Source organism: Sphingobacterium sp. Ag1, assembly GCF_000988325.1.
Taxonomy (GTDB): Bacteria; Bacteroidota; Bacteroidia; order Sphingobacteriales; family Sphingobacteriaceae; genus Sphingobacterium.
In genome coordinates, this window is the sequence record NZ_LBGU01000019.1 from 1 (window position 1) to 57,671 (window position 57,671).

Below are 57,671 nucleotides of genomic sequence, written 5' to 3' on the forward strand. Positions count from 1 at the left end.
TGAAAAAATAGAATATAAAGTATCTAAAAAAATAACAACCTACCAAATGGAAGGCTGTGATTTTTTTAAATACTTTTGATTATATCCCACTCAAATTTAACCTTATAGGCAATGTATAGCCAACCCGTACACGCTCACCACGTAGCATACCAGGTTTACATTCGCTAAGCTTTTTATTGTTCAAAGAGCCATATACACACACATAGATCGGCTTCTTCAGCAGCTCCTTTTCCTTCTTAAGTTAGCTTGGATAAAATACGATCATTTTTCAATCTATTGTTGGGGTATAGATAAAATGCCGAATCGATCAATTTACTTTCATCACTAAAGTTCCCAAGACCCTTGAGTGTGCCATTTTCATATAATTCATATTTTTTACCTAGAAAATTGAATGGTGCGCCCACTCTTACTTATCGCATCTAGTTTTAGTAAGTCATTGCGTAGATAGTACTCCGCTATTCACTAAACTTTATCCTTTCCCAATGCATCGATATGAATTGCTCTTAAAAAATAAGCCGAGTCTTGTTGCTTTGTTTCTTTTCCATCTTTCCTATGGTAGGTCGTAAACATAACCTGTGCAGAAAGGCTACATAAGCAAAGATTGAACAGCAGCAAACAGAAGAGTGTCAGTCCAAAATGCAAATAATACCCCATCATAATTGTTAATACAGGGGTAATATTAACAATTATCCAGGATCGTTAAAAAACTAACCGGTTAAATAAAGTTTAATTTTATCGCTAGGGATTGCAAAACACTTCTTTTATGTTATCCACATTATGTTAATAAAATTGTGGATAACATAAAATCCGAAAGTTATTATCGTTAACGCGCAAGATTTAGCCGTATGGGCAAGGTATACCCCACCCTTACAGCCTCCCCTCTCCGAATGCCTGGTTTCCATTTTTTAAGCATCTTTACAACACGGATACCCGCCTCGCCCGTATTAAATCCCAAATCTTTCTTTAGTTTAATATCTTCAATTTGACCATCTCTGTCGACCACAAAATATATTTCCACCACTCCACTTACCCCATTTTTAACGGCTTCTTTGGGATAGTCATAATTTTTAGCAATAAAATTCAATAACTTATATATACCCCCAGGATATTCGGGTTGCACAAAATAGGTCTTTGCATCATAGTTAACGAGCTCCCCATTTTCTTTTATTTTACTGCCCTTTAATAACTTTCCTTTATGATACGTTTCGACAAAAGTTCCGTTATCTGCCGCACCTTTCCATTCACCCTCACGCAAATTATTGACCATCCTCCCCTCTTCAAAATTATCGTCACTGCCTTCACGTAAACGAATTAAACCATTTCCATCCGTCAAGGTTTTATTCGTTAACGAGTCAAAATAAGCCACATAAATAGGATTTTCTGCAATCCGGTCGCCTCTTTTATCTATTGAGCTAGGGTAAAACACCGTCAACTCAGGCTTACGGTTTGGGTACCAATAGTATGCAGAATCGATCAGTTCACTCTGTTCACTGAAATTTTCAAGGCTCTTTAACACCCCATTTTCGTAAAACTGAGATTTCTGCCCCTGAAACCTAAATGGGAAACTGGCGTCTTTGCTGGTGCCTTTTAACTTAATCGTATTGTTATTGATATAATACTCTTCAACAACATAATATTTTTTATTTTGCTCACTTACAGAACGAATGATACGTTTAAAATAGGCAGGGTCTTTCGCAGTTATCTCGTCCCCATCTTTCTTATGAAATGTTGTATCGATATCTTGGGCTACCGCAGCCTGCAGACAAAAAACCAATAGTACAATGAGGCAAGCGAATTTCAACAACTGATTTAAATAATATTTCATAAAATGTGTAGGATAATAATTATACAAGCTAATTTACATAATTAAGATGATGCTTCAATTAAGTGGAGAGTAAAAACAGTTTTCCACAGCATGTTAATAACATTGTTGATAAGTTCAAAAGCACATAAAGATTAATAAAGACAAAAGGCATTAAACATAAAAAAGCCACATCATCCCGACGTGGCTAAAATAAACATATGAATTTAATTAAACAGTTTCTATTTATACGAGTTTACGGAGCTTGCAACCTTCCAGGTTCCCGATTCATTGATTAATGTCACTAGATCTGTTTTCGTGAAATCGTCAAACTTCATGGTGATACGCGCTACCATATAGTTTTCAGATTCCTCGAGTACCTCGGTACTTGTGCTGCAGTTCAATTTTTCACCTTTTTGCTTTTTCAGGAAGGAAATGACTTCCGAACGGCTATTGGTACGTGCAGCTTTCCCCTGGACTTTTTGATTGAATTCGGATGCGAACAATTTTTCTACGCCCTGAGATGCACCTTCTGTCATTACGGATACATAACTATCAATGGCTAAATCGGCTGTAGAAAGGTTCAATGCTTTACCAGGGTCTGCTGCTGCCATTGCGAAAGTTGATAGTGTAATCAATGCTACTGCTGCGAATGTCTTTACTAAAGTTTTCATAATTGCTATACTTTATATTGTTAGTTTTTATCTCTTTTCTTATTGTCGCAAGGATCTTGATTTTGTTGCATCATTTCCTTTAAGATTCTGATTCAAAAGTAAGACAACTCAGCATTCCATTTTATTACATTTAGATCAACGGAATAAAAAAGTCGGTAAATGGAGGTAAAGGAGCGGTAAATGGATATCCGCTCCGGAAGGAAAAACACAGGTATGGGCTAGCGTTACTTTTATAACTGGAAAGCAGCTAGAATAGTTGCAGGCGTGCAATCAACTTCATTGAGCACATTGCACCGTCGTCCATTTTTATGGAGATATATGATCGTAAATCCAACCAGGATGGGTGTACCAACAAATTCCTTGCATGGAATGCTGATCGTCTTGGCCGGAATTGGATCCTGTCCATAGACGATATCGATTTCCCATTCTTCATCCTTTACTTCTATAAACTCCCTTTTTTTGAAATTAAAAGAAAAGGTATGAAATTTAAAGGCGATAGCATTGCAATCTTTGGGCAGCAGTAATGCTCGGTTAACGTCAAATATTGGAAATGATATTTCGATCTGGTTCTCCTCCGTTAGGTTAACCGTTGGATCAATACTTAGCGCATCCTGCATATGGCAATTTTCGTTAAATTGGAAATTTACCAATCTGTCGAGCCTACAGTTGTTTAGGCACAGTGTCCCCCTATCGTCATTGATATTTGTCTTCATTGCCCTATAAATCTGTCGATTCAAGCGATTGCCCATTTGTCCATCGTGCAGCTCTTGATGCACTAACCCAAAAGCCTGCCTAATTGCAGCACCTGCGCGACTCGCCTGCCCAAAATCTTTACCAGCTTTCTTCGTTTCGTCGTTTTGTTTCACACGATGTGGTCTACCTTGAATGTAGTTCTTTGTTCCTACCTTTCTGCTTACCAGTGGGCCGACCAGTCCACGGATGTAGCCATTATCATTTATTCCCATACAATAAATATACCACCAAAAAGACCCTATGTCAAGTATCTTGTCCATTTTTAAGGATTTCAGAAGCTGCAGCACATAGCAATTATAGATTTGAAAATTTAGTAATACCTTTTTGGGATTGGTTATGAATAATTCCTAACCTTCTTCTGACTGCAAGCAAGGTACAGACAGGATGTCTGTACAGTGAAAGCAGCCTTAAAAGGTGGACTCAACGTGGACTCACTGTGCACACAAGGTGGTTACAATACGGAGTTGATCGTAAGTTGGTATGGAGTTGGTGTCAGGAATAAAAAATTATTTACGTCGAGGGACTAGATTGAACTTTGAGAATAATGTAAACGATTGGATATAGACGCTACGACCAAGGAATGTATTTTGCAGCCCTGGAGCGACAACGTTTTCCACAACGTTATTAACACTCTGTGGAAAACCCCGAACACATCAAATTTTATACGGGAAATAAGACGATACACTAAGTTCGTCCCTCAAGATAGAGATATACGTGACTGGCGGTCTATGTCACTTTCTTAGTCTTACTTTCCACAAATGTAAGCGTCAATACTCCTAAAATGAGGTAACCTCCACTGCTTCACCTCGAAAGTACATATCTATAAGATGCTGACTTACTATTATTACCAACATAATAAAGCAGTAGGTGAGAAATAACATACGGCAATTTTTCATTATTAGCTTTAAGGACTTGTTAACCTCCAAGTTAAATAAATTATTTTTAAAAAGAGCATGAGCAGAAGGATAACATGAACTATCATTCCCGAACTACTCAACCACTTTGATATTAGGCTCAATCTGCCGCAATTTGTCAATAAACTCGGTTGGATTTTCTGGATCAATGAATATATCATCAATCACATTATAATGCAAGATCATTCCTTTTCTATAGGGCCGCAAAACGGTGAATCTCATCGATCCAAACCAAAATACCTTGTCAGTCTCTACTTTACGAATGGAGTTGACATCAACAGAATCTGTTCCCCAGATACTTTTAATAAACAGTTTATTGTCTTCAATCCAATAACGTTTATAGAAGAAAGTGAAATACCAGGTTAAAGCAAATACGGCAAACAACAATAATGCCCCCGTATATAAACCTCGATGCAAATCTTCGTAGGATATCATGGCAATAAAAATAATCGCTCCCGTCCCCCAAATATAGCTACCGAAGGGTATGTGTGTTTTAAATACTTCTCTCATAAAATTATGAAAATACCTGTAACTTTAATTATTTTTCAATTAAAAGAACAAAATCAATGTTCTATCTTCTTATCATTTTACTTCAATATTTGGGTTAAGATCCAATAGTTGTCTTAGAAAACCGCTATCCTCTCCAACATTTATAAATAGCTCTTCAGATCCATTAAGATACAATTTCATACCCCTGCGATAGGGGATCCAAAAATAAAGACGTCCATTTTTTATTAGCCAATCGACTTTATTCCTTTCAACTCTACTGACGGCCTCCAAATTAATCTGCTTGGATTTTATTACCCCTCGAATGAACAAAGTTTGGTTCTCGATCCGATTTGCCTGTAAAAGAAGAAAAAACACCACATCGTTGCAATGATAAAACCTATTAACAGTGTTCCTATATACCAGTATCGGTTTGTTGAATCATAGGACAAAAAGACAGCAAAAAGAATCATTCCAAGGGCCCAGACATAACTACCAAAGGAAATATAGGGTTTGAAAATTGAATTTATTCACCTCCTGTTGGAGTTCCTTGATTCGGCTCACTTCCAATTTCTTCGTCTATTTTATCAGGTTTTGGCAGTACCCTAACCAAAACTTTTTTAAGATTAAACGGAATATTATTTTTATCAACTTCACTCTTATCCAAAACCAGACTATTCTTAATCCCCAAATAGGACATTTTATATACTTCACTAGTTGATGAACCTGATAAAACCAAATTATTTCCATCGATCGCATAAGTATAATCTGTCTTATTGATTGCCAAATTATTCCGTCGCTCTTCTACAGTAACCTGATTGCCATGAAAATTAAATGTTGCATAATTTCCGTTATCATTCGGTTTATATTCAAGATAGGATTTAAAGGCCAACACTCCTTTCTCATTTACCTGCTGTTCGGCAATAATCCGAACATACCATACCCCTGAGATTTTATCCAATTCGGACTCCTCTTTTTTACAGGAGAAACTTAAAAAAACAAAACTTAAAAACGCCAGAAAAACAAATTTACCTTTCATAATAATCTACTTTAAACAACAATCGGTTAATCATCAACTAGAAATTACACAAAAATTGAGCAGCCAGCAAGGCTAAATCACTGACTGCTCAATATCATTATCTCAACTGAAATGTCATTACAATATCGGGATTCTCGACTGAAGCAACGCTTCCGTACAATATTCCTCCGTCTAGATAATAGTCTAGTTTAAAACTATTCTTCAATAAGAACGAGTGCATTTGATCCAAAATCGCTGAAGTATAGCCTCCCGAAGCCGCAGTTTTCAACGTGCATTTATAGGTACCTGTAGCTTCATCCAACGTATAGTTATACACTATTGTTGTCAACCAACCCGAACTTCCGCCATTCTGGCTTGAGAAACCTCTAAGTTCTATTCTTGAATTGGCAACATCCCAACCTAATTCCATATATCCTGAATTGAACACGTAGCCCGTACCAGAAGCCAATCCATTGTGGAAACGCTGCAAAATGGTAAGACCACTGGCTGATGTTCCTGGATAATATGTTTTATAAGGACTTCTCATGCCAACATATTTACTGCCCATCAACTTAAATAATGGTAATATTGGCTGAACTGAATTCTTAATCTCATATTTAGTACCTTTACTATCAACCAGATACATCTTCCCATTCTCTGCCAATATGGAAACATAAGTAACCCCTCTATAGGTCAGTCCCCCATCTATAATCGTAACGCCATCTAATGCAAATGCATACTTACCTTTCACTGCAGATGTAGTACCATCAGCCAATAATGATGCAAACTCGATACGTTTTCCATTGGTATTATTGCTCAATGTATTTACAGTGACAGCCATTTTGTATGTACTGTTTCCATCAGCAACATCGATATATGGATTAGCATTGGTTTTAAAATAATCCACGGTATTATCCAGGGATTTCTTGAGGTTACCAGCTTCATAAGCAGATTTTTCGGCTGCTGTTGCTTTTATCAATACAAAGGATTGTCTAAATCTTTTTCCAATGAAACCTAGCGTATCTCCTTTTGAATAGGCAAAAGCAAACTCGAGATCACTTTTGTAACCGTCACGTGTTACACCATTAAATGTTGACGAACTTGGATCATTCAATAACGAGATATAATTAAACGTATCGAATATCAGTGTTGCTCCATTATCTTGTTTTATACGATAATTCGATTTGGCAGCCGTCGTTGCACTTGCAGCTGTCAAATCAGCCATCATATTGACCTCTTGTTGGCCATTAAAATTAAGGTAAAATGAATATCCTCCACCTAGACCTGTTCCTAAAACTGCTTTCCAACCGTTTGTGGCAGTCTGTAAAACAAAGGAGATCGAATCAATCTTTTCTTTCATTCTAATTTCAGGACGTTCGCCGAAAGTCAGATCGTCATTTTCATTTTTACAAGCTACCATAGCAACTAGCAATAGTAGCGGATATAAGAGTTTATTTAACTTCATTATAATGTCTGTCCTAAAGTACCATACCAATAGTTCGTTGCGTTGTCTTTCTCATAAAAGGCGCCCAGGTTATTATAATCAACTGGATCTACATTTGCATTTAACCAGCTTGCAGTAAACACTTTATTCGAAAAATATGACAATAAACTCGAATTAAAAGCTCCCGCAATATTATTTGCATTTTGATAATTTCCTGTGGTTCCGGCTTGATCAGCTTTTGTTAGTTTTAAATCACCTGTAGATTTATCATAAGTGTAGGAAAATGTAAAATCGGCATCAAAGGTACCGGACGCAGACGTGTAGTTGACACGGATAGTTGCCTGAGTAGATGCATCAAAGCGAACAGATATACTATTCAGCGTTCTGTTCGATGCAGCTAAGCCCGTTCTCAAAGCACTATAAGCACTCGAAAAAGCACTCGAAGTACCATATTTCGTATAATAGGCATTGGAGAGATTCATCGTCACCGTTTTGTATAAGCTTGATACATATGGGCGGATACTTAACGAATTATCCGTTGGAGCTGTTCTTTTCATATACTCTTGAACTTCCTTCTGTAATGCTCTGAAATCCACTTTCAGTCCTGTGGTGAAGTAATTGACAACATTCGCTTCTTTCTGCTTCAGCTTCGTTTTTCCTAATGTAGAAGAACCACTTGCATAATTATCGTACCATGCCTGTCCTTTAACCAATAGATGGGCAGCAACCTCGGCATAGTCTTCCGTATATTTACCCATCGCATAAGATGTTACAAAACCATACTTCTTTGCTGTATCTGCAGGTATCTTCGCCCAATCAGCATTGTAATCGGCTTTGGAAATCGACTCGAAATCTGTAGGAATAGCAACCAATTGGTTCAAAATATGGGTAAACTCATGATGAATTACCAAAACCCCAAAATTAGGGGACTGTGTATTTAAAGAATATAGTGTAACCCGTCTGCCGGCTGCTGCTGTTCCCGCAACACCTGTTCCATCTGTAGCCAATGAAGGCGATCCAAACAACACCCATTCTTTCGGCACATAGCGTTTTATAAAGGTTTCGCCTGCAACTTTACGGTAAGGTAAGATATAGCTTTCCAGTACCGCAGTCATAGCTGGTTTCACCTTATCCACATAAATTGGCGTCACATTCCGTTCTGCATCGTGATAATATCTGTTGTAACGGTACACAACATCAATATTATACTCATCAAGAAAAGTAGTTTTCAACCACGCATCCAATTCCGTATTGGTTTGAGGATCGTCGTCATTATAGTTTGAAAAGTCTACCTTTTTAACTACCTCCTTCTGACAAGAACTGTAAAGGAAGATAGCCAAAAACAAAATCAATATTTTACTTAATATTTTCATAATCTAGTTATCTAGGGTTTAATTCTACTCCGGCTAATTTAACTTCTTCCGGAAGTTGGAAAATTCGTCTTGGATCGCCGGGTTTCAGTTCAATGGATGTTTCTATTCCCTTCGCGTCAATGACATTATGTACTACGGTTAGATTTCTTCGAGCGATATCAATCCAACGTAGACCTTCCTGTAAAAATTCAGCTTTTTTTGCTGTCAGTACGGTTTGTATTAATCCCTTTTTCGGATCTGCCTCACTAAAAAATGCCATGATCTTAGGAAGAGTTACCTGATGCGTACTGGGTACATAATTTCTGATTTTTGTGCTATAAAATGTATTCAGGTCGTCTAATGATGCCTGATAATTTCCTAGCTCAGCATACGCTTCTGCTCTATTTAATATTGTTTCGTCCAATGTCAGCAGCGGTTGCATGATATAAGGGAATCCGATACCAGGTCCGGTATAGAAGAAGTAATATAACCATTTATACGTTGTATAATTTGCGGTGCTGTATGACAATACTTTGTTCGCCAATGTTCCCCCAGTTACATTAGGTGTATTAAACATTGCTGTTAATGCTGGGCCATATCCGTAACGAGGGCTTTCATTATAAGTCCAGGTTGAATAACAGTTTGCCAACAACAAGGTAGATTTCACATCTGATTTTGTAAATCCTTCTCTAAATACAGCACTTTCCTGATTTTGCATTGTTGTATTTATGGGTCTCAATTTCGTTAAAAAATCTCCGCCCGAAGCTAAGGTCGCATGGTCAACCGCTTTTTGCCACTCTCCCAAGAACAAATACAAACGAGAAGCAAAAGCATGAGCAGCTTCAGCCGTGAAATGATATTTTGGTACCTTATAAGCTGTTGACGACAATAAAGGCAGTCCTTCTTCCAAGTCCTTTACAATATTCTCATAGGTTGACTTCACTGTTCCACGCTCATATTGCTGCAACACCTTTTCACCTGGTTTTGTTACATAGGGAATACCAGGGGAATCGTTTGCTCCACCGATCTCATAGTTTTTTGCAAAGAAAATGGCCAACATATGATGAGCGTAAGCGCGCGCAACTAAAGCCTCTCCTTTATATGGATTGGCTGCAGCGCCCAATTTGTATGTTTCAATGGATTCTAATGCTTGGTTAGCCGCAGAAATTGCTTCATAACAGCCGTTCCAATAATTACTGGACGTATTGGTTCCTGCACCAATAATATCTTCCCAGGCATACGGCCTATCACGTGTATCGACAGAGTTTCCTACTCCAGGTCCTTTATCAACAGCATTGTCCGATGCGGATTCTGCAAAAGAAAGATAATCAGCTGAAGGATATGCAGTCCCAACCAATTGGGCAACTTTTTGTACCGTATTTATCTCGGTTCGGTTATCCGGTTCTTTATCTAAATATTTATTACAAGAAGCCAATAAAACTAGGGCTCCGATAACTCCAATGTGAATTCTATTAAAATTTTTCATTTTTTACTTATCTTAAAATCCTACTTTTAATGAGATTGTAACCTGTTTTGGAACCGGTAAAGCAACACCTCCTGTGGCAAAAAACTCAGGGTCCTGTCCGTGCAATCTCTTATCCGCCATAATTGTCCAAATGTTATTTGCAACGACGTTAATACTTGCATTGGTAATACTCATCCGCGAAATAAATTCCTTTGGCAGCGCATACCCCAACGATATATTTTTCAACTTAATATAATCGCCATCTACGACTCGTTCAGTTGAATAATTGTATGCATTGTAAGGATATGCAGCACTTACTTGTGTACCAGATGCACTAACCACATTGGTTGCCGAAATTGGATCCAATAGGGCCGGTATCGTTGTTTTCAGCTCATCTCCCGGCATGATCCAACGGTTTAACATGTCTTTTGTCATAACAGACATGTCATCATATGACGATCTGATCGAGGGTTTTAGACGTAATTTGTTTCCCGCAGAAAAGGTCAATAGACCGGAAAGTGTAAAACTTTTATAAGAAAATGCGTTGAAGAAACCTCCCGTAAATGTTGGCTCAACGGGTCCTTCATACTTTAAATAATCTAGGATTTGACTCTGTAAGTATACATTCGTCGTCTTGATACCATCCGTTCCAATGAAAGTTGGATATCCATATTCTGGATTTAAACCATCAAATTGAAGAGAAAATAAGCTACGTTGTGAATAGCCCTGCACAGCTCCACCTGTATTTGAAACTGCCCGCCAGATATTGGGATTAATATCCAAACGCGTGATTTTATTCTTATTAAAAGCAAAGTTAAAGTTGGTCTTCCACCTAAAATCTTTGGACTTGACAGGAGTACCTGTTATAGCGACTTCAATACCCTTTGCATCCATATCGGCATAATTGGCTGTCTTTGTATACTCTCCGTCAATACCTGAGGTTTGAATTGAACCTAAAAGGTCATAACTCTTTCTCTTATATAAATCGACTGTTAACCCGACCTTGCTTTCGAACAAGCCCATATCAAAGCCTAAATTGAACTCGTTCATTTTTTCCCAAGTCAATTCTTTATTGGCAATATTGGATATATAAGTTAGCGTTTCTTGATCCACAATCTCGCGACGTCTCGCTATTTGATTATAGAACACCGCAGAAGAATTTGTTGCATTACCCATATTGGCGACCATACCATAAGTCGCACGGACAGATAGATTGCTTAAGAATAAATCTTTCGGCCAGAACTTTTCTTCATCAACATTCCATTTTCCCGAAACGTTCCAGGTAGGCAACCAACGTGCTGTGCGCGATTTACCCATTTTATTAGAACCATCGTAACGGACAGTTCCATTGACGGAATATTTTTGTTTATATGCATAGGCCGCTCGCAAACTATATCCATTAAACCGGGTAAAGTTGTATCCCATGCCATAATAAGGTTTGCCCTCTTCTCTTGCTTCTTTAAAATATTCATATGCTGGAACCGCCAATCCTCCGTTCTCATAGGAGTATCCAACGCCATCAAAAAATTCAGCTTGACGGTCCGTTGTGATCATTTCCATATTAGCGAAAACATTGACATTATGTCCTCCATTAAATTCTTTATTGAATTCTAAATCCTGGCGGAAATAATAATATTTTAAATTGTCGTTATTAATTTTATAAAATCCACCCTCTGGTAAAACACTGATAGGTAAATCGTTTGGAAAGGCGGGGTTGTTATATAACTTATCATTTGAGCCTACTATGGTTGCATCCGACATGGCTCTAAAGGACTGTACGTAGTTTGAGTTCTCTTTTAAAAAGGTTTGATTTTCACTTTTTGAGAAACGATATGCTCCCGTAACAGCGTATGAAAGGCTAGGAATAATCTTATATTTCAGAGCACCCTGCACTTTGAAATCGATCATACCAAGTTCCATATAATTGTTGTTCACCTCATTTAGGATGTTAAATGGTGCATAGTCACGTGTAAAATATTCAAGATCACCATTCTCGTCATAAGGTGTAATCAAACGGCTCGTACCAAGAGCGTAATTATATGGATTGATATCATAACCGCGATAATAAGACCCATATACAGGATCTGATTGTTGGTTTACAGTACCAGGTGTCTTTTGTTGTCGAATAGATCCATTTCCTAATACTTCGGCGCTGAATTTGTCATTGAATTTATAGTTAGACCTAAAATTACCCGTAAATCTTTGGACGTTATTACCAATCGTCATCCCGGGGTCTTTCAAATAAGAAACAGATGAATAATTTTGAGTCTTCTCAGTACCGGAAGAAACGCTTAAGGAATGTTCCTGAACAAATGAATTTTTGAACAACAGATCAAACCAATCGGTATTTGCATTTGCGTAACGTGTCAAGAAATCGACCTGACTCGGAGCGTCATTTCTAAGTCCGTATGTTTTCGTTGTCTCGTCATATTCATACAGCTTATTGTACATTTTATAAAAGACTCCACCATTAGCCCCTCTTGAAGCACTTGGAATTTGGTAATATCCCTTATTCTTCAACTCTATCATGACCGCCATTTGGTCATATGAAGTCATTACATCAAAATTATTATAACTCGGTTTAATATAGGATGTAAAATTACCCGTGTAGCTTACATGCGGTTTGCCTTCAGAAACCTTTCCTTTTTTGGTGGTTACAACGATTACTCCATTCATTGCCCGCGCACCATACATCGCCGTTGCTGCAGCATCCTTTAAAATATTGAAACTTTCGATATCGTCAGGGTTGAGCCCTGCAACAGAGGACCCTAACAGGGTATTCATATCTCCGGTTGATAACTGCTCATTGGAGATATTAACCACATCTTCTAAAATAATACCGTCGATCACCCAAAGCGGCTTATTATCCCCTGATAATGAAGTTGCTCCACGTACACGAATCTTCGGTGCCGCCCCAAAGGTTCCCGAAACATTTTGAAGGGAAACACCCGCAACTTGTCCTTCGAGCATTCTAGAAACATCAGGTACCCCAGCGCGCTCAGCATCTTTGGCATCTACTCTGGTCGCAGATCCTGTAAAAAATTTTCTGTCAATATTTTGATAACCAGTCGCAACAACATCGACCACATCTAATTGATTATCGAGCGATTTCAAAATAATGGGAACAGTCGTACGACCGCCAACAGAAATTTCAGCACCTGCATACCCAATATACCGAACAACTAACGTCGAATTTAGAGGGGCATTGATTTTAAAACGTCCCTGCTCATCCGTCTGCGTAGAAACTGAAGTTCCTTTAACAGTAATTGTAGCACCACTCAATTCTTTCCCGTCTTTATCTTTTACCGTTCCAGAAATAGACTGCTGCTGCACTTCTACAGGAACAGTTAGACTAAAGTTCTTTAAATTACTATTGACTGAAATGGTATTGGCAATAATTTTGTATTCAATATTATTAGCCTTCAAAACGGCATTCAGAGCTTCTTCGACTGATGCATTTTTAACATTAACAGAAATTCGTGCTTTAGAATTTAGATTTTCACTATACAGCACACGTAAATGGGACTGCTTGGAGATGGCAGAGAGTGCTTCTTCAATGCGGGCATTGCGCATATTTAGCGTAACTTTTTGCGCCGTGCTCTTTGCATGTACGCCAGTTACAAATGCGAATAGAAGACATGTACTAATTTTCATAATACGTAATGGTTTGCAAAATCGTGGGTCTTGAGGGATCAAGGACCACCTTTTGCTAAGTGGTAAGTTATTCATACATTTACACTTTGTGGTTAATTGGGGTTTAATTGTTCAATCTTTAGATTTAGGGCCTGATGATCACATCTTTTTCTGAACAGGGATGCGCCAACATTCCTGTTCTATTTTTTTGGCCAATGTAGTTTTTGTATTATTTTATCATAGGCATATCGTTTTTTTTCAATTGGACTGATTAGGTTCTTGTCGCGATAATGAGTTTATTCCCTTCTAGCTCAAATTTAAGATTGCTGACATAAGATAGCATCTCCAATACCTGAGACAATTTTACGTCACGTTCGATACTTCCCGTATATTCCTTGTCGAGCTGTACATCTCCTCGGAATGTAACATCAAGATCATACCAGCGCGATAACTGATGCGCGATATTCGTTATCGTTTCCTTTTTAAAATAAAACTCATTGTTGTGCCATGCAAGATCATGGGCTAAATCGGCCTTCCCTTTGACTAAATTGTCCTTAAAAGAAGATGCATATTCACCGGGGAATAACTCGACATGTTGATTGTTTTGCCATACCTCAACTCTACCCTCGGCCAAGGTCGTACGAACCAGATCTGAATAGGAATTAATATTAAAATGTGTACCCAACACCTTAATTTCGTTTCCTCTTGACTCAACTATAAACGGCTGCTCTGCATTAGGTGTAACTTCAAAATAGGCTTCGCCAGCCAAAAAAACCCGACGTTCTTTTGTGGAAAACTGGGCCGGAAATTTCAATTGAGATAATGCATTGACCCATACCTTGGTTCCATCTGCTAAGGTCATTTTATAAAAACTTGCTTTGGGAACAATCAAAGAGTTATACTGCAATGGAATTGGTTGATCGGTTTGCTTAACGACCAATTCATTGCTGTTACCGATTAAATTGTTATTTTCTGTCAAGGTTTTAGTGGAATCACCGTTTAAAGAAACCTTTGTACCGTCAGCGAGAACTAATACTGCACCGCTTGTAGCAGGTGCTATATCTTGTTTTTTTGAAACTATTACACGCTTATCCCCCGAAAGGAATGAATCAAAATCACCTTGCCATAATAGAAAACCTCCAAACAAAAATACAATAGATGCTGCAATGCCCAATGACCATTTGCCAAAAGCTCGTCCATTTCGTTTTTTATTATTCAACTTATCCCATGCTTGATTTGCATTCAGTTGCCTAACGATGGATAAATCTTCTTCAATATTTTCTGCTTGACGAAATGATTCCAAAAATCGTCTATTTTGGAGACTGGAGTTCAACCATTTATCCAGTTGACTTTGTTCTTCTTCCGTAAGCTGACCGCTCAAGAACTTTTGGATAATTTTTGAAATATGCCCTGTGTTTTCTTTCATATATTACACTAAAGAAACGCCGGACAACAAAAGGGGTGACAAGAATTTAAATATTTTTTAATAAAAATATAACAAGAGGGATAAATTCAGGATTTAATCGTTTTAACAGCATTTTCATACCACGCTGCTTTTGTGTTTTCACGGTATTGATACTAATTTGTAGTTCTTTGGTAATCTCCAAATTAGACAACCCTTCCAGATAGCCTAATCGAAAAACTTGCTGACAGGCAAAAGGCATCTCTTCAATGATTCTATAGATCTCCTGAATAACCTCACTATGGATCATATTTAATTCAAGAGCCGTATTGTCTTCCTCTGTAAAACCTACTACATTCCAGTATTTTTGACGAACTTTTTCATGGCGAATGTGGTTATAACAGGCAAATCTTACAGAGCTATATAAGTAATTTTTTATTGCAATCTCATTATCACTGACTTGATCAGTATTTTTGAAATAAGCAATAAAAGAATCCTGTACAAGATCTTCAGCTATAGTAAGATCACCCAATATCTTCCATGCAAAATGACATAATCCATTATAGTGTGTTTTGAATAATACTTCTTCTTTCTGCATCGTTAGCTCTCTCATTGCCACTTATTGTATTCTATAGGTGGATATTTAGGACATATAAGCACATCTCCTGCGTTGAGATGTTTAATAATTGTGCTATAAAAATGGCTAATATTTTTTATTATTTGCAAAAAAAATAAAAAATAGAATCCTAGGTTCTATTTTTTACTCCTATAATGATCATTTTTTTTAAAATATGCAACAAACGAAAGTTGCACTAGGACGATTAAAACGAAATATATTAAGATAGCGACAAAAGATTGACAAAAAAAAGAATCTTTCGCTTAACCTTAAAAGAAAGTAACAACAATTAACAGCATTTTCAGAATTGACAAGAATATGCGCTAAAATTTTATAAAACAATGGCCCCTCCAAATTATACTTGGAAGAGCCATTCAACATAAACATACTATAATTCTATCCTATCGGAACATACTTTACAGTTTTCTCCGGATTTTCAAAATAACCATACGGATAAGCGGAGGTCGGACTCACATAAGTCATCTTTTTGACCTTTACGCCTTTTATACTAAACTCCTTATAGAATTCTAATCCTGTCTCTGTATACACGTAAGAATAGATATTCTCGTCAGTTGCATCATCAAACACAAAAGCTCGATTCATATCACTGTAAATATAAGCCTCATAACTCTTTCCCCCGACTTCTACAGCATATTCAAAGAAAGAATCAAATAGTTGAGCTGTTTTCTGCAGTTTTTTTATCAATGCTGTCGGATCCGATTTTATCGGAAGCATCACAACACGGTTATAAGTCTTCCGTCCTTGGAGAACCACAGAATCGGCAGTTGCTTTCAGTACTAAGAACTCAAAATCTCCCTTTGTCCCCGAATCCACGGCTCCCTCTTCTGTATATCCTCCTGGAAGTGCAAAAAAATGAATAATCTCGTTGAACGTGTCAAAAGTTAAAATAGGTCCTGCTCCAGGATACACCTTATAGGAGCTTACCTGTGTTGTGTAATCGGTATGTATATTTTTATGCACGTAGTCCGCTTGAAACTCAACACGATCATCGGAGGTAAACTTTGTAAAAAGGTTATACCCCCCAAATTCCAAATCTCTACTCGGATAGTATTGCATAATCCAACCGTTCGGATTCGATTTTAAAATATTGTACGCATTATCTACGCTTGCATTCAACCGTTCTGTTGGGTTATCTTCAAAGAATCGATCGCGCTTTTTGTCGCAACTTGTTCCCAACAAAAGCGATACAAACATGGCTATATAAATTGAATGAAATTTCATAGTCTTTTATTTATTTGATTTTCGTTTGATCAAAATCACCTAATTTCGCTGTCCTATTGAGGATGTTTTTCCGAAGTAAATCCATATCAATTCCCCATTTATCCTTCATATAAGTTTTTACGATATTGAGTTTTTTCTGCACCAGTGCCCTGCCTGCAGCCGTCGATCCTGGTGCTGTCAATATCGCGTTTAATTCATCCTGACTCCGGGTCACGTAATAAGAATAAAGTTCGGCATAATCTTCCACGGCTTCTTTTGACGCGTATGGTGAAATAAAACCATCAGCCACAGCCAAACCTATCCTCGATTCCGAATACGTCTGACTCCAATCATCCCCAACATAGGAAGTTCCAGTTATACTATTAAAATCAGAAGGAAATGGCTTTGTCTGATTCAAAATATGTTGAAATTCGTGATGTATTGTTTTGAAATAATAATAATTTAAATAATCTATGTCGCTTCCGCTTTCTTCGTCCAGATTTAACAAATTATATAAAGACATCTTTGTACCATTTTCAGCAGTACCTAATACAACTGTACCGTTGTTCATAACAGAAACAGATCCTATATAATTCAGTAACTTCGGGAAATAACTTCGAATGAATTGTTTGCTCCCTGTTAAATCGTCATAGGGTTCCAACCCTAAATATTGGATTAACCGAGTCATTCGAATCGATGCATCATAGGTGGCTGGTACCAGATTATAATTCATATCCGATTCCTTATCCACGTATTTATATAACACATCAATGTTGTAAGGTTTCGTAATATTTTCATAGATATATTTATCTAAGTCATTCTGTGATAACTTCGAATCGATGAAAACACTGTTTGGATCCAGCTTATCTTCCTTTCTACATGAAGCAAGTAAAGAAAGCAGTACCCCTGCATATAATAGATTTTTAAAAATGTTCATCTTATCTTGGATTTGGAGTTAAACCTGCATTAATAACATCTTGTGGCAATTGTATTGCTCTTCTGTTATCATTTGTTGTCAATACATCTGAAGAGACTGATCCTACTGTCCCCCCCGACAATGTTCTTCTGTAAACTTCGATGCCATATCGTTTAATATCGAACCAGCGAAGCCCCGTATGAAGCGTCTGAATTCTACGCATAAAAAGTACCGCATGAATCATATTTTCTTGGGTCCCCGACTCAATGGCATATTCTGGATTGTTCAATTTCTTTTTCGGAGTTGGAACTTTTGGCGTGTAATAGGCGAAATGGTTACCCCAGTTGTTTATTCCTTCCACCGTCATTTTCGAAGCAAATGTTACTGTATTACCAGCCCAAAGCTGCATATCCTGTATAGCGGCGTCATACTTTTTGAGGTGGATGTTAGCCTCGGCCCGTGTAAGCAAAGCTTCTTCCGAGGTCAGTTCTGTCATCGTAGTACGCCAAAAACCTGTTTGTGATACGGGATCTGTAAATTCAAACAGATATGGAAAGCGAGGGAGTAAAGCCTTATCAATATTGGTACCACCATACACATAGGCCCTAATTCGATAATTTGTAGAACCTATTTGAATAGCTCCAGATTCAATAGCAGGCCAATTGGCAGAAGCCAAGTAGGGGGCTATCGCAAAAAGAGTTTCCTTTTTTGCAATAACGGCATTATGGTTATAGCGCGATCCTACATAATATGCTCCAAAAGTAAGTCCTAAGCCGGAATACGGTGAAAAAATAAGATAATTAGCCTTCAATGTACTGCTATTATACTCTCGCGACGCATTGCCTTGATCGGCCGCAAAAGCAGCAACTTGCGCATAGTTACGCAAAGACTCTGCAGGATCTCCAAGAGCTTTAGAAGCATAGTCGGCAGCTTTCTGCCATTCGCCCATAAACAAATATACACGCGCAGCAAAGGCATAAGCAGCAGTTTTATTGAAATGGTATTTTGCTGTAGCACTATTCGAATAGGCCGCATCGTCGATCAAAGGAATTCCCTCTTCCAGGTCTTTAACCACAAAATCATAAACTTCTGCCACAGTATTCCGTTGGTATTTGGGCGAAAGGGTCGTTTCGGGTTTCGTCATATAGGTAACGCCCAGATCAGATTTTGATGTACTGCGGTTGTAATGTTTGCCAAATAGATTAACCAACATAAAATGATTATATGCCCGCGCAACCAATGCCTCCCCTTTTTGAGGCTGAAGGTTCTCAGGGTCTCCAGCTTCTGCTATCGCTTCTAAAGCCGCATTGGTACTGGATATCGCTTTGTATGAAGCCATCCAAAATTCACTGATATCATCTACATCCTTTTCAGTAATTTCAGACCAACTATACATCTGCCCCGATAATCTGGTTGAATTTGGATTTGTCGCCCCATAATCATCGACATTATCCGAAGACATCTCAGCTGTCATTACATAAGAGCTTGTAGGATAAGCAGAAGTCAAGATTTTTCCGATCTTATCTGCATTGTTTAATTCTGCACGGTTATCCGGCAATTCATCCAAATATTTATTACATGAAGTAAAGCCAATGAAACATCCCGAGAGTATTAATATATTTAAGAATTTAGTTTTCATTTCAAAAAAGTTTAAAGTCCTAACCGTACAGTTAACGTATATTGCCTTGGAATTGGTAAAGCAACCCCACCAGAGTTGACAAATTCAGGATCTTGTCCATTTAACCGCTTGTCAGCATATATCAACCAAAGATTGGTGACATTCAATCGGAAGCCCAAAGAGGATACTTTAAAAGAATTGACAACATTTTTAGGGAGATCATAACTCAAGGATAAATCCTTCAAACGAATAAAGTCTCCTTTTGCAATATTAACTGAAGAATAATTGTACGCATTATAGGCGTATCTATAATCTCTGTCATTCCTCACAATACGCTTATCGATCATCACCGGTACATTGGTGATCAATTCGTCACCTGGTACGGTCCACGAATCCCAGAACTCGCGTGTAGTAGCCGTTAAATCTGTATATTGCGTTTTATAGACTGGATCCAAGCGAACGACATTGCCAAAGGAATACGTGAAAAATACGTTCAACTTAAATCCTTTATGGCCAAAGATATTTCCAAAACTTCCCATTGTTGTTGGTTCCGTTGGACCTTCGTATTTTAAATAACCAATTTTATCACGCTCCTGAAAGTTGAGTCCGGTCGTCGTAGGACCATCTGGTCCTGTAAAAATTGGAAGGCCATTAATGTCCAACTTTTCAAATGGAATGGAAAATAAGGATCTCACCGGATATCCCTGTAATCCGAACCCATTGCCAGAAATCAAATCCACAACCTGCTTGTGGTTTTCCATTTCCGTAATTTTATTGACGGCTCTGGTGAAAATAAAACTAGAGTTCCACGAAAAATCTTCATTTCTAAGAATTGTTCCTGCAACACTCAGTTCCAAACCATGTGAATTCATTTTGGCAATATTTCCATATTTCGAAATTTGACCACCCAAACCTTGTGTATTGATTTCTCCGATAAGATCATGCTGCTTACGCGTGTAATAATCTAGGTCAATTGCCAGTCTATTATTGAACAGGCCAATGGAAGTACCAATATTTAGTTCTTTTTTCTTCTCATACGTAAGCAAGGAATTTTCTAGATCTTTTATCTGTAGCCCCGTTTCTTTATCTCCTGCATTCGGACGCCAAGGATTATAACTTTCTAAAATAGCTTTAGAATTTGTCACAAATGAAGGTCCTCGATCTGCTGTCAAACTATACGATGCTTTAAACGATAAGGCATTGATAGGCGAATTCCAATTTTTAAAGAACTTTTCATTATGTACATTCCAAAGTCCGGCAACGTTCCAGGTTGGCAGCCATCTTGCCGAAGTCGATTTCCCTAATCTATTGGTACCCTCATACCGCAATGTACCGTTTAACGTATATCGTTCATCATAGGTATAGTTTGCCTGACCAAAAAAAGCGACCTCCCTATTTCTTGTATTGATAACCTTGAAATAATCACTATTTTCTTCTTGTCCCTTCTTAAATACGTGATAATCTGTAAATGGAATTTCGCCTAGATCATATTGAATGCCCCATCCACGATACCAGTCGTTATTCCGGGTATCATTATTGACGGTTGCTCCCCCGAAAGCGTACAATTTATGTATTTCATTAAACGTGTTGTTATAATTGAAATTGAACCTAAAGTTCTGGGAGACCATCTTGTAATCCGTACGATTGTATATTCCCCCATAAGGTAATACGGATACAGGAACCGCATATGGATCGTCGGGATTTTTATATAAATAAGGATTCTTATCACGTATAATGGTATTAGGCATCGCACGATAAGCAAGCGCTTGATTGGAATAATCTTTTACATAGTGCTGTTGCGACGATTGTTGATAACGTAAGGCCCCCATTGCCGTCAACTCCAGCTGTTTCAGCACCTTCCACGATAGTTCGCCTTGAAATTTGTAATCGCCTACATTAATATCCATATAGTTATTCTGCAATTCATTCAGGATATTGAATGGAGCATAATTTCTAATGTAAGACTCTTTCGCATCCAAGGTACGTGATGTATTCATTGCATACGAATATGGGTTAATATCGAAATCGCGTTTTACCTGCATATTCACAACATCAATCGTTTGGCCTAGCGTTCCAGGAGCACGTTGATCACGATACGATCCATTTGCCAATAAATTCAACTTTAAATTGTCAAGCAAATTGTACCCAGCATTAAACATTGCTGTATATCGCTTTACTCCACTTTGCTTTGCCCATCCTGGATCATTGATGGCACTTAATGACGTATAATATTGTGCTTTTTCTGTACCGGAAGTCAAACTGATCGAATGGTTTTGCATAATATTCCTACTAAACAATTCTTTAAACCAATCTGTATTCCTGTACTCAGCCTGACGCAAATAGGCATTTCGCGCGGTCTCGGTATTTTCCAATTTACCCGCATTGATCAGCTGATACATTTTACCATAAACACCACTCTCAGAAGCCACCGAAACATCAGAAAGGTTGAGCCATCCACGTTGGTCCATAAATTGATACATGGACATTTGCTCCTGTGAGTTCATGATATTAAAACTATTATAGGAAGGGATATCCCTTGACGTAAATTCACCAACGTAATTAAATGAATTCCGTCCAGCAGCACCTTTTTTTGTTGTAATTACAATCACACCGCCCATGGCGCGCGCGCCATATATTGAGGTAGCCGACCCATCTTTTAAAACTTGAAATGACTCAATATCATTCGCATTTAATCCGGCGACGGCGGAACTTATCAATGTCAGCGCATCGCCTGAAGATAGCGCATCCGAAGAAACATCGGCCACATCTTCAATAATAATTCCATCAACAACCCAAAGCGGCTTTGAACTACCATAAATTGATGTTGCGCCACGAACACGGATCTTTGGAGCTGAACCGAAAGTTCCTGACGTATTCTGTACCGAAACACCGGCAACTCGTCCTTCCAGGGAACGACTTGGATCAGGTAATCCGCCTAATTCAACATCTTTCATATTGACTTTGGCCGTCGCTCCGGTAAAATTCTGACGGTCTATTTTACCCCCAAGTCCTGTCACAACAACCTCATCAATTTGTTGTTCGTTGGGCTGTAAAACAATCGAGAGGTTTTGCCGGCCAGCTACAGCAATCTCTCCCACTGTATATCCAACATAACGGACGGTCAAAGTCGCATTAGACTGCGCGTCTATACTGAAACGTCCATTCTCATCTGTCTGTGTGGAAACCGAAGTACCTTTTACAGTAACGGTTGCTCCAACTAAGCCATTCCCATTTTGATTTCTAACGATCCCCGAAACCTTTTGCTGGGCAACAGCATCATAATTTTCTTCCGTTACTCTGCTATTTACGGAGATTGTATTTGCAATTATCCTATAATCTAAATGATTATTACGCAAAACAGAATTTAATGCTTCTTCTACAGAAGCATTCTTCAAATTCACATTGACTCTTGCTTTAGAATCAATATTTTCCCCATAAAATAACTGCAAATTGGACTGTTTGGAAATCGCATTGAGCGCCTCTTCAATCCGTGCATTTTTCATCTTCAAAGTAACTTTCTGTGCTAGGCCGTTGGCCTGAACTCCGGTCACAAAGGCGAAAAGAAGACAGGTACTAATTTTCATAATACGTAAAGGTTTACAAAACCGTGGGTCATGAGGTATCAGTCGCCACGTTTTGCCAAATGGTAAGTTATTCATACATTTACTCTTTGTGGTTAATTGGGTTTACTTAATTCGCTTTTTAATTTTTTTAGGCCTTTTTGATCATTTCGGAACAGGGATGCTGCAACATTCCTGTTCTTACTTCGTTATAAGACCTTGGATTAGGTATTATTTCTTTTACATAGACACTCCTTTTATTTATTTCCTACGATTAATTCTTGTCCGTCAAATTCAAATTTTAAATCACAGACGTACGTCAACATTTCTAAAACTTCAGACAACTTGACATCGCGTTTAAAATTGCCTGTATACACCTTATCCAATGCCACATCTTTCCTGAATTTAACATGGATGTCATACCATTTTGAAAGTGTGGAGGCAATCTCAACAATGGTCTCTTTCTTAAAATAAAACTGATTGTTATGCCAAGATAAATCGTGTTCCAAATCTGCCTTTCCTTTGCGAAGCTGTTCTCCTACAAGATTCGCATATTCCCCAGGTTCCAAAACAACGATATTTCCAGAATGGCTTACCTGCACTCTTCCCGAAGACAATGTTGTGCGAACATTTTTCCCATACGCATTAACATTGAAATGCGTCCCCAATACCTTTACTTCGTTTTCTTTAGATTCCACAAAGAAAGGTCTATTTCCGTCATGAGAAACTTCAAAATAAGCCTCACCTTCCAAGAAGACACGACGCTCATTTTCTTTAAATTTTACAGGAAATTTAAGCTGAGAGTTGGCGTTTACCCAGACCTGGGTACCATCCTCCAAATTTATTTTATAAAAATTACCTTTTGGAACAACCAACGTGTTAAACTGTAATGAACCTTCTGTTACTGCCAGATCTGCGTGGGGTATATGATCAGCAACGATTTTTGGATCTACTGTTTTGTTCGACTTCTCCAAAGGCAAAACTGATCCATCCGCCAAGACCAATAAGGCACCTGGCTGCGCCGGTGAAATATCTTTTTTTACGGGACGAATAGCTGCTACTTGCTCAGGAACTTTCCGATCCTGCTGAAATATATAAAAGAGTGATGCTCCTAATAGTACAATGAGAATGGCGGCAACACGAAGTAGAAGACGATAATTTTTCTTTATTTTCTGAGGAGTCCGCTGAATATTACCCCAAGCCCCGTCTTCATCCAAATTAGCAAAAAAATGAAGATCTCCTTCAATATTTTTTGCCTCTCGAAAGCTTTCAATCAAATCATCATTCCTTTTGTCAGATTTCCGCCACTGCTCAATAGCATCTCGTTCCGCCACGGTTTCTTGACCACGAAGTAACTTACTAATTAGTCTGGCTATGTAATTGGTATTAGCTTTCATATCTATAGGTTAGAAACCCTATAGATTCACCAGGGGTGACAAGAATTAAAATTATTTTATTAAAAAAATAATAAGGGGTAAAAATTCGGGATGAAGCTTCTCTAACAAAATCTTCATTCCCCGTTGCTTCTGGGTCTTCACGGTGTTCACGCTAATCTGAAGTTTTTCCGTAATCTCAAGATTCGATAAGCCTTCCAAATAGCCCATCGTAAAAATTTGCTGACAGGCAGCAGGCATTGTTGCTATAATCCGATAAACCTCATTGATCACTTCGGTATGAATCATAGAAAGTTCCACAGAATGCTCATCTTCTTCAGTGAACGCTACTTTCGTCCAATACTTTTCCTTCACTTTTTCATGCCTAAGGTGCTTCAAGCAGGAAAACCGAACGGCAGTATATAAATAATTTCGAACAAAGCTTTCAGATTCATCCATACGCTCGCGATCCTTAAAAAAAGTAATAAATGCTTCTTGTACCAAATCTTCAGCAATAGCAGATTCCCCTACAAATTTCCATGCAAAGTGACACAAGCTTCTATAATGCGTTCTAAATAACTTCTCTTCGGGGCCCATACTTCAAACGGGTATAACAAAATTGATTAGCAACAATCGTTGGTGGCTGATAAACTAGTTTGTAAATATATAATTTTTAATTTTTGTTAAACAAAAATTAACACATTTATTACATAAATTATTCATACTGCACATTAAAAAATTCTATCGCTCAATAAATAAGGATCTCTTATTTCATTTTTATAAACGTATTTTTCTTTAAAAAATCTGTTCTTAGCCGAAAACAAAATCCCCTCTTTTATCCTTTATATAGAGGAAAAATGGTCAAAAACTGGCACTTTTTCGCTTTTTTTTATTATATTGTAAACTTTCAAAAAACCTTCATCGCCATATAAGCATTGGCAACGATGAAATAGTGAAGGTTAAAAATTAAAACAAAGACTAAATGCTATTTACTGTTCTGTCAGGATTAATAACATCGAGCCTTATTGTTCCATTTGGTCGGTTCCTAAAAACCAGATGGGGTATTATTCTCGCATTCTTACCGGTACTTCTATTTTTATACTTTGCACAATATATTGTACCTATTGGTCAAGGCTCCTATTTCGTGCAATCAACACCCTGGGTGCCCTCCTTAGGCATCAATCTGGATTTTAAATTAGATGGACTATCGCTACTTTTCGCCTTATTGATTACCGGGATCGGAGCTTGCATCTTTTTCTACGCGAATGCCTATCTCAAAGGTCATCGGTATATCGACCGTTTCTTTGGCTACCTCTGCCTTTTTATGTCGGCTATGCTGGGGCTTGTCCTGTCGGACAATATGCTGTTGCTCTTCATCTTTTGGGAACTAACCTCGATCAGCTCATTTTTTCTCATTGGATTTAACAATGACAAAAATGATTCGCGCAAAAGCGCATTAACCGCACTAGCCATTACTGGTTTGGGTGGTTTTTTTCTACTGGCAGGTTTTATTTTGCTGGGTAATATCGCGGGTACCTACCATATTACCGCACTCATCGACAAAGTATCCCTCATTCAGCAACATCCACTATTTCCCCTCGTCTTTGGCCTCATAGCACTTGGAGCAATTACGAAATCAGCACAATTCCCTTTCCATTTTTGGTTACCCGGAGCCATGAAGGCGCCAACGCCAGTGTCGGCCTACTTACACTCGGCAACGATGGTTAAGGCAGGAATCTATCTTTTGGCCCGTTTTTCACCAATACTTGGGGGCAACCCAATCTGGCTGTATTCCCTCATGGCCATTGGTGGTTTCACGATGTTGTATGCCGCATTCCATTCGCTTTTCAGAACAGACCTCAAGGGTGTACTCGCCTATTCAACCATATCCGCCCTCGGTATTTTAGTATTCTTGTTGGGACTAGGCACCAAGGATGCCGTTATCGCAGCAAGTGTCTTTATACTCGTACATGCCCTATATAAAGCCGCATTATTCTTGATTACGGGGATTATAGACCATGAAACGGGAACGCGGGATCTTACCATCTTACGGGGGCTACGTAAGGTATTAATGCCTGTCGCTATAGCAGGTTTCCTAGCGGCACTTTCCAGTGCCGGTATTCCACTTACATTTGGGTTTATTGGAAAGGATCTGATTTATGAGGCAACACTACATGCCACACCTGATTTATTTCTCTATTTGACAGTCGCTGCAGTAGCAACAAATATACTCCTGGTCTCTGCTGGATTTATGGCCGGCATCAAACCTTTTATGGGTAAGCTACCCGAGCAATTTCATGAAATCCACCTACCTTATAAAGCCCTATGGATCCCACCTTTACTTTTAGCCGTCCTCGGTGTTGTTTTTGGCTGTGTCCCCGGACTTATCGGCGACTGGATTGCAGGGCCGACTGCGGTAAGCATACTTGCAAAACCGGAAACTTTTCACCTGAAAATCTGGCATGGCTTCAATTTAGTCCTGCTATTAAGCGCTATTACAATTGCCGCGGGTACCTTACTTTATTTCGCAAACAGACCCAGTGCTAAAAAATTGGCTTGGATTGCAAATTTCAATAAGATTTCGCCTGAATATATCATCCAGTTATGTGCGCAGGAAATTGTTTTATTCTCGGCCTTCTTCACCAACAAAATGCACAACGGCTATTTGCGTTCGTATCTGTTGAAAATTATTTTATTTGCCGAATTATTGATCGCCTACCAACTATACCTGGGTGGGCCACTCCATATCAAATGGGAAACCCTATCTCCGGTGAGTTTCTACGAAGTCACTACAGTCTGCATTTTGATTGGTGCCATTGTACTCACCATCCGCACCTCGTCCCGATTAACAGCTGTAGTAGCCACCAGTGTTGTAGGTTATGCTATATGTCTTATTTTCGTGTTTTACAGTGCTCCAGATCTAGCGATGACACAGTTTACCATCGATACCCTCACTGTGGTACTCTTCGTATTGGTACTCTTTAAACTACCTTCTTTCCTGAACCTGGCCAACCGGCGCACCATCATTCGTGACGCCATTGTCGCTATCGTTTTTGGAATTTTGCTTTCCATGGTCGCACTTCGAGTTCTGCATGAACCAACAACGACAAATATCAGTGATTTCTATGGCGATTATGCCTATGTGCTTGCTAAAGGAAAAAATGTCGTCAATGTAATACTTGTCGATTTCAGAGGTTTTGACACCATGTTTGAAATTGTGGTATTGAGTATCGCTGCATTGGGGGTATATAGCTTATTAAAATTACGTTTAAAGTCCTCTGATAAAGAATAATGATAGATAAAGTTTATGCATAAATGAGCGGACAACTCATTGCTAAATAATAACAAATGAACAGTACAATATTACAGACCGCTACGCGGTATTTATTACCAATACTTTTACTTTTCTCGGTATTCCTTCTACTCCGGGGGCATTATTATCCGGGCGGAGGCTTCGTCGGAGGCCTAGTTGCTTCAATTGCCTTTGTTCTGCATAGTTTTGCCTTTGGCCCGCAAAATACCATGAAATTGATTCAATACAAGCCCCTGTCGCTCATCCCCATCGGACTGGGAATTTCGGCCATCAGTATGTTCCTACCTGCATTTTTTGGTTATCCCGTCATGACCGGTCTTTGGCTGGAAGAGAAAATTCCCGTCATCGGGATGATAGGAACCGCCTTATTTTTTGACCTTGGTGTATACTTTGTTGTCATTGGCGTCGTCCTGACGATTTTATTTACAATTGCTTTAACGACTGAAGAAGAAGAATAATAATGGAACTGATACTCGTACTCTTGATCGGCATCCTTTATGCTGCCGGAATATACCTCATCCTGCGTCGAAGCATGGTGAAATTGTTGCTGGGTATTATGTTACTGGGCAATGGTACCAATATATTGATCTTCTTATTGGGAAATATTATTAAAGGTAAACCACCCATCATAGGTCCCGATTTGAAGGTATTCACCGATATTTATGCGGACCCGATTCCGCAAGCCCTTATTTTAACGGCCATCGTGATCAGCTTTGGCCTGACCTCCTTTGCCATCGTTTTACTCAAGCGTGTATATGCATTGCTGGGTACAGATGATCTGGATGATTTGAACACCCCTGAGGAAGAAGATATATGATAGACAACCACATTATTGCCACGATTATCGTGCATTTATTTATTGCTATTGTCCAACTGATGTTGTGGCGCAAATCCACTGCACAACGGTTTTTGAGCGTTGGTGGAAGTTTGCTCGCACTTATTCTTGCCTTTAAACTATTCTTCAAGGTTTATGACGGTGGTATTTTGACCATGAATGCGGCCAATTGGAAAGCTCCGTTTGGGATTGTCTTTGTTGCCGACCTATTCAGCAGTACCCTTGTTCTCCTGACTTCAATAGCAGGTCTGGCGGTCTCCATCTTTTCCTGTGTCGGTGTGGGACGCCAGCGCATCTTATACGGCTATTTCCCGATCTTTCACTTTTTGATGATGGGACTAAACGGCGCGTTTCTGACAGGTGACATCTTCAACCTGTACGTATGGTTTGAAGTCATTATTATTTCCTCTTTTGTACTCATGACCTTAGGGGGTAGAAAATCCCAATTGGAGGGAGCTGTAAAATATATGGCCATGAATATCCTGGCTTCCACGTTTTTCCTAACCGGCATAGGCATACTTTATGGTATTTCAGGTTCTTTAAACATGGCCGACTTGGCCCTGCGCATCCCCAAAATACAAAATCAGGCATTAGTAGAAATTACAGCCACATTTTTCCTGATCGGTTTTGGCATCAAATCCGCCGTTTTTCCACTCTATTTCTGGTTACCCTCTTCTTACCATACGCCGCCTTCAGCCGTAGCAGCGACATTTGGAGGCTTGTTGACCAAGGTTGGGATTTACGCCTTGTTCAGGGTCTTTTCACTATTATTTATTCCCAATCATTTTACCAAGGAGCTTCTTATCGTACTGGCCATATTGACCATCCTGACGGGCGCTTTTGGTGCATTGATCAAGACCAATATCCGAAGGTTATTTTCCTATTTGATCGTTTGCCATATTGGTTTTATGATTGGCGGTTTGGGCTTATATAGCAAATGGGCCTTATTGGGGGCAGTATTCTATCTGATCCATGATATTATGGTCAAAACGAATTTATTCCTCATCGCCGGTGTTATACGACAACTCCGTGGTACCATGGATATGAATAAACTGGGCGGACTTTATGCACAATACCCAAAGATCTCATTGCTTTTTGCCATTGTTCTTTTTTCACTGGTGGGCATCCCGCCACTCTCGGGCTTCTGGCCTAAAATCTATCTATTCAAAGATGCATTTCATTTGGAAAAGTATGCATTCGCGGGAGCCCTGATTATTGGCAGTTTTATCACTTTGTTTGTCATCGCCAAAATGTGGGCACAGGTATTCTGGAAAGATGCACCTGACCCTGAAATCATTGAGGATAAATTTGCAGGCATGATTGGCTATAAAAGAACAATGCTCATACTTCCTGTCGTTATTTTGGCATCAGCGTCCCTGTATATCGGACTCAACGCCGAATCGATTATCCATGTCGCCGATGAGATTGCTACACAGTTATTGGACACATCACCTTACATAAACGCTGTATTAGGAGGGCAGAAATGATATGATTAAACAGTTTTTAATGAACCTTATGTTATCCTTCATTTGGGTCGCACTAACGGGATCGATGTACTACACCAACTTCCTATTCGGCTTTATGTTGGGATTTGGTATCCTCTGGTTGATGAACAGGAATGAGGTAGATCAACGCTATTTTTATCGGGTACCCAAAACATTGAGTTTTATTCTTTTTTTCTTGTGGGAAATGATTGTCGCCAATGTGCAGGTAGCCTACGACGTGATAACACCCAAATTTTTTATCAAACCGGCGATTGTCAAATATCCCATGGATGCAAAAACCGATTTGGAAATAAACCTGCTTTCAACCTTTATCTCCTTGACACCCGGCACACTTATCCTTGACGTAAGTGAAGATAAAAAAACGCTCTTTATTCACGTCATGTATATGAAAAGCAAAGAACAGTTTGTTTCTACCCTTAAAAATAATGTTGAACGAAGACTTTTAGAACTCTTAAGATGACTTTAAATAGCTATTTTGATTATGTGATCCTTCCGATCTTGACTATTTCAGTCATACTGGCGTTTATCCGGCTGTATAAAGGTCCCCAAATATTTGATCGTGTGATTGCCCTCGATCTCATTATCACCATCGGAATTGGCATTATTACCGTTTATAGTATACGAACGTCGCAGGAAGTGTTTTTAGACATTGCCATGATCTTAGCGCTTATCGCATTTCTTGGCACGATCGCATTTTCATTTTATTTAGAAAAACAAAGCAAAGATGATTGATATTACTTTAGCCATACTCAGTACCATCGGGGCATTGGCCATACTATTTGCGTCTATTGGCATCTTGCGGATGCCCGATTTTTATTTACGTCTTTCGGTTACGGTAAAGGCAGCAACGCTGGGTGTGGGACTTTTACTCATCTGTGCGGCCATGACCTTCCCGGATGTATCCGTAACAACCAAGGCTATAGCCATTGGATTTTTTCTGATCCTAACGGCTCCGGTTGCCGCACACATGATTGGCAGAGCTGCTTATATACAGCGGGTGAAAACATGGAAGGGAACCACCTTAAATGACCTTGAAAAGGAAGGTAAATTAGATTGTCGAAAGGAAGATTTTTAAGAAAAGCTATACAGTTATTCCTAAAAATCTTCTTGTCTTTAGAACTTCTTGTCCTGATTAAAAGATAATACAAACAGGAGCAGGTACAGCAATTTCTTTCCCGGTATCTGTCAACAAGCCTGTTTTAGTATCCCGGCTAAACAAAACAATGTTGTTGGTATATTGATTGGCGATCAAAAGATATTTCCCATCCGGAGAAAGGTTGAAATTGCGCGGTCCTTTACCTTTTACTGAAAGATTGGCAATTTTCTTCAATTCCCCATCTTTCTCTACCGAAAAAGTAGCTATCGTATTGGCATCGCCACGGTTGGTCGCATATAGAAACTTTCCATCAGCAGAGATCTTAATATCAGCGCCACCATTACTTCCTTTAAAACCTTCCGGGTTAATATCAAAAGTACTTTGATACATCCACGCATCACCATCTTTCTTATACGATGCAATTTGACCGGTCATTTCCAGGACGACATACAGGAATTTTTCTTTCTTATCAAACACAATATGACGTGGTCCTCCTCCAGCTGGCGTAAAGACATCTTCCGATTCATCAGCAAGGCTATAGACGTTTCCCGCTTTATTCACCGGATAAATAGAAATCTCATCCAAACCAAGATCTTGGACGTATAACTTATCCCCTTTATTCGAGAAAAAAGTAGAATGTACATGTGGCTTTTCTTGGCGTACAGGATCCACCCCCTTACCCTCGTGTTGTATTAAGCGTGCTCTTTTACTTAAAACACCATTACTTTCTAAATCAAACAGCGCCGCAGAGCCGCCCGTATAATTTGCCACGGCAAGCAAGCTACCCTTCGGATGTACTTCAACAAAACAAGGCGACTCTCCTCCAGAAGGAAGTGAGTTGAGAAAAGTTAAATGACCGTCCTTAAAAGAATAAGCCGAAACGGCCCCCTCTTGATTTGGAACCTCATTAACGGCATAAATAAAGTTATTATTTCGCGCTAAAAAGGATGGATCTTTACTCTCTTGTGTGCTCAACAAAGTTGTTTCACCAGTTTTAACATCAAAATTATAAATATAGATACCCTTGCTCGCAGTTTTGCTCGTATATGTTCCCACAAACATGGGAATCTGTTGCGCAAAACTAGCCAGAGGTAAAATCGTCATCAAATAAATAAATGCTTTTTTCATTGTAATTATTTTATAAATATAGCTACTCCTGTGTTGAATGAGACCGTTACATCAAGTTTGTTTCTAAATTATGCGAGATCCCGCTCAAATTTCCCCATTCATTCCGCAGTGTGAGGATCTAAAACCCCGCCATTTTATAGGCGTAAATATCGTCAATAGACTTGTTAAATTTGGTTAAAACCGTCCTTTCTAATAGGCAAATGCGTATTTTAGCACATCAATTTTAACAATTCCAAAATCACCCATTTAAAATAGTGGGAATACAAAAATATTGTTAAATAAAAGTACGAATAATTCATATAATCTGATAATTTTGTGCTGTTGTTCAAAAAAGTATATATTGGACACAATTACTACGCATACCGCCAAGGCAGCGTGAATACTTGTGACAAAAGAATAAATGATGAACAAATAACCGAGTGAAATGATTTCATTTATACAAATGAAGAACGCTCATAATTACATAAATAATTTATACGGATGAAAAAAAACATTTATATATTGTTTTTATTGCTGTTTGCATCAATTCAGGCCAGTCTTGCGCAACGTCAAGTTATTGATCGCGTTGTCGCAACGGTTGGATCGGGCATTATCTTACAGTCCGACGTGGATATGCAATATTCTCAATGGTTAGCGCAAGGGAATAAACCAGATGAAAACTATAAAGATGGTATATTGGAACAGTTAATTGTCCAAAAATTATTATCTCAACAAGCCGTAATTGACTCTATTGATGTAACTGAGACCGAAGTTGATGACAACCTCAATGCGCGCCTGCGCCACATGTCCCAACAGGCTGGAGGGCAAGAACGCCTTGAAAAATTCCTCAACCGCTCCTTATTGCAATACAAAGAAGAAATGCGCCCGAGTGTTTTCGAGCAATTAAAAGCGCAGAAAATGAGACAAAACATCGTTTCCAAAATAGATGTAACACCGTTGGAGGTAAAGCGTTATTTTGAAGGCTTGAATAAAGATAGTCTTCCTTACTTCAATACCGAGGTAGAAATTGGTGAAATTGTCATGATGCCCAAATTGACCGATGCAGAGAAAAAGGAACAGCGCGAGAAGATTGAAGGTATCCGCAAACAGATTGTAGATGGCTCCGACTTTGGTACAATGGCTCGTATATACTCTCAAGATCCCGGATCTGCCCCCTATGGTGGTGATTTGGGTTTTGGTACACGTGACAATTACGTCAAAGAATTCTCTGCCATGGCTTTTAAATTAAAACCGGGAGAAATATCACCTATTGTCGAATCCAAATATGGCTTTCATATTATTCAGGTACTGGAAAGACGCGGTGAAGAGGTACACACACGCCATATCCTGATGAAGATCAATCCTGGCCCTGCAGCATTAGAACGAACAAAAAATAAATTGGACAGTATCTATAAATTGGTCGTTGATAAAAAAATGGATTTCTATCATGCCGCCACAAACTATTCTGATGCGGAGGAGAGTAAATTCAATGGTGGTATGATCCTAAATCAAGAGGGCTCAAGCCGCACAACCGTAATTCCTATGGATGGCTTGGAGAAATCAGTATTTACAGCGATCGATCCGCTAAAACCGGGAGAATACTCCAAACCAGAGCAATTTACAGACAAAATGGGCGATGTTGGTTACCGTTTCAATTACTTGAAAACACGTATCCCACCGCATAAAGCAAATTTGGACGAAGATTTCACAAAGATCAAAGAAGCCGCCGTTCAGGACAAAACCAATCGTAACCTGAGCAAATGGTTCGATGATAAATTGAAGACCACCTACATCAATATCAGTGATGACTTTGGTCACAGTGAAGGATTGAAAAAATGGAAGAAACAATAAGTGAACAACACTTAATCTATAAAAAAGGGCTTGAATATGTATTCAAGCCCTTTTTTATAGTACAATCGTCTTATTATTTTTCAAACATCATTTCGATCAAAATATTCCAGTTCGCTTTCTTCACATCATCCTTCGCCAATTCGCTCAGCTGCCAGATACGAATATAATTATACTTCACCACCTTATCCTTTTGTCGCACCGTTGCCGTTCCCTTGGTATAGGCAAAATCGCCACTATACGAACGTTTTACTTCTTCGGGGATTGTTTCTATCGTCATCCGTTGTTTTTTGAGATAAGCCATCATTTTTGCCTTTCCTTCCATCGGACTTGTCCAAGGGAACAAAAACCGGACGTCTTCGCTTAAAAACTCCTTATAAGCAGTTGGATTGTCAGCTTTCAAAACAGTTGACATCAATTTGTCCGTCTCCAAGACAATATCTTCACGCTGGTTTAAGCGTACTTTAGAGCGATGCTTCAGATACCACGAGTCGGTAGGTTCGATATATTCAAGATCAAACTCCCCGTCATTCCCGTTGTTTTCAACTTCGGCACGAATATCGACGAGCCATTTACCCTTTTTATTGCGTTTCCATACGGTCAGGTATTCTCCATGACGCAATCGAGCACCTACTTTCTGAAAGTCCATAGACCCCGAAGTTACACCAAACTCCTGACTTTTAGCAATCAACGCAAACGTGGGCTGCCAATTTAAAACATCGGGAATATTTGGTCTATTATTCAGATAGTTATACGCATTTACTGCTGAAGGGACATAAAACGTAGATTCCTTATCTATGATCGAAAGGAACGCCTGGTGCGGTGTAGACGCTTTCGCCAATGCAGCAGCATCCTTATCGGCCTGCAATAGGCTTCCAACTTTCTCAGGTATCTGCGCATATAGTGTTGTACCAGCAACACTCATCAATGCGACGACGGACAGCCTATTCCAAAAATTCATATGCAAAATGATCTTTCTTTTAAAGGTCATACGGAATAACCATTGGTTTCCACGATAACGTGTTTTTCCAATCAGAACATTCCATTCTATTCCTCTTTTATAAATTCGATTTCTTATCTATCAAATCTTATTCCAAAGTGTTCCTTCTTTGCTATCTTTCAATTGAATTCCAATAGAATTAAGCTCATCGCGAATACGGTCTGAGGTGACGAAGTCTTTATTTGCTTTGGCTTCATTACGTAGTTTAATGACCAGATTCATCACCTCATTGATATCATCTGATACGGAAGTCTGATCGTTTCTAAGGCCTAGGATTTCCTCAACAAATTCTTTCATGAATAGTTTAAGCCCTTCCAATCCTTCAGCTGTTACTTTCGCCTTACCGTCATAAATCGAGTTGATGATACGTACAATTTCAAACAATTCGGCAATGAGTACAGGGCTATTAAAGTCGTCATCCATAGCAGCGTAACATTTGCGGCGAATTTCAGCTAAATTGAATGAATCAGCCCCTTTCGATACCTTCAACTTGTCTAAAAGACCGATCGCAGTCATGAGCCTTTTGTACCCCTTGTCAGCTGCATCCAATGCTTCATTGGAGAAATCCAATGTACTTCTATAATGCGCCTGTAACATAAAGAAGCGTACGGCCATCGGTGAATAACCTCTATTCAATAGTGGATGATTTCCAGTGAATAGCTCGCCCGGTAAAAATCCATTTCCTGCAGATTTGGACATACGCGCACCGTTTACAGTCAACATATTCGTGTGCATCCAATATTTGGCTGGGCTCGTATGGTTACATGCTTCAGACTGTGCAATTTCATTGGTATGATGCGTTGCTGCCAAATCCATTCCACCACCATGAATATCAAACTGATCGCCTAAGTACTTTCTGCTCATGGCCGAACATTCGATATGCCAGCCCGGAAAGCCAACACTCCAAGGTGCAGGCCAACGCATAATCGTTTCAGGTTTTGCTTTGATCCACAAGGCAAAATCCAAACGCCCTTTTTTCTCGTCCTGACCACTCAATTCACGGGTATTATTGAGCATATCCTCCAATTTACGATTGGTCAAAATTGTATAATCGTATGTTTCAACGTATTTTTCAACATCAAAATAGACCGTACCGTTTCGCTCATAGGCATAGCCATTTTCGATAATCTGTTCGATCATTTCGATCTGCTCAGAAATATGTCCTGTCGCAGTAGGCTCAATACTGGGCGGCAAGGTATTGAAAAGACGCAATACATCATGAAAACCTATCGTATACTTTTGAACGATTTCCATCGGTTCCAACTGTTCCAATTTTGCTTTCTTTGCAAATTTGTCATCCCCTTCATCACGATCGCCTTCCAAGTGCCCTGCATCTGTAATATTGCGCACATAACGTACTTTATAACCAAGATGACGCAAGTATCTAAAAATCAAATCAAAAGACACAAACGTCCGACAGTTTCCCAAATGCACATCACTGTACACGGTGGGGCCACAGACATACATACCAACGAGATTGGGATGAATAGGTTCGAATTTTTCTTTTGTTCGCGAAAGCGTATTGTATAAATAGAGATTATGGTCCATGTTTAATCGCTGCTTGGAAATCTATTTTTGTCTGAAATATATTTGAATTGGGACACCTGTAAAGTCAAAGTTCTCACGCAATTTGTTTTCAATAAAACGTTTGTATGGATCTTTGATGTATTGTGGCAGATTACAGAAGAAAGCAAACATCGGTGTCCGTCCTGGCAACTGTGTTGCATATTTAATTTTGATGTATTTACCCTTTAAGGATGGCGGTGGATAATTCTCGATAATATCCAACATCACTTCATTCAACTTGGAGGTAGGGATCTTTTTTGTCTTATTAACATAGACCTTGTCGGCAACTTCCAACACCTTAAGAACACGTTGTTTTTCGGTTACGGAAGTAAAGATAATAGGCACATCTGTGAACGGTGCTATTTTCTCTTTGATGCGATCTTCGAAAGCCTTCATTGTTTTGTTGTCCTTTTCGATCAAATCCCACTTATTGACAACAATGACAATACCTTTACGGTTCTTCTCCGCCAAGTTGAAAATATTAACGTCCTGCGCTTCTAATCCATCCTGTGCGTCAAGCATTAAAATTGTCACATCAGAATCCTCCAATGCTTTGATGGTACGCATCACCGAATAGAACTCAATATCTTCATTTACTTTGGACTTACGACGAAGACCTGCAGTATCGATCAATAAAAAGTTATGTCCATATTGATTGTAATGTATACGGATTGAATCACGCGTTGTCCCTGCCATTGGCGTTACAATATTGCGATCTTTGCCGATCAATGCGTTTGTCAAAGACGATTTACCCACATTCGGGCGGCCCACGATGGTATATTTTGGTAAGGATTCTTCTTCTTCCTCTTCCACTTCAAAATGAGAAACAACAGCATCCAACAACTCACCTGTACCGGATCCTGTAGCCGATGAGATGTTGAAGACCTCACCTAAACCAAAAGCATAAAACTCTGCCGATTCATGGTGCAATTTCGCGTGATCGACTTTATTCGCCACAACATACACAGGTTTAGAGCTTCTTCTTAGAATATCAGCGATTTCATCATCCAAGTCGGTAATGCCGGTGGTGACATCCACCATGAATATAACGACCGAAGCTTCTTCAATAGCGATATAAACCTGATCACGAATAGCCTCTTCAAAGACATCATCCGAACCATGTACAAAACCACCTGTATCAATTACTGTAAATTTCTTTCCGATCCACTCGGCTGTTTCATAATGACGGTCGCGCGTCACCCCGCTAAAGTCATCAACAATCGCTTTTCTACTTTCTGTAAGACGATTGAATAAGGTAGATTTACCAACATTTGGACGACCAACAATTGCAACAATATTTGCCATATTTATTTTATTTGATCCACCCACTATCACAGCAGATGGCACTTTTATGCTAAAAATATACTTAAGGGAACAAAGATACGGATTCGAAAGGGATTATCGCGACACAAAAACAAAAATGGCTTTACCGTGAAGTAAAGCCATTTATAGGGTTTAAATGATCAATATTACCTAGTTAGACGTTGGATTCTGCGTCAATTTGCCCGGATATGAATTGATCGCATCCTGTGGAATAAAATAAGTCACTCTAAAATCTGTCGGTACAATATCCTCAAATTGTTTTTGTGGCCCTGGATAGGTACGGTTTAATGGGTCTCCATTACGGAACACATCGTAGCTGCGCTCAGCCTGATAAGCCAATTCCAACTGACGCTCTTTGTCGATCAGTTTACTTGCATTGGTAGCATCAATTGAGGTATATCCACCATTAACAATAGAACGATTTCTAATGGTATTTAAATCATTTAATGCAGCGCCATAGTTACCTAATTTTGCATTAGCTTCGGCACGGTTTAAATAAATTTCACCCAAGCGGCTGATGACAGGCGAGTGCAATTGTGACTCCTCGCCTTCACGTGAGCATTTCACAATATAAAACTGTGGATAAGCACGGTTTAAGGAAATATAGTAGTCAATCATACCAGTGTATGTTTTACCATCTGCATAGGCAATTTTATAAGTTTGCTGCGCAGCATTGACAGCGGTCAATGTATAGACATGATCACCATCTTTACAAGTCACGGTATTACCGTTTATGGTAGCAGGAGCCTGCACATAGCTTAGTGTAACCGGATCGCCTGCTTTTTTGGGTACATCCTGTTTAATAAACCGAAAAACAGTTGTGTATTTTCCCGCATCATCTTTTGAATATGTAGGTTCAATAAATGCTGCGCGTGCGTCGACAATGGTATAATGATCAGGTCTCCAATCATTGCGACCAGTTTCATTCAATAAATCAATGTACTTGGCACTGGAATACATCTCACCCCAGCCCATACCACCGATATTGGAGTACATACCACCAATACCATAATAGTGATCATCACCTGAAAATTCAGAAGCGACACGTTTCACCGCAAAGATGGTCTCCTTGTTATCTTCTGGTCTAAATGTATTGTATTTCATGAATTGCTCACGGCCCAACAGGACATATTTACCTGAGTTAATCACTTTATCCGCATATTCTACAGCAAGGCGCGCATATTCCGCATTTGGATTTTTATACGTACCACTCATATACAGATATATACGGGAAAGCATCGCTTGCGCCGCACCCTTAGACGCATATGCTGCCCCTTTATCAAGGGTCATTAAAGCTTCTGCTTTCTTCAGATCACTGATCGCTTGCGCATAAGTATCTTTTACAGACGCACGATCGGGCAAGTTCAAATCATTAAAAACATCTTCAGGTGTACCATTGACGATCGGAACGCCTAAGTTTGTTTCTGGACTTTGGTAGTATGGCTTGCCGAATGCGCGACAAAGGTAAAAGTACATCATCCCGCGGATGTAATAACATTCACCTATTTTATTATCCATTTCTGGACTCTGACCTTCCGCAAACATCTTAATCAGGTTCGACGATTGAGCGATCGCTTTATAACCGCTATCCCAAAAATTCTGCAAACGGTAATTATTCGGTGTCCTTGCATAGGAGATAAATTCATAAAATGCATCTGTCGATGAACCACGGATCATCATATTATCACCGGCGTATTCACCAAGACGGTGCATCGGATCAGACCAAGCTTTTAACTGCGCATAAGTACCTGTTACCATGGCATCAGGATTACTTGCAATATTCTCTTCGTCCATCGAAGTATAAGGAAGACGATCGATATCGCAGGAGGATACTGCTGCTGCGATTAAAAGTCCAATTAATATCTTTTTCATTGTTGATTTTCTAAACGTTAAAATTAAAATGTCACACTTGCGCCGAACATGTATTTACGAACCATTGGATATACAGAAACGCCTGTAGATCTGATCATTTGACCGCCCCCGCCTTTACCATCTGGCTCAGTCAAAGGAAGCTCCGGATCAACACCCGAGTAGTTTGTAATCGTAAACAAATTCTCTCCAGCTAAGAATACACGTAAATTTTTGATGTTATACTTTTTCAGGTCGAAGTTGTAACCCAAAGTCAACGATCTCATTTTTAGAAAATTGTTACTTTCCAAGAAGCGTGTTGACGGCGAATTACCTTTATCTTGGTTATCGTACCTTGCTATCGGATGAGTAGCAACATCACCAGGTTTTTCCCAACGGCTCCAACCATCCTGTAATTTCATCTGATTACGATCCGTATAGGTTCCATCTGAATCAAATTCCTGACGCGAATAATTATATAATTTACCACCTAATGAGAAACCGAACACCGCATTCAGGTCAAACTGCTTATAACTTAAAGCCGTACTGAAACCGCCGAAAAGATCTGGATTTCCTTTTCCTACATTACGGAAAGTTGCATTGGAATAGTTCGATGTCGTTGTCCTTGTTTCATTGCCATTCGCATCTGTTTCGTATCGATACCACATGGGCAAACCATTATCCACGTTAACACCAGCCCATTCTTTCAAGTAATAGGTATCTACCGGAAAACCAGGCTGCAGCAAACGTTGCGCCGATCCGGCGATTCCTGATCCGTCCCCTGCGATAATTGGTTTTGAAACAAGATTACCGTTGGCATCTTTTGTCGCAAATAGCTCGGTCAATTTATTCACATTGTGACTTAAATTAACATCCAAACTCCAATGTACATTGTCATTGCGAACGATATCACCGCCGATGGTCAGTTCAATCCCCCGGTTTTGCATCTTACCAATATTTTTCCAGATAGAAGTAACACCCGTCAGACCACTGATCGGCACTTGATAAAGTACATTATCGGTCTTTTTGTCGTAATAATCAACATTGAATCGCAATCTATTCTTAAATAAGGCAGCATCAACCCCAAAACCTGTTGTGTATGTTTTTTCCCAGGTTAGATCTTTATTACCGATTTGACTAATTAATGCTCCTGGTATACCATTATAACTAGACGATGCAGACACAGAGTAAAGACTATATTGCGGATACAACGAACTTGGTCTATTACCTACCGATCCGTAAGCCGCTCGCAGTTTTAAATTATCTACCCAATCAGCCTTGAACCACTCTTCCTTATTGATATTCCAACCACCACTAACGGAAAAGAAGTTTCCATATTTTGCATTGGTACCAAAATTGGATGCTCCATCGCGACGGAACGACACCTGTGCCAGATATTTATTATCGTATGCATAGTTTGCATTCGACAAGAATGACTGTACTGCCCATTCGGAAATTCCGCCTTTCGTACGTTCTGGCTTTGCAACAACATCCAATACCTCAAAACCATTGACAATACCTGTTCCGTATGCATCTAAAGTTTTGGTCCAGTAGTCGTTAAATTCGTATGCAGCCAATCCATTCAGGCTATGTTTATCCCAGGTCTTGTTGAAACGCAAGATTTGGTTGGTATAACGGCGCGCAAACTCCATCCGATAATCCGTTACACGGCCAATTACGCTTTCACCGCTATTTGATCGCGGATCTTGATAACCACTATCAGAATAACTATTGTAACGATAATTGTTGACAGAAGAAAATGTCAACCAATCTGTTAATTTGATATCGAAATCTAAGTTACCCATAAATTCATAATTGGTATTGGCACTATGATTCCATTGCAAGTCATACAAGTAATTCGTGCTTGCGTTGTTGACCCAGCCACTATAACGGTGTGGCACCAAATTTCCATTTGCATCGTAAGGACTATCCCAAGGCAGGTTCCCATACATGGCATTGACATCATATTGACGATCATCTACTGCGCGTCTCGATCCGGCAATAGATGGCTTGATGGTCAGCCAGTCGAAAGGTTTATAGTTGGTACGTAATCTAAAGTTATAACGATCGTAATCATACCCTTTTACAGCACCGGCTTCGTTGTAGTAACCTAAAGACAAATAAGACTGTAATTTATCATTTCCACCCTGAATGGATAAATTGTGGTTTTGGACAAACCCGGTCTTCGTTGCTAGCTTCCACCAATCGAAGTTACTGTTGCGTAACTCAGTGTTCCAGCGTGGAAATTTAATTTTATCTTGATTGGAGAATGACGCAAAGTAGTCATAAAGTTCAGCACCATCCATCATTTCCATGTGTCCATTGGAAAGCTGATTGATACCCATTTTCGTAGAAAAGCTAATGCTTGTTTTGGAAGCCGAAGGATTTTTTGTTGTAACGACAACGACACCATTTGCACCTTGAGAACCATAAATAGATGTTGAGGCAGCATCTTTTAGGATAGTCAATGATTCAATGTCATCTGGATTGATATCACCTGGGCTTGAGCCAACGATAACACCATCAATAACCCACAACGGGCTCGTCGTACCACTTAAGGTTGCCTGGCCACGAATCACAACACCACCATTTGATCCTGGTTTACCAGCTCCTGGTGCAACATATACTCCGGCAGCCTTACCATTCAGCATATTCTCAACCGACGGCGTAGTGACATCACGTAATTTGTTTCCTTTAACAGCCTGAAGGGCACCGGTCAAACTTTCTTTTTTCTGTTGTGTTCCATACCCAACGACAACAACTTCCTGGAGTGCTTCGCTATTGGACTCCAGATTGATGTTAACAACCGGTCCTGTCACCGTCACTTCTTGTGTTTTGTAACCAACACTCGTAACGACCAGCACATCACCATTTTTAGCATCTATCGTAAACCGTCCATCTACTCCTGCAGATGTCGATTTAGCGCTCCCTTTAACACTAATGGTTGCTCCAGCCAATGGGCCGTCTGTAGACTGCACTTTTCCATTCACTTTTTGTTGATAAACTGCGTCATTCAACAAAATATTGTTGTTTGGAAACGTAAGACCATTAGCATTAGCCGAGTTGTGTGTACTTGTAATGAGTAAAGCTAATGATAACAGACTCAACTTGTGATTGTCGAGAATCTTTGAAATCATAATATTTAATAGTTAGTTTAAAAATTGATTAGCGTGCTAATCAAAATTTAGGTACATGAATGCTAAAACTAAAGGATGATGACAGTATATCAAAATTTAGTAGCAACGAAATCGATTGCGCCAATTAAACAAACGATTGCATAAACACACATTTTACAATGCAATCCACTATCAAAAAATTAGAACGATTAGGTTAACAGCAAAAGGTAGTTTTTTAACAACCTGAGGACAATCGATAAAGAGAAAGTTAGCAGCGTAGGCAACAAGGTAATCCTGAAAAACAGGTGGTATTATAGCGTAATTTAGCGCACAAAAAAAGCCAAGATATTCAACTCGGCTTTTTTCTTTTAGTAGCGGGGACCAGACTCGAACTAGTGACCTTCGGGTTATGAGCCCGACGAGCTACCAACTGCTCCACCCCGCAATGTATTTGAAATGTCTTGAAAAGAACCGATCATTGCAATCGGCTCTTTCTTTAGTAGCGGGGACCAGACTCGAACTAGTGACCTTCGGGTTATGAGCCCGACGAGCTACCAACTGCTCCACCCCGCAATGTATTTTAAATGTCTTGAAAAGAACCGATCATTGCAACCGGCTCTTTCTTTTAGTAGCGGGGACCAGACTCGAACTAGTGACCTTCGGGTTATGAGCCCGACGAGCTACCAACTGCTCCACCCCGCAATATATTTTTGAACAAAATTGCTTTTTTCTTTTGAAAAAACAAGATTATGATCCTTCCGAATTGGAGTACAAAGATATATTTTGTTTCTTTGTAATCCTAATAAAATTTAGAAAAATGTCACATAAAGCAGGATTCGTAAGTATCATCGGAAAGCCAAATGCTGGTAAGTCCACCCTAATGAACGCTTTAGTGGGTGAAAAAATGTCTATCATTACACCCAAAGCGCAAACGACAAGACACCGCATTATCGGTATTGTAAACGATGAAAACCATCAAATTGTGTTTTCGGACACCCCCGGTGTTATCAAACCAAACTATTCTTTGCAAGAATCGATGATGAATTTTGTCCAAGGTTCGTTGATCGATGCAGACATTATTTTATTTGTGACAGATATCCACGAAAAATACGATGAGAACGATGTACTGGAGAAATTACGTAAAACAAATTCCCCTGTTGCCGTGCTGATCAACAAAATTGATAAATCTTCGGAAGAAGAGGTCAAGGCTAAGATTGAATTTTGGCAGGAAAAATTAAATCCAGATACCGTTTTTGCGATTTCAGCAAAATTAAATCATAATGTTGCCGCCGTGATGCACTACATCAAGGACAAGTTACCAATTCACGAAGCCTATTATGAGAAAGATGAACTAACGGATAAGTCCATGCGCTTCTTCGTCTCTGAGATGATCCGTGAAAAAGTATTCAAACTATACGATAAGGAAATCCCCTACAGTACAGAGGTAATCGTCACATCATACAAAGAAGAAGCAAATATCACACGTATTGCTGCCGAAATTATTGTAGAGCGCGATTCTCAAAAAAATATTATCATCGGAAAAGCAGGCGCCATGATCAAAAAAGTCGGCACCTATGCACGCCAGGATATTGAAGAGTTTATCGGCGGAAAAGTATTCCTCGAACTTTTTGTTAAGGTGATTCCTGATTGGAGAAGTAAAAAGAACTACCTTAAACGTTTCGGTTACGATGATTAATTCGCTTTGAAAAGTTCGTACGGAGACCTTTTATACCGACCTCTACTGCGCGAACTGTTCTTACTCGAAATTTTTACGTTGCAAAATATTCACGAAGTGCTTTAATCTGTTTCAGATTAAGCACTTTTTTTAGCTCTTCATCGGAGGCTTCCTTCACTTTTTTCACCGATTTAAATTCAGTTAATACTTTCTCAACCGTTGTTTTACCAATACCCGGAACGTTTTCCAGCTCTGAAACGAAGGTTTTCCGGCTCCGTTGATTCCTGTGGAAGGTGATTCCGAAGCGGTGTGCTTCATCCCGGAGATGTTGAATGACCTTGAGGGTTTCAGATTTTTTATCCAAATAAAGTGGATATTGATCACCTGGATAGAAAAGCTCCTCCAGTCTTTTGGCAATACCGATGACCGTTACTTTCCGTTCTATCCCCAACAAGCGCAGACTCTTTAAGGCCGCGCCTAGCTGCCCCTTTCCCCCATCGATGATGATCAATTGCGGCAAAGGCTGATCTTCATCCAATAATCGCCTATAGCGTCTAAAAACAGCCTCCTCCATCGTAGCAAAATCATTGGGTCCCTCCACGGTTTTCACATTAAAGTGGCGGTAATCTTTCTTTGAAGGTTTTGCATCCTTAAAGACAACAATAGCCGATACGGGATAATTACCCTGAATATTCGAGTTATCGAAACATTCAATATGTTGTGGGAGCACATTCATGCGCAGATCTTTTTGCATCTGCTTTAAGATGCGCTCCGTCCGAATATCCGGATTAAGCTTTTCATATTGCAGTAGACGCTCTTTTCTAAAAAATGCGACGTTCTTTTGGGAAAGTTCCAGCAATTTTTTCTTTTCCCCCAACTTCGGGATGGTAAATCGAATCCGTTCGTTCTCTTCAATATCCAATTCAAAAGGTACGATAATTTCCCGCGAAAGGCTTTTGAAGCGCTCCCGGATCTCTGGTATGGCCAAGGCCAAAAGCTCCTGTTCGCTCTCGTCCAAACGCCGTTTCATTTCGAGGGTCTGTGTCTGAATAATAACCCCATTCATAACTTTCAAATAATTGACAAAAGCGTACCCCTCGTCTGAAGCAATACTAAATACATCCACATTGGTAATGGAGGAGTTGACCACCGTCGACTTGCTCTGGTAATTGTCCAGCTTATCCAGCTTGGCCTTCATTAACTGCGCTCTTTCAAAATCCAAAGCCGCAGCTGCTGCACCAATACTTTCCTTTAAACGATTGGTCACCACAGCAATCTTTCCGTTCAGAATATCCTTGATATCACTCAGGTTCTGATCGTAGTCGTCTTCTGACTGATACCCTTCGCAGGGCCCCTTACAATTTCCGATTTGATATTCAAGACAGATCTTAAACTTGCCTTTCCGTATGTTTTCCTGTGTGAGGGCCAAATTGCAGGTACGGAGGGGAAATAATTCACGGATCAGATCCAATACAATATGCATCATCCCCACCGAAGGATAGGGGCCATAATAACGAGACCCATCCTTGATATATTGTCTGGTCCAAAAAACCCGCGGAAAAGGTTCGTTCTTGATGACAATCCATGGATAGGTTTTATCATCCTTCAACAGAACGTTATACTTGGGCTTGTGTTTTTTGATCAATGAATTCTCAAGCAACCAAGCATCAATCTCCGTGTCAACTATAGTAAAAGATATACGGTTGATTTTGCGAACCAAAACACGGGTTTTGCCATTCAGCTGATTTTCATTCACGAAATACGAACCGACCCGATTACGCAGATCCTTCGCTTTACCGATATAGATCAGCTCACTATTTTTATCAAAATACTGATAGACTCCCGGTCGATGTGGTATCTTTTTTAATTCTTCTCTATAATCAAATACGTCCATTACGTTCCAATATCAAACATGTTCAGCAAAAAGGCCAGACAACAAATCTCGAAAAAATTTATTATCTGGCCCAATGGTAATCGTTAAAATAACTTAGAAACCTAAGCGATCATCTTTTAGTTTAGTCGCATCTTTACCGCTTGAATCCGTCGAACCATCTTCGACATCAGAGCCACCACCGCCCCAATATTGATTGCAGTCAATGACACGGGTAAGCCCACCCTGCGGCTGCTCAAAATCGCCCTTGGTATATTTCAGATTTGAATCTTTATACACTTTCTGCATGTAGTAAGCAAATACGGGCATCGCTGCTGCGGCCCCCTGTCCGTACTCCATCCTGTCGAAACTAATACCTCGATCTTCTGCACCGGTCCAAACCCCTGTAACCAGTTCCGGTGTGATACCGATAAACCAGGCATCTGAGTTATCGTTGGTTGTACCTGTTTTACCACCAATTGGATTGGTGAGCTTATACATCCATTGAATACGTCTTGCTGTACCCTGGGATACCACCTTTTTCAACATATCAACAATAATATAAGCAGATTCACTATTTAAGGCTTTTACGACCTTTGGTGCTTTATCATAGATCGGTGTACCATTTTTATCTTCAATACGTAAGATCGCAGTTGGCTCAATCCAGGTTCCTTGATTCACAAATGCCGAATAAGCACCCACCATATCAAAGACCGACGCTTCATAAGCACCTAATGAGATCGAAGGATAATTAGGCACATCACTTGTTATACCCATCCGTTTAGTCAATGCAGCTACTTCTGCAGCACCAACTTCGTGTACCAAATAGGCCGTCGCATAGTTTTGCGAATAAGCCAATGCCTTCGCTAAAGTAATCGGGTTTCCACCCTGCGCATTTCCTCTTGGTGTCCATCCATTATAGGTTTGTTGGTAATTGGGAATGCTGTAACATGGTGAATAGCCATTGTCAATCGCCACCGCGTATGTAAATGGTTTCGCCGTTGATCCGACTTGACGGGTACCCATTTTCACCTGATCATATTTGAAGTGATCAAAGTCAATACCACCGACCCATGCTTTGATATGTCCGGTTTTCGGTTCCATGGACATCATCGCATTGCGCAACATCAGTTTATTGTACTTAATGGAATCCATTGGGGTCATCATCGTATCAACACTTCCCTTCCATGTAAAAATATTCATCGGAACCTTTACATTGAAAGCCTTTTTGATCGCGTCTTCATTCAAGCCCTCTTCTTTCAAAATACGGTAACGGTCAGAGCGCTTCATTCCACTCATGAGCAGTTTGGCTTTGTCGCCTTTAAAAGGATCCCTATTTTTCCATTGTGCGGAAAATTTAGACTGCAATTGCTTCATCCACTCTTTTTGCGAATCCTCTGCATATTGCTGCATCGACATATTGATCGTCGTATAGATTTTCAATCCATCACGATCGAGGTCATACGGCGTACCATCTGGTTTGGTGATGGACAATTTTGCAAATTCTTTTTTGATTTCATCCTTTAATACCGCTCTAAAATACGGTGCCAAACCTTCCCCGTAATTTGCAATCTTCAGTTCTAAACCAAGTGGTTTCTCCTTCGCTTTTGTAGCCTCCTCTGCCGAAATAAAATTAGCGGCAACCATATTGTTCAATACTGTATTACGGCGTGTACGTGATTTTTCGGGATAGCGTACAGGAGAATATGCGCCTGGTCCTTTGAGCATCCCCACCAAAAGGGCTGCTTGGTCGGCCGTCAGTTTATCCGGCGTCGTATTAAAATAAGTCCGCGCAGCCGATTTGATTCCATAGGTATTGTAAGCACCAAAGTCTACCGTATTAAAATACATGGTGATAATCTCATCTTTGGTATAATTTCTTTCCAATCGAACAGCAGTAATCCATTCTTGAAATTTCTGGATAACACGCTTTAGAAAATTCTTTTGCCGTCCATCCGAAAACAGATTCAGTGCCAGCTGCTGTGTAATGGTACTCCCGCCCTGTTTGTTACCGGTCAAGGTGTGAAAGATAACTGTAAATGTACGTGAGTAGTCTATCCCGGAATGATCATAAAAGCGTTTATCCTCTGTCGACACCAATGCTTTAACCAAATAAGGCGACAATTCACTATATTTTACATTGGAGCGGTTTTGGACATAATAAGTCCCTAAGACCTTATGATCTTCCGTGATCACTTCGGACGCTAAATTACTTTTGGGGTTTTCCAAATCACTGAAGGAAGGTAACTTTCCAAATAGCCCAAGACGTATACTCAATATAAAGAGGAAACCTAGCGCGACAATCCCGACGATAATTTTCCAAAAATTGAACGTATACCGCTTGATATCAGCTTCAGTAAGTTGATTTTTTTTTGATACTCGTTTCATCTATTTACTAAATTTCAGACGTACATATTATTCTTTTAAAGATCGTATTGAATATCCTATTTTTCCATCCACAGCTGTGTTTTGCAAACTTGGATAGGGCATTATTTTAATCTTTAAAGACTTCAATTATGACATTAATGCTCACTCTATCAGATAGTGTGCCAAGAATCCCTACTTTGGCAAAGGTATTACTAATTGGACCAAAAGCAAGAATTTAAACATGAAAATATTGAACAGCGCTACGCACGTTCAATCAAGCAAACCGCATAGGCAACCACCCCTTCCTGACGACCGATAAATCCCATCGTTTCATTTGTTGTTGCTTTAATGGAAATATCATCGATATCCAAACCCGTCGCTTCCGCCAATTTAACTTTCATCTGTGGAATGTAGGGTTTTATCTTAGGAGCTTCCAGGCACAGCATCGCATCAATATTGCCAAGCGTATATCCCTTCGCAGCAATCAGCGCCATACATTCTTTTAACAACAATAAACTGCTAATGCCTTTCCAGCGCATATCTGTATTCGGAAAGTGGTAGCCAATATCTTCTAAATTAGCGGCCCCCAAAACGGCATCACATATCGCATGGACCAACACGTCGGCATCAGAATGCCCAAAGGCCCCAGCATGATGCTCCAGTTGCACTCCACCAACAATAAACGGATGACCTTCTTTCATCTGATGGACATCAAATCCAAATCCTACCTTAATTTTCATTACACGAATTATAGCTATGCTGTCTGTTCACATCCTTAAGATATGCCCAAACACGCGATTTATATACAAATAAAATCGGCCAATGTATGCTATTTGATAAGCTAGCATAGGTATACATCAGACCCCGATTCATCTTCGCTGAGATCTCTTGGTATGAACATATAAAACAATGACAGATTATTGCGAAGATAGCAATTCGCAGCTACATTTATCGCGACAAAAGGTTTCCAGCAGCCAGCCCAATCAAAATTGTAAAAAAAACGACTCGATCAATTAAGAAGAAAGCGTATAAAAAAAGGCTATCCTTGAGAATAGCCTTTTTCTATATTATTGTCTGTTTGTTTTTCGAAACGCTTCGAAAGGTAAAGCTTAAGCTTCTACTTCTTCTGGCGCAAACTGATCATATACTTCTCCAAAAGCATCGTAATCCTGATCGCCATTTGGCTCAAAAATCTGGATATCTTTTGATCGAGCAAAATCAACTATTTCCGTGTTGACATTTTCGTCAGCGACAACCACCATATCGGTAAAATGTAAGGCACCTTTATAGATCGCCTCATAACTACCATCGCCGTACACCTGCGCATCCGCAGCTTTGAAGGAGCCCTCGGGCGCCATTTCAGCATACTTTGTACCTAATGTACCTTTAAATTCTTCATTGAACAAAGAGTACATCACTTTTGCATCCTTGAATGTAGGATCGTCTTTATACGTTGTCTTCACGTAAGCCGGTACCAAAGCAGTGAACCATCCATGACAGTGCACTACATCAGGGGACCAACCTAATTTCTTCACAGTTTCCAATGCTCCTTTACAGAAGAACACCGAACGCTCATTATTGTCTGCAAAGAATTCGCCATGCTCATCACTAAAAACTTTTTTACGCTGAAAGTAGTCTTCATTATCCAAGAAATACACCTGCATACGGGCCGCAGGTAATGAAGCAACTTTAATAATTAGCGGATTATCATTATTATCCACAACAATATTCAAGCCTGAAAGACGAATAACCTCATGTAATCTATTTCGACGCTCATTGATATTCCCAAAACGCGGCATTAAGATCCGGATCTCAAAACCCTTTTCTTGCATCGCTTGTGGAAGTTGACGTGTAATTTCAGAAATTTTAGTTAATTCGAGGAAAGGCGACATCTCGTGAGTAATAAACAATATCTTCGTTTTTGCCATCTCCAGTTATTTTTATTTATTATTTTCGAACAGTAAAATCGGTCTACAAAGGTACGAAAAAAATACTTACTATGCAATTTACTATTAATCATCGTTTTATATTCCCAAAATATTATGCACCTTTGCCAACAAAAAACTAAATAGCAAAGTGGAAATTTTCAAAACGAAAGCATCTCTCCAAGCATACCTGCAACAAGCCCGATCAACAGGTCAAAAAATCGCTCTAATCCCTACGATGGGCGCTTTACATGAAGGACATTTATCCTTATTAAATTATGCAAAACCAATCAGTGATATTCGTGTTTGCAGCATTTTTGTTAACCCCACACAATTTAACGATCCGAAAGATCTCGAAAAATATCCACGACCCATCGAAAACGACATCAGATTACTGGAATCCGTCGATTGCGACATTCTCTTTTTACCAAGTGTTGATGAAATGTATCCTGATAAAAATGAAGCCTGGCATCTTGACCTTGGCGAACTGGATCAAATTTGGGAAGGTGAAAAACGCCCCGGGCATTTCCAAGGTGTCACCCAGGTGGTCTATAAATTATTTACCTTAGTACAACCGGATATTGCTTGTTTCGGGCAAAAAGATTTTCAGCAGGTCATGGTCATCAAACGCATGATAGCCATGAAGGATCTCGCGATTCAATTGGCGATATGTCCTATCATTCGAGATCAAGACGGCCTGGCACTGAGCTCTAGAAACGCGCGCTTAAGTGAAGCTGGAAAAAGAACCGCTTTGGCACTCTCCCGTTCCCTGCAATACGTAAAAGATCATCTACATGCCCCTATCCCACTCGAGGAAATAAAAGACAAAGCGCTGCAGATGCTAACAGACACCGAAGGACTAACCGTTGAATATTTTGCCATATGTGAGAGTTCGACCTTAAAAGAAGTCAATCACATCGATTTCAGCAAGCAGCATGTCGCACTTGTCACTGCCTGGGTCGAAGGTGTCCGTTTAATAGATAATATGATTCTGAATAATTTGTCAAATTAATTGACAAATCTTTCAAATTCAGTAGAAAGCCCTACCTTTGCGCCATGGTAATAGAAGTAATGAAATCCAAAATTCACCGCGTTAAAGTTACACAAGCGGAATTGAATTATGTGGGTAGTATCACGATAGATGAAGATTTGATGGATGCCGCAAATATCATCGCTAACGAGAAAGTTCAAATCGTAAACAACAATAATGGAGCCCGTCTTGAAACATACGTCATCCCAGGGCAACGTGGATCAGGCATTATCTGTTTGAATGGTGCTGCGGCTCGCCTCGTTCAGGTTGGCGACATCGTCATCATCATTTCCTACGCAAACATGGATTTTGAGGAAGCTAAGCAGTTTAAACCTTCCATTGTATTTCCAGACGACAACAATCATCTGATTAAATAATCAGGAAGCAAGTTAAGCTTAGCACATAGAAACTTTATAATTTTTTAATGAGTGGATCACGAATACTCACAAAATAAAATCGTATTTTTGAAGCGTTACCCTAAAAAGTAACGCTTTTTTATGTACCGAAAAACAACGAAATCCCCACGTCAGCTTATCGCATTTTGCCAATTGGTATTAATGTCGCTGATTATTATTTCGGGTGTTGTTTTTATGCACAAAGAGGTAAAATCAACCGGTGAGATTGTTATGCACACCCACCCTTATGATTTTACCAAGAAACAAAAGCCGCAAGAAACAGATGACCAAATCGAATACCTCAATGTCATCTATCACAATACCTACGTACAAACTGAATTTACCGTCCTTGAGCTTCCTATTCCGCGTGAAGTAAAAGAGGAACGCTATCATTTATTTTGTCCGGAAGCGATCACCACAACCATCGATCATTACCACTTACGTGGTCCCCCCAGCTTAGCATAAACCAAAAATCAAAGACTTCGAAGGCCTGTAATCCTGGATGACCAAACTCGTGTTGTATAAAAAACAATATGCTAGCTATGCGCTTAATTGATTGGTCCAGTAGCTACGGAATGTAACACCTATCGATAAATGTCTTTTGATACCATCTTTTCATGGCCTCCTTTTCGAGCATTGTCTTTTCACAATGGCGACAACGTTTGCTGAATAGCCTTGTTGGAAGTTCAGTACGCTGCTTGGTATAAAGCACCTTACTAAAAACAAGCCATTCACCTGTTTTCGATAAGATCGCAATACCTCGAACGCCATTTATGCAATAGGAATAGACCTCGCTATATGAGGCTTATATATGTTTAAATTTTTTTATCAAATTACGATGCTAAAGCAATACACTTTATTGGCCACATTACTGGCTGGTACATCCACTATATACGCCCAGTCAAAACTTGAAGGCTACTTGTTCAATAAAAATCATGAAGCGGTTCCTTCCGGTACCCTGACCTTAAAAAACAGCAAGCTCGCGACAACATCCGATGCCGATGGCTACTTCAAGCTGTCTGCAATACCTACGCAAAAAGTTACCTTAACTATATCTGCTGTAGGCTATCGCTCCTTAAGCAAAGTCATCTCTTTAGACACGTTGAAGGAACCATTGCAAATCCAACTGGAGGAAGACAACCTCAATTTGGATGAGGTTGTGGTTTCAGCTACACGCTATGGCGTGAAACGTAAGGACGCTCCTGTGGTGGTCAATGTCATTGGTCCCAAATTATTTAATGCGACACAATCTGTCGCTATGTCGGAAACATTGAATTATCAACCGGGTGTACGGGTAGAAAACAATTGCCAGAATTGCGGTTTTTCACAAGTCCGGCTTAATGGTCTCGAAGGCCCCTATTCACAAATATTGATCAATAGTAGGGCGGTATTTTCCGCACTAAATAGCGTATACGGTTTGGATCAGATCCCCACCAGTATGATCGATCGTATTGAGGTTGTGCGCAGCGGCGGTTCGGCCTTATTTGGTGCCAATGCCATTGCAGGAACAATCAATATTATTACAAAAGATCCTATAGAAAACGACTGGCAGGTCAAATCTACCAACTCATTTATTGGTGGCAAAAGCTGGGATAATACCGTTGATTTTAATACCTCAACCGTTTCGGAAGATCTTAAAAGAGGAGCCACATTCTACGGCATGCACCGCAATCGGGAAGCTTACGATGCGAATGGTGATGGTTTTTCGGAAATAACCAAACTTCGTAACACCACTTTTGGCACAAAATTATTTTACAAGCCGAGTGATCTGGATAAGATAACGGTTGACTTTAGCACCGTGAATGAGTTCCGCCGCGGTGGTGATCAACTCGATAAAGTACCCCATCTGACGCAAATCACCGAGCAATTGGAAACCAGTTCGCTTGTTGGCGGAATCACCTACGATCATTATTCCACCGATTATAAGCAAAAAATGTCCTTGTATGGCTCTGTGCAGAAAACTGTTCGCGACAGCTACTATGGTGGTCTTGGAGGTGGAACGACACTTGCCGACAGCACATTAGCCGCAAATGCCTATGGAAAAACAAATGATATCGCGCTGGTTGCCGGGGGACAATATACCTACAACTTTGAAAGAGATGTATTTACTGCCGGAGTGGAGTTTTCATACAACGATACCCAGGATGAAATACCGGGGTATAAACGAACCATCGATCAGCAGAATAAAGGATTAGGCAGTTATGCCCAATACGAATGGAAACCTTTAAGTAATTTTAAAACGTTAATTGGAGCGCGATATGATTACACCTATGTAGACGGCAAATATAGTCTTGCAGGGATAAACCGAAACTCAGATCAGCGCTTTGGCACCTTTAGCCCACGGTTGACCATCTTATACGATATCACAAAAGATCTCCAATTTAGAGGGGGTTATGCACGTGGCTTCCGTGCGCCACAGGCATTTAATGAGGACATGCATGTCACTTCCATTGGCGGAAACCAAGTCTTTGTATTGATCGGTGAAAATCTGAAAACAGAATACTCCAATGCGTATACAGGTTCTTTTAGCTACAACAAAAATTTTGGAAATGTACAAACAAGTTTACTGGTAGAGGGATTTTACACGGATCTAAACAATCAGTTTGTCAACGTCATGGCGTCTGAAAAAGATGGATTGATTATCCAGGAAATGCAAAATGGTGAAGGGGCCCGGGTGTATGGTTCCAATATTGAAATCAATATCGCGCCATCCTCCTGGTTTTCTTTCCAAACCGGCGGGACGATCCAGCGCTCACGCTATAAGAAAGACCAACTGATCTATACAGGAAAAGAAGATGGGCAGGATATCCTCACCAAGAAATATGTCCGTACGCCCAACATTTATGGCTATATGAATACCAACCTGAAAGCGACCAAACAATTTGCGATCGATCTGACCGGAGTGTACACGGGAAAAATGATTGTTCCACACATTCAAAATGATGTGATGACCCTCAAAAATGCCCGGGACTTTGTGGAATTAAATCTCCGTCTGGGCTACACCTTTCCAATACATAAGGATTTCAGCATTGAAATTTTTGGTGGTGTACAAAACATGTTCAATGCATTTCAGAAGGACTTCGACAAGGGGGCGCTACGTGATTCAGACTATATCTATGGTCCAACACGCCCCCGTACCTACACGTTTGGACTTCGTGTTGGTCATTTTCATTAACATAAATTTGGGATATGAAGCATTTCCATAAAATATATGTGCTAGTGATCCTATTCTTTTATCCGCTCTGTCACTATGGACAGGAGCGGATAAATTGGATCGATTTTGCACAATTGGATTCACTCCTGGCTGTTTCACCACGCGAAACACTGCTCTTTATTCATACAGATTGGTGCAGCTATTGTCGAAAAATGGAACAGGAAATCTTTACAAAAAAGGAGATTGTCCAATTAATCAACAAGCGCTACTACGCGGTGAAGCTCGACGCAGAATCTATCGCTGAGATTGCTTTTGATCAAAGTATATGGGAGCCCTTAAGCAAAAGGAAAAAAACAGGACAATATCATCCATTAGCTTTACAATTGCTACAAGGGAGAAAAATGATTTTCCCAACCCTCCTACGTTTTGACAGCGAATTTCGCTTAAAAAGTATACGACAAAAATATCTGAATTCAAAGGAGTTAGCCGTATTTTTAGAATAATTTAACATGTAATTGTAGCGAACTCCACTATTCCTGCGTTTTGGATTTTATAATTAATACTCACTTTAAGAAATTATGAAAAATATCACGAAATTATTAATGGCGTTTTTGTGTCTGGGGGTTCTTTTTACGGCTTGTAACAAAGATAATTTTGATTGGGATGCCTATTACAAACAGCAAGAAGAAGCGGTAAAAAAAGAAAAAGCAAGACAAGACTCGCTATACAAAATTCAAGCTCCAATTTTGGAAGCTTACGCAAGGCAAAAATGGGGTAACGATGCTATGCGTTCAGACTCTTCGCTTTCAAAAGGAATGTGGTACAAAATTGAATATGCCAAAGAAACCGCTACACCGTATACTTATGGTATCACGTTAACAAATAGTGGTGCTGCGATTACACCATTTGCTGCAACATTTAACTTTAAAGGAGAGCTCATGGACGGAACTGTTTTCGACAAAAGCGCTACAGGAACGCCGGCAAATTACACCAATATCTACAATGCATTCAGTATCTATAATGTTGCATGGATGAGAGCATTTACGCCTCCTACTATTAAACAAGATGGAAGAGATTACTATCCACACGGTTTACTTCCAAAAGGATTACAAAAGGGAGATAAAATAACTTTTATTGCCCCTTCATATTATACGTTTGATCAAACTGAATATACCAAAGGCAGTGAGAAGGTGACAGTACCTAAAAATACACCTGTCGTATATACAATTGAATTGTTGACTATTGGAGCTGCTACTTCCAACTAAGAAACATTAACAATGCATTCATCGAAGCCATTTTCATCGTGAGAATGGCTTTTTTGTAAGCAACCACCGCCGTAGTCGACGCTTAGAAGTGTAAATTACTGTATCAAAATGTTAATTCTTACAGTGAAAACTTTTAACGAAGAAAAATTAATATACATTTGCAAAGCTACTTTCATAAAGAAAATAGCTTTTCCTTGAAAAACCAATAAGAAAATACAATGAAAAAACTGTTATCACCACTATTCATGGGAATTGCAGCAATCGCTTTCCTTATCATCAGCTGTAACAAAAGTGACGATGCTCCGGTTTATGATGCGAATGCTCAATTTAAGACGGATTCTGTAACACTTAAAAATTACGTTAGCAAAAATTACCCTGAAGCCCAATACAACAGCGAAACAGGAATTTGGTATGAAATTCTTACCGAAGGAAGCGGAAATTATGAGTATAAAGTGGTTGACACATTAAATGGCAAATACTTAAAATTTAAACCGACTGTAAAATATGTTGGAAAATTATTGAATGGAAGTGTATTTGATCAAACTGATACTGCCAAGGAATTTGAAATCATCACAAACACAGGGTATCAATATCCATTTTATAGCACCATTATTCCTGCTTGGACCTTCGCATTTGCACCACAAAAAATCGGTGACATGAAATTGGGCGGCTTAACGGAAAAAGGCCTACAAAAGGGTAGTAAAATTCACATCATGGCACCTTCCCTTTATGGATACCAAAATCAGGCTGTCGGAACTATTCCGGCAAACTCACCATTGGATTTTGTCATTGAAGTAACAGATATCAAATAATTATCGCCCCTTCTGAAGCAATAAAGCATAAAAGCTCCTAAAATGAGATCATTTTAGGAGCTTTTTAGTTCAATCAGGTTTCTAATATACACCTTCACAGCATCATATCGCCCCCCCTCTATAGGGAAGTATACTCCCGCAATCTCTTCAAACTAAGAAATAACGATTAATCTGTTTATCGGCGATAGTTTTAATGCTAGCAAAATTATCCAAAAACTTAAAAGTAAGATTGATATTAATACTGATATATCTCAATACTTATTTATATCTAATAACAATTTTCAATCAATTTTTAGACAGTGATCAGTCACTGGTAATTCAGTGCCCACTGAGCAATCACTGAACAAGCACTGAACGATCACTGAACAAGCACTG

Annotated in this window: 44 protein-coding genes and 3 tRNA genes; 16 read left to right on the forward strand and 31 right to left on the reverse strand. The window is 39.5% G+C overall.

Annotated elements, in window-relative coordinates:
• Nucleotides 1-462: 462 nt before the first annotated feature.
• From AAW12_RS26160 to AAW12_RS02385, 18 genes are all read right to left on the reverse strand, one after another.
• Nucleotides 463-657 (reverse strand): hypothetical protein, encoded by a 195-nt coding sequence (locus AAW12_RS26160; RefSeq protein ID WP_156167509.1) that lies wholly within the window; start codon nucleotides 655-657, stop codon nucleotides 463-465.
• 166 nt (nucleotides 658-823) lie between these two features.
• A complete protein-coding gene (locus tag AAW12_RS25285; RefSeq protein WP_053003497.1) occupies nucleotides 824-1,825 on the reverse strand; it encodes an energy transducer TonB in 1,002 nt (333 codons plus the stop codon).
• A gap of 218 nt (nucleotides 1,826-2,043) precedes the next feature.
• Nucleotides 2,044-2,475, reverse strand: a complete 432-nt coding sequence (locus AAW12_RS02305; RefSeq protein WP_084823047.1) for a nuclear transport factor 2 family protein — start codon at nucleotides 2,473-2,475, stop codon at nucleotides 2,044-2,046.
• Between the two features lie 230 nt (nucleotides 2,476-2,705).
• The gene (locus tag AAW12_RS02310) at nucleotides 2,706-3,488 is read right to left on the reverse strand and encodes a hypothetical protein (protein ID WP_156167511.1); all 783 of its coding nucleotides are present in this window, start codon (nucleotides 3,486-3,488) and stop codon (nucleotides 2,706-2,708) included.
• 729 nt (nucleotides 3,489-4,217) lie between these two features.
• The gene (locus AAW12_RS02315; protein WP_046672014.1) at nucleotides 4,218-4,652 is read right to left on the reverse strand and encodes a PH domain-containing protein; all 435 of its coding nucleotides are present in this window, start codon (nucleotides 4,650-4,652) and stop codon (nucleotides 4,218-4,220) included.
• A 502-nt stretch (nucleotides 4,653-5,154) separates the two neighbouring features.
• The gene (locus AAW12_RS02325) at nucleotides 5,155-5,667 is read right to left on the reverse strand and encodes a hypothetical protein (RefSeq protein ID WP_046672016.1); all 513 of its coding nucleotides are present in this window, start codon (nucleotides 5,665-5,667) and stop codon (nucleotides 5,155-5,157) included.
• Nucleotides 5,668-5,764: 97 nt separating this feature from the next.
• Nucleotides 5,765-7,111, reverse strand: a complete 1,347-nt coding sequence (locus tag AAW12_RS02330; protein ID WP_046672017.1) for a DUF4302 domain-containing protein — start codon at nucleotides 7,109-7,111, stop codon at nucleotides 5,765-5,767.
• Nucleotides 7,111-8,463: a substrate import-associated zinc metallohydrolase lipoprotein gene (locus tag AAW12_RS25290; RefSeq protein WP_053003498.1), complete on the reverse strand. Its 1,353-nt coding sequence runs from the start codon at nucleotides 8,461-8,463 to the stop codon at nucleotides 7,111-7,113. The genes AAW12_RS02330 and AAW12_RS25290 overlap by 1 nt, the downstream gene beginning before the upstream one ends.
• 7 nt (nucleotides 8,464-8,470) lie before the next feature.
• Nucleotides 8,471-9,928 (reverse strand): RagB/SusD family nutrient uptake outer membrane protein, encoded by a 1,458-nt coding sequence (locus tag AAW12_RS02340; RefSeq protein WP_046672018.1) that lies wholly within the window; start codon nucleotides 9,926-9,928, stop codon nucleotides 8,471-8,473.
• Between the two features lie 12 nt (nucleotides 9,929-9,940).
• A complete protein-coding gene (locus AAW12_RS02345) occupies nucleotides 9,941-13,561 on the reverse strand; it encodes a SusC/RagA family TonB-linked outer membrane protein (RefSeq protein WP_046672019.1) in 3,621 nt (1,206 codons plus the stop codon).
• Between the two features lie 250 nt (nucleotides 13,562-13,811).
• A complete protein-coding gene (locus AAW12_RS02350; protein ID WP_046672020.1) occupies nucleotides 13,812-14,966 on the reverse strand; it encodes a FecR family protein in 1,155 nt (384 codons plus the stop codon).
• Between the two features lie 46 nt (nucleotides 14,967-15,012).
• The gene (locus AAW12_RS02355) at nucleotides 15,013-15,540 is read right to left on the reverse strand and encodes an RNA polymerase sigma factor (protein WP_046672051.1); all 528 of its coding nucleotides are present in this window, start codon (nucleotides 15,538-15,540) and stop codon (nucleotides 15,013-15,015) included.
• A 414-nt stretch (nucleotides 15,541-15,954) separates the two neighbouring features.
• The gene (locus AAW12_RS02360) at nucleotides 15,955-16,800 is read right to left on the reverse strand and encodes a DUF4302 domain-containing protein (RefSeq protein ID WP_046672021.1); all 846 of its coding nucleotides are present in this window, start codon (nucleotides 16,798-16,800) and stop codon (nucleotides 15,955-15,957) included.
• Between the two features lie 10 nt (nucleotides 16,801-16,810).
• Nucleotides 16,811-17,716 (reverse strand): putative zinc-binding metallopeptidase, encoded by a 906-nt coding sequence (locus tag AAW12_RS02365; protein WP_053003499.1) that lies wholly within the window; start codon nucleotides 17,714-17,716, stop codon nucleotides 16,811-16,813.
• Nucleotide 17,717: 1 nt separating this feature from the next.
• Nucleotides 17,718-19,334 carry a RagB/SusD family nutrient uptake outer membrane protein gene (locus tag AAW12_RS02370; protein WP_046672022.1) on the reverse strand — a complete coding sequence of 539 codons (1,617 nt, stop codon included), beginning with the start codon at nucleotides 19,332-19,334 and terminating at the stop codon, nucleotides 17,718-17,720.
• Between the two features lie 11 nt (nucleotides 19,335-19,345).
• Nucleotides 19,346-22,897 (reverse strand): SusC/RagA family TonB-linked outer membrane protein, encoded by a 3,552-nt coding sequence (locus tag AAW12_RS02375; RefSeq protein ID WP_231585186.1) that lies wholly within the window; start codon nucleotides 22,895-22,897, stop codon nucleotides 19,346-19,348.
• 233 nt (nucleotides 22,898-23,130) lie between these two features.
• Nucleotides 23,131-24,270 (reverse strand): FecR family protein, encoded by a 1,140-nt coding sequence (locus tag AAW12_RS02380; RefSeq protein ID WP_046671605.1) that lies wholly within the window; start codon nucleotides 24,268-24,270, stop codon nucleotides 23,131-23,133.
• Nucleotides 24,271-24,321: 51 nt separating this feature from the next.
• A complete protein-coding gene (locus tag AAW12_RS02385; RefSeq protein WP_046671606.1) occupies nucleotides 24,322-24,843 on the reverse strand; it encodes an RNA polymerase sigma-70 factor in 522 nt (173 codons plus the stop codon).
• 385 nt (nucleotides 24,844-25,228) lie between these two features.
• On the opposite strand from AAW12_RS02385, the gene AAW12_RS02390 reads away from it, so the two are divergent.
• The 7 genes from AAW12_RS02390 to mnhG are packed head-to-tail and all read left to right on the forward strand — an operon-like array spanning nucleotide 25,229 to nucleotide 30,974.
• A complete protein-coding gene (locus AAW12_RS02390) occupies nucleotides 25,229-27,538 on the forward strand; it encodes a putative monovalent cation/H+ antiporter subunit A (RefSeq protein WP_046671607.1) in 2,310 nt (769 codons plus the stop codon).
• Nucleotides 27,539-27,594: 56 nt separating this feature from the next.
• A complete protein-coding gene (locus tag AAW12_RS02395) occupies nucleotides 27,595-28,017 on the forward strand; it encodes a Na+/H+ antiporter subunit B (protein ID WP_046671608.1) in 423 nt (140 codons plus the stop codon).
• Nucleotides 28,018-28,019: 2 nt separating this feature from the next.
• Nucleotides 28,020-28,376, forward strand: coding sequence for a Na+/H+ antiporter subunit C (locus AAW12_RS02400; protein ID WP_046671609.1), 357 nt, complete (start codon nucleotides 28,020-28,022; stop codon nucleotides 28,374-28,376).
• Nucleotides 28,373-29,881: a proton-conducting transporter membrane subunit gene (locus AAW12_RS02405; protein WP_046671610.1), complete on the forward strand. Its 1,509-nt coding sequence runs from the start codon at nucleotides 28,373-28,375 to the stop codon at nucleotides 29,879-29,881. The genes AAW12_RS02400 and AAW12_RS02405 overlap by 4 nt, the downstream gene beginning before the upstream one ends.
• Before the next feature lie 19 nt (nucleotides 29,882-29,900).
• Complete coding sequence (locus AAW12_RS02410) at nucleotides 29,901-30,359, forward strand: Na+/H+ antiporter subunit E (RefSeq protein WP_227550155.1); 459 nt, start codon at nucleotides 29,901-29,903, stop codon at nucleotides 30,357-30,359.
• On the forward strand, nucleotides 30,356-30,631 hold the full coding sequence (locus AAW12_RS02415; RefSeq protein WP_046671612.1) for a monovalent cation/H+ antiporter complex subunit F: 276 nt from the start codon (nucleotides 30,356-30,358) through the stop codon (nucleotides 30,629-30,631). Before AAW12_RS02410 ends, AAW12_RS02415 begins: the two co-directional genes overlap by 4 nt.
• A complete protein-coding gene (mnhG, locus tag AAW12_RS02420) occupies nucleotides 30,624-30,974 on the forward strand; it encodes a monovalent cation/H(+) antiporter subunit G (protein ID WP_046671613.1) in 351 nt (116 codons plus the stop codon). The genes AAW12_RS02415 and mnhG overlap by 8 nt, the downstream gene beginning before the upstream one ends.
• Before the next feature lie 57 nt (nucleotides 30,975-31,031).
• On the opposite strand, the gene AAW12_RS02425 is transcribed toward mnhG, so the two are convergent.
• Nucleotides 31,032-32,123, reverse strand: a complete 1,092-nt coding sequence (locus AAW12_RS02425; protein WP_046671614.1) for a lactonase family protein — start codon at nucleotides 32,121-32,123, stop codon at nucleotides 31,032-31,034.
• Between the two features lie 480 nt (nucleotides 32,124-32,603).
• Between AAW12_RS02425 and AAW12_RS02430 the strand changes: the two genes are divergently transcribed.
• Nucleotides 32,604-33,953 carry a peptidylprolyl isomerase gene (locus AAW12_RS02430; protein ID WP_046672023.1) on the forward strand — a complete coding sequence of 450 codons (1,350 nt, stop codon included), beginning with the start codon at nucleotides 32,604-32,606 and terminating at the stop codon, nucleotides 33,951-33,953.
• A 73-nt stretch (nucleotides 33,954-34,026) separates the two neighbouring features.
• Here AAW12_RS02430 and AAW12_RS02435 read toward each other — a convergent pair whose 3' ends face one another.
• From AAW12_RS02435 to AAW12_RS02475, 8 genes are all read right to left on the reverse strand, one after another.
• Complete coding sequence (locus tag AAW12_RS02435; protein WP_046672024.1) at nucleotides 34,027-34,911, reverse strand: DUF4440 domain-containing protein; 885 nt, start codon at nucleotides 34,909-34,911, stop codon at nucleotides 34,027-34,029.
• A 120-nt stretch (nucleotides 34,912-35,031) separates the two neighbouring features.
• Complete coding sequence (gene cysS / locus AAW12_RS02440; protein ID WP_046672025.1) at nucleotides 35,032-36,498, reverse strand: cysteine--tRNA ligase; 1,467 nt, start codon at nucleotides 36,496-36,498, stop codon at nucleotides 35,032-35,034.
• 21 nt (nucleotides 36,499-36,519) lie between these two features.
• The gene (der, locus tag AAW12_RS02445) at nucleotides 36,520-37,821 is read right to left on the reverse strand and encodes a ribosome biogenesis GTPase Der (RefSeq protein ID WP_046672054.1); all 1,302 of its coding nucleotides are present in this window, start codon (nucleotides 37,819-37,821) and stop codon (nucleotides 36,520-36,522) included.
• Between the two features lie 168 nt (nucleotides 37,822-37,989).
• Complete coding sequence (locus AAW12_RS02450) at nucleotides 37,990-39,711, reverse strand: RagB/SusD family nutrient uptake outer membrane protein (RefSeq protein ID WP_046672026.1); 1,722 nt, start codon at nucleotides 39,709-39,711, stop codon at nucleotides 37,990-37,992.
• 23 nt (nucleotides 39,712-39,734) lie between these two features.
• On the reverse strand, nucleotides 39,735-42,824 hold the full coding sequence (locus tag AAW12_RS02455; protein WP_084823050.1) for a SusC/RagA family TonB-linked outer membrane protein: 3,090 nt from the start codon (nucleotides 42,822-42,824) through the stop codon (nucleotides 39,735-39,737).
• 351 nt (nucleotides 42,825-43,175) lie between these two features.
• Nucleotides 43,176-43,248: transfer RNA gene (locus AAW12_RS02465), tRNA-Met, on the reverse strand.
• Nucleotides 43,249-43,303: 55 nt separating this feature from the next.
• Nucleotides 43,304-43,376, reverse strand: a tRNA-Met gene (locus tag AAW12_RS02470).
• Between the two features lie 56 nt (nucleotides 43,377-43,432).
• A tRNA-Met gene (locus AAW12_RS02475) sits at nucleotides 43,433-43,505 on the reverse strand.
• Nucleotides 43,506-43,620: 115 nt separating this feature from the next.
• Here AAW12_RS02475 and era point away from each other — a divergent pair.
• Nucleotides 43,621-44,499, forward strand: coding sequence for a GTPase Era (gene era, locus AAW12_RS02480; RefSeq protein WP_046672056.1), 879 nt, complete (start codon nucleotides 43,621-43,623; stop codon nucleotides 44,497-44,499).
• Between the two features lie 73 nt (nucleotides 44,500-44,572).
• Here the strand turns inward: era and uvrC are convergent, their stop codons facing one another.
• From uvrC to AAW12_RS02500, 4 genes are all read right to left on the reverse strand, one after another.
• Complete coding sequence (gene uvrC / locus AAW12_RS02485; RefSeq protein ID WP_046672028.1) at nucleotides 44,573-46,372, reverse strand: excinuclease ABC subunit UvrC; 1,800 nt, start codon at nucleotides 46,370-46,372, stop codon at nucleotides 44,573-44,575.
• Between the two features lie 93 nt (nucleotides 46,373-46,465).
• Nucleotides 46,466-48,736 carry a penicillin-binding protein 1A gene (locus AAW12_RS02490; protein ID WP_046672029.1) on the reverse strand — a complete coding sequence of 757 codons (2,271 nt, stop codon included), beginning with the start codon at nucleotides 48,734-48,736 and terminating at the stop codon, nucleotides 46,466-46,468.
• A 239-nt stretch (nucleotides 48,737-48,975) separates the two neighbouring features.
• Entirely contained in the window at nucleotides 48,976-49,455 is a 480-nt protein-coding gene (gene ispF, locus AAW12_RS02495; RefSeq protein ID WP_046672030.1) for a 2-C-methyl-D-erythritol 2,4-cyclodiphosphate synthase, read from the reverse strand.
• A gap of 369 nt (nucleotides 49,456-49,824) precedes the next feature.
• A complete protein-coding gene (locus AAW12_RS02500) occupies nucleotides 49,825-50,643 on the reverse strand; it encodes a glycogen/starch synthase (RefSeq protein ID WP_046672031.1) in 819 nt (272 codons plus the stop codon).
• 148 nt (nucleotides 50,644-50,791) lie between these two features.
• Between AAW12_RS02500 and panC the strand changes: the two genes are divergently transcribed.
• From panC to AAW12_RS02535, 7 genes are all read left to right on the forward strand, one after another.
• Nucleotides 50,792-51,652: a pantoate--beta-alanine ligase gene (gene panC / locus AAW12_RS02505; RefSeq protein WP_046672032.1), complete on the forward strand. Its 861-nt coding sequence runs from the start codon at nucleotides 50,792-50,794 to the stop codon at nucleotides 51,650-51,652.
• Nucleotides 51,653-51,696: 44 nt separating this feature from the next.
• On the forward strand, nucleotides 51,697-52,047 hold the full coding sequence (gene panD, locus AAW12_RS02510) for an aspartate 1-decarboxylase (protein ID WP_046672033.1): 351 nt from the start codon (nucleotides 51,697-51,699) through the stop codon (nucleotides 52,045-52,047).
• Nucleotides 52,048-52,167: 120 nt separating this feature from the next.
• A complete protein-coding gene (locus tag AAW12_RS02515) occupies nucleotides 52,168-52,530 on the forward strand; it encodes a hypothetical protein (protein ID WP_046672034.1) in 363 nt (120 codons plus the stop codon).
• A 373-nt stretch (nucleotides 52,531-52,903) separates the two neighbouring features.
• A complete protein-coding gene (locus AAW12_RS02520; RefSeq protein WP_046672035.1) occupies nucleotides 52,904-55,240 on the forward strand; it encodes a TonB-dependent receptor in 2,337 nt (778 codons plus the stop codon).
• Between the two features lie 14 nt (nucleotides 55,241-55,254).
• The gene (locus tag AAW12_RS02525) at nucleotides 55,255-55,722 is read left to right on the forward strand and encodes a thioredoxin family protein (RefSeq protein WP_053003500.1); all 468 of its coding nucleotides are present in this window, start codon (nucleotides 55,255-55,257) and stop codon (nucleotides 55,720-55,722) included.
• 75 nt (nucleotides 55,723-55,797) lie between these two features.
• A complete protein-coding gene (locus AAW12_RS02530) occupies nucleotides 55,798-56,484 on the forward strand; it encodes an FKBP-type peptidyl-prolyl cis-trans isomerase (RefSeq protein ID WP_046672036.1) in 687 nt (228 codons plus the stop codon).
• Nucleotides 56,485-56,702: 218 nt separating this feature from the next.
• Nucleotides 56,703-57,296 carry an FKBP-type peptidyl-prolyl cis-trans isomerase gene (locus tag AAW12_RS02535; protein WP_053003501.1) on the forward strand — a complete coding sequence of 198 codons (594 nt, stop codon included), beginning with the start codon at nucleotides 56,703-56,705 and terminating at the stop codon, nucleotides 57,294-57,296.
• Nucleotides 57,297-57,671: the final 375 nt, after the last annotated feature.

What these genes read in the sequence shown, in the direction of transcription:
- era (WP_046672056.1), top strand. Translation starts at nt 43,621, where the DNA reads ATGTCACATAAAGCAGGATTCGTAAGTATCATCGGAAAGCCAAATGCT.
- cysS (WP_046672025.1), bottom strand. Translation starts at nt 36,498, where the DNA reads ATGGACCATAATCTCTATTTATACAATACGCTTTCGCGAACAAAAGAA.
- mnhG (WP_046671613.1), top strand. Translation starts at nt 30,624, where the DNA reads ATGATTGATATTACTTTAGCCATACTCAGTACCATCGGGGCATTGGCC.
- ispF (WP_046672030.1), bottom strand. Translation starts at nt 49,455, where the DNA reads ATGAAAATTAAGGTAGGATTTGGATTTGATGTCCATCAGATGAAAGAA.
- AAW12_RS02430 (WP_046672023.1), top strand. Translation starts at nt 32,604, where the DNA reads ATGAAAAAAAACATTTATATATTGTTTTTATTGCTGTTTGCATCAATT.
- AAW12_RS02520 (WP_046672035.1), top strand. Translation starts at nt 52,904, where the DNA reads ATGCTAAAGCAATACACTTTATTGGCCACATTACTGGCTGGTACATCC.
- AAW12_RS26160 (WP_156167509.1), bottom strand. Translation starts at nt 657, where the DNA reads ATGATGGGGTATTATTTGCATTTTGGACTGACACTCTTCTGTTTGCTG.
- AAW12_RS02380 (WP_046671605.1), bottom strand. Translation starts at nt 24,270, where the DNA reads ATGAAAGCTAATACCAATTACATAGCCAGACTAATTAGTAAGTTACTT.
- AAW12_RS02325 (WP_046672016.1), bottom strand. Translation starts at nt 5,667, where the DNA reads ATGAAAGGTAAATTTGTTTTTCTGGCGTTTTTAAGTTTTGTTTTTTTA.
- AAW12_RS02375 (WP_231585186.1), bottom strand. Translation starts at nt 22,897, where the DNA reads ATGAAAATTAGTACCTGTCTTCTTTTCGCCTTTGTGACCGGAGTTCAG.
- AAW12_RS02450 (WP_046672026.1), bottom strand. Translation starts at nt 39,711, where the DNA reads ATGAAAAAGATATTAATTGGACTTTTAATCGCAGCAGCAGTATCCTCC.
- AAW12_RS02360 (WP_046672021.1), bottom strand. Translation starts at nt 16,800, where the DNA reads ATGAAATTTCATTCAATTTATATAGCCATGTTTGTATCGCTTTTGTTG.
- AAW12_RS02410 (WP_227550155.1), top strand. Translation starts at nt 29,901, where the DNA reads ATGAACCTTATGTTATCCTTCATTTGGGTCGCACTAACGGGATCGATG.
- AAW12_RS02400 (WP_046671609.1), top strand. Translation starts at nt 28,020, where the DNA reads ATGGAACTGATACTCGTACTCTTGATCGGCATCCTTTATGCTGCCGGA.
- der (WP_046672054.1), bottom strand. Translation starts at nt 37,821, where the DNA reads ATGGCAAATATTGTTGCAATTGTTGGTCGTCCAAATGTTGGTAAATCT.
- AAW12_RS02530 (WP_046672036.1), top strand. Translation starts at nt 55,798, where the DNA reads ATGAAAAATATCACGAAATTATTAATGGCGTTTTTGTGTCTGGGGGTT.
- AAW12_RS02355 (WP_046672051.1), bottom strand. Translation starts at nt 15,540, where the DNA reads ATGCAGAAAGAAGAAGTATTATTCAAAACACACTATAATGGATTATGT.
- AAW12_RS02455 (WP_084823050.1), bottom strand. Translation starts at nt 42,824, where the DNA reads ATGATTTCAAAGATTCTCGACAATCACAAGTTGAGTCTGTTATCATTA.
- AAW12_RS02385 (WP_046671606.1), bottom strand. Translation starts at nt 24,843, where the DNA reads ATGGGCCCCGAAGAGAAGTTATTTAGAACGCATTATAGAAGCTTGTGT.
- AAW12_RS02345 (WP_046672019.1), bottom strand. Translation starts at nt 13,561, where the DNA reads ATGAAAATTAGTACATGTCTTCTATTCGCATTTGTAACTGGCGTACAT.
- AAW12_RS02500 (WP_046672031.1), bottom strand. Translation starts at nt 50,643, where the DNA reads ATGGCAAAAACGAAGATATTGTTTATTACTCACGAGATGTCGCCTTTC.
- AAW12_RS25285 (WP_053003497.1), bottom strand. Translation starts at nt 1,825, where the DNA reads ATGAAATATTATTTAAATCAGTTGTTGAAATTCGCTTGCCTCATTGTA.
- AAW12_RS02315 (WP_046672014.1), bottom strand. Translation starts at nt 4,652, where the DNA reads ATGAGAGAAGTATTTAAAACACACATACCCTTCGGTAGCTATATTTGG.
- AAW12_RS02390 (WP_046671607.1), top strand. Translation starts at nt 25,229, where the DNA reads ATGCTATTTACTGTTCTGTCAGGATTAATAACATCGAGCCTTATTGTT.
- AAW12_RS25290 (WP_053003498.1), bottom strand. Translation starts at nt 8,463, where the DNA reads ATGAAAATATTAAGTAAAATATTGATTTTGTTTTTGGCTATCTTCCTT.
- AAW12_RS02395 (WP_046671608.1), top strand. Translation starts at nt 27,595, where the DNA reads ATGAACAGTACAATATTACAGACCGCTACGCGGTATTTATTACCAATA.
- uvrC (WP_046672028.1), bottom strand. Translation starts at nt 46,372, where the DNA reads ATGGACGTATTTGATTATAGAGAAGAATTAAAAAAGATACCACATCGA.
- AAW12_RS02305 (WP_084823047.1), bottom strand. Translation starts at nt 2,475, where the DNA reads ATGAAAACTTTAGTAAAGACATTCGCAGCAGTAGCATTGATTACACTA.
- AAW12_RS02330 (WP_046672017.1), bottom strand. Translation starts at nt 7,111, where the DNA reads ATGAAGTTAAATAAACTCTTATATCCGCTACTATTGCTAGTTGCTATG.
- AAW12_RS02340 (WP_046672018.1), bottom strand. Translation starts at nt 9,928, where the DNA reads ATGAAAAATTTTAATAGAATTCACATTGGAGTTATCGGAGCCCTAGTT.
- AAW12_RS02365 (WP_053003499.1), bottom strand. Translation starts at nt 17,716, where the DNA reads ATGAACATTTTTAAAAATCTATTATATGCAGGGGTACTGCTTTCTTTA.
- AAW12_RS02490 (WP_046672029.1), bottom strand. Translation starts at nt 48,736, where the DNA reads ATGAAACGAGTATCAAAAAAAAATCAACTTACTGAAGCTGATATCAAG.
- panD (WP_046672033.1), top strand. Translation starts at nt 51,697, where the DNA reads ATGGTAATAGAAGTAATGAAATCCAAAATTCACCGCGTTAAAGTTACA.
- AAW12_RS02370 (WP_046672022.1), bottom strand. Translation starts at nt 19,334, where the DNA reads ATGAAAACTAAATTCTTAAATATATTAATACTCTCGGGATGTTTCATT.
- AAW12_RS02525 (WP_053003500.1), top strand. Translation starts at nt 55,255, where the DNA reads ATGAAGCATTTCCATAAAATATATGTGCTAGTGATCCTATTCTTTTAT.
- AAW12_RS02535 (WP_053003501.1), top strand. Translation starts at nt 56,703, where the DNA reads ATGAAAAAACTGTTATCACCACTATTCATGGGAATTGCAGCAATCGCT.
- AAW12_RS02350 (WP_046672020.1), bottom strand. Translation starts at nt 14,966, where the DNA reads ATGAAAGAAAACACAGGGCATATTTCAAAAATTATCCAAAAGTTCTTG.
- AAW12_RS02425 (WP_046671614.1), bottom strand. Translation starts at nt 32,123, where the DNA reads ATGAAAAAAGCATTTATTTATTTGATGACGATTTTACCTCTGGCTAGT.
- AAW12_RS02415 (WP_046671612.1), top strand. Translation starts at nt 30,356, where the DNA reads ATGACTTTAAATAGCTATTTTGATTATGTGATCCTTCCGATCTTGACT.
- AAW12_RS02435 (WP_046672024.1), bottom strand. Translation starts at nt 34,911, where the DNA reads ATGAATTTTTGGAATAGGCTGTCCGTCGTCGCATTGATGAGTGTTGCT.
- AAW12_RS02310 (WP_156167511.1), bottom strand. Translation starts at nt 3,488, where the DNA reads ATGGACAAGATACTTGACATAGGGTCTTTTTGGTGGTATATTTATTGT.
- AAW12_RS02515 (WP_046672034.1), top strand. Translation starts at nt 52,168, where the DNA reads ATGTACCGAAAAACAACGAAATCCCCACGTCAGCTTATCGCATTTTGC.
- AAW12_RS02405 (WP_046671610.1), top strand. Translation starts at nt 28,373, where the DNA reads ATGATAGACAACCACATTATTGCCACGATTATCGTGCATTTATTTATT.